54 protein-coding genes and 1 pseudogene (2 of these 55 cut by a window edge) are annotated in these 57671 nt (G+C 63.3%); 35 read left to right on the top strand and 20 right to left on the bottom strand.

Annotation, left to right across the window (positions count from 1 at the left end):
- From ACXPWS_RS10380 to ACXPWS_RS10370, 3 genes are all read left to right on the top strand, one after another.
- A protein-coding gene (locus ACXPWS_RS10380; RefSeq protein ID WP_458712355.1) for an FAD-dependent oxidoreductase crosses the window boundary here: on the top strand, window positions 1-1223 show its 3' portion. It extends 244 nt beyond the left edge of the window; the window shows 1223 of its 1467 coding nt (coding positions 245-1467); the start codon falls outside the window, past its left edge; it ends in the stop codon at window positions 1221-1223.
- 179 nt (window positions 1224-1402) lie between these two features.
- Entirely contained in the window at window positions 1403-2239 is an 837-nt protein-coding gene (locus ACXPWS_RS10375) for an IclR family transcriptional regulator (protein WP_458712354.1), read from the top strand.
- Window positions 2236-3159, top strand: coding sequence for an alpha/beta hydrolase (locus ACXPWS_RS10370; RefSeq protein WP_458712353.1), 924 nt, complete (start codon window positions 2236-2238; stop codon window positions 3157-3159). Before ACXPWS_RS10375 ends, ACXPWS_RS10370 begins: the two co-directional genes overlap by 4 nt.
- On the opposite strand, the gene ACXPWS_RS10365 is transcribed toward ACXPWS_RS10370, so the two are convergent.
- A complete protein-coding gene (locus ACXPWS_RS10365) occupies window positions 3136-4368 on the bottom strand; it encodes an NADH:flavin oxidoreductase (RefSeq protein WP_458712352.1) in 1233 nt (410 codons plus the stop codon). The two genes, ACXPWS_RS10370 and ACXPWS_RS10365, sit on opposite strands and share 24 nt — an antisense overlap.
- Window positions 4369-4823: 455 nt before the next feature.
- Here ACXPWS_RS10365 and ACXPWS_RS10360 point away from each other — a divergent pair, with 455 nt between their 5' ends.
- Window positions 4824-5453: a Dabb family protein gene (locus tag ACXPWS_RS10360; protein WP_458713484.1), complete on the top strand. Its 630-nt coding sequence runs from the start codon at window positions 4824-4826 to the stop codon at window positions 5451-5453.
- A 12-nt stretch (window positions 5454-5465) separates the two neighbouring features.
- Here ACXPWS_RS10360 and ACXPWS_RS10355 read toward each other — a convergent pair whose 3' ends face one another.
- Both ACXPWS_RS10355 and ACXPWS_RS10350 read right to left on the bottom strand, forming a co-directional pair.
- A complete protein-coding gene (locus tag ACXPWS_RS10355) occupies window positions 5466-6353 on the bottom strand; it encodes an SDR family NAD(P)-dependent oxidoreductase (RefSeq protein ID WP_458712351.1) in 888 nt (295 codons plus the stop codon).
- A complete protein-coding gene (locus tag ACXPWS_RS10350) occupies window positions 6350-8272 on the bottom strand; it encodes a flavin-containing monooxygenase (RefSeq protein WP_458712350.1) in 1923 nt (640 codons plus the stop codon). The genes ACXPWS_RS10355 and ACXPWS_RS10350 overlap by 4 nt, the downstream gene beginning before the upstream one ends.
- A 102-nt stretch (window positions 8273-8374) precedes the next feature.
- On the opposite strand from ACXPWS_RS10350, the gene ACXPWS_RS10345 reads away from it, so the two are divergent.
- The 12 genes from ACXPWS_RS10345 (at window position 8375) to ACXPWS_RS10290 (ending at window position 20419) form a co-directional block, all read left to right on the top strand.
- Window positions 8375-9961, top strand: coding sequence for an acyl-CoA synthetase (locus ACXPWS_RS10345; RefSeq protein ID WP_458712349.1), 1587 nt, complete (start codon window positions 8375-8377; stop codon window positions 9959-9961).
- Window positions 9962-9972: 11 nt separating this feature from the next.
- Entirely contained in the window at window positions 9973-11091 is a 1119-nt protein-coding gene (locus ACXPWS_RS10340) for a zinc-binding dehydrogenase (RefSeq protein ID WP_458712348.1), read from the top strand.
- 17 nt (window positions 11092-11108) lie between these two features.
- Window positions 11109-12542 (top strand): aldehyde dehydrogenase family protein, encoded by a 1434-nt coding sequence (locus tag ACXPWS_RS10335; RefSeq protein WP_458712347.1) that lies wholly within the window; start codon window positions 11109-11111, stop codon window positions 12540-12542.
- Window positions 12539-13315, top strand: a complete 777-nt coding sequence (locus ACXPWS_RS10330) for a crotonase/enoyl-CoA hydratase family protein (RefSeq protein ID WP_458712346.1) — start codon at window positions 12539-12541, stop codon at window positions 13313-13315. Before ACXPWS_RS10335 ends, ACXPWS_RS10330 begins: the two co-directional genes overlap by 4 nt.
- Window positions 13312-14463: an acyl-CoA dehydrogenase family protein gene (locus ACXPWS_RS10325; RefSeq protein WP_458712345.1), complete on the top strand. Its 1152-nt coding sequence runs from the start codon at window positions 13312-13314 to the stop codon at window positions 14461-14463. The genes ACXPWS_RS10330 and ACXPWS_RS10325 overlap by 4 nt, the downstream gene beginning before the upstream one ends.
- Window positions 14460-15524 carry an acyl-CoA dehydrogenase family protein gene (locus tag ACXPWS_RS10320; RefSeq protein WP_458712344.1) on the top strand — a complete coding sequence of 355 codons (1065 nt, stop codon included), beginning with the start codon at window positions 14460-14462 and terminating at the stop codon, window positions 15522-15524. Before ACXPWS_RS10325 ends, ACXPWS_RS10320 begins: the two co-directional genes overlap by 4 nt.
- Before the next feature lie 86 nt (window positions 15525-15610).
- Window positions 15611-16099, top strand: a complete 489-nt coding sequence (locus tag ACXPWS_RS10315; RefSeq protein ID WP_458712343.1) for a polyketide cyclase — start codon at window positions 15611-15613, stop codon at window positions 16097-16099.
- Window positions 16096-16959: an SDR family oxidoreductase gene (locus ACXPWS_RS10310; protein ID WP_458712342.1), complete on the top strand. Its 864-nt coding sequence runs from the start codon at window positions 16096-16098 to the stop codon at window positions 16957-16959. The genes ACXPWS_RS10315 and ACXPWS_RS10310 overlap by 4 nt, the downstream gene beginning before the upstream one ends.
- A gap of 1 nt (window position 16960) precedes the next feature.
- Window positions 16961-17917: an alpha/beta hydrolase gene (locus ACXPWS_RS10305; protein ID WP_458712341.1), complete on the top strand. Its 957-nt coding sequence runs from the start codon at window positions 16961-16963 to the stop codon at window positions 17915-17917.
- Window positions 17918-17988: 71 nt separating this feature from the next.
- Complete coding sequence (locus ACXPWS_RS10300) at window positions 17989-19065, top strand: hypothetical protein (RefSeq protein WP_458712340.1); 1077 nt, start codon at window positions 17989-17991, stop codon at window positions 19063-19065.
- 20 nt (window positions 19066-19085) lie between these two features.
- Entirely contained in the window at window positions 19086-19868 is a 783-nt protein-coding gene (locus ACXPWS_RS10295) for an SDR family NAD(P)-dependent oxidoreductase (protein ID WP_458712339.1), read from the top strand.
- 104 nt (window positions 19869-19972) lie between these two features.
- Entirely contained in the window at window positions 19973-20419 is a 447-nt protein-coding gene (locus ACXPWS_RS10290) for a nuclear transport factor 2 family protein (RefSeq protein WP_458712338.1), read from the top strand.
- A 113-nt stretch (window positions 20420-20532) separates the two neighbouring features.
- On the opposite strand, the gene ACXPWS_RS10285 is transcribed toward ACXPWS_RS10290, so the two are convergent.
- Complete coding sequence (locus ACXPWS_RS10285) at window positions 20533-21444, bottom strand: hypothetical protein (protein ID WP_458712337.1); 912 nt, start codon at window positions 21442-21444, stop codon at window positions 20533-20535.
- 136 nt (window positions 21445-21580) lie between these two features.
- Between ACXPWS_RS10285 and ACXPWS_RS10280 the strand changes: the two genes are divergently transcribed.
- Window positions 21581-22303: a TetR/AcrR family transcriptional regulator gene (locus ACXPWS_RS10280; protein ID WP_458712336.1), complete on the top strand. Its 723-nt coding sequence runs from the start codon at window positions 21581-21583 to the stop codon at window positions 22301-22303.
- Window positions 22304-22336: 33 nt separating this feature from the next.
- Here the strand turns inward: ACXPWS_RS10280 and ACXPWS_RS10275 are convergent, their stop codons facing one another.
- Both ACXPWS_RS10275 and ACXPWS_RS10270 read right to left on the bottom strand, forming a co-directional pair.
- Window positions 22337-22618, bottom strand: a complete 282-nt coding sequence (locus ACXPWS_RS10275; protein WP_458712335.1) for a ferredoxin — start codon at window positions 22616-22618, stop codon at window positions 22337-22339.
- The gene (locus ACXPWS_RS10270; RefSeq protein WP_458712334.1) at window positions 22615-23760 is read right to left on the bottom strand and encodes a Rieske 2Fe-2S domain-containing protein; all 1146 of its coding nucleotides are present in this window, start codon (window positions 23758-23760) and stop codon (window positions 22615-22617) included. Before ACXPWS_RS10270 ends, ACXPWS_RS10275 begins: the two co-directional genes overlap by 4 nt.
- A 139-nt stretch (window positions 23761-23899) precedes the next feature.
- Between ACXPWS_RS10270 and ACXPWS_RS10265 the strand changes: the two genes are divergently transcribed.
- Window positions 23900-25603: a 3-ketosteroid-delta-1-dehydrogenase gene (locus ACXPWS_RS10265; RefSeq protein ID WP_458713483.1), complete on the top strand. Its 1704-nt coding sequence runs from the start codon at window positions 23900-23902 to the stop codon at window positions 25601-25603.
- Window positions 25604-25639: 36 nt separating this feature from the next.
- Here ACXPWS_RS10265 and ACXPWS_RS10260 read toward each other — a convergent pair whose 3' ends face one another.
- On the bottom strand, window positions 25640-26305 hold the full coding sequence (locus ACXPWS_RS10260; RefSeq protein ID WP_458712333.1) for a PadR family transcriptional regulator: 666 nt from the start codon (window positions 26303-26305) through the stop codon (window positions 25640-25642).
- A gap of 118 nt (window positions 26306-26423) precedes the next feature.
- Here ACXPWS_RS10260 and ACXPWS_RS10255 point away from each other — a divergent pair, with 118 nt between their 5' ends.
- The 3 genes from ACXPWS_RS10255 (at window position 26424) to ACXPWS_RS10245 (ending at window position 28408) form a co-directional block, all read left to right on the top strand.
- The gene (locus ACXPWS_RS10255; RefSeq protein ID WP_458712332.1) at window positions 26424-26960 is read left to right on the top strand and encodes a flavin reductase family protein; all 537 of its coding nucleotides are present in this window, start codon (window positions 26424-26426) and stop codon (window positions 26958-26960) included.
- Between the two features lie 6 nt (window positions 26961-26966).
- On the top strand, window positions 26967-27569 hold the full coding sequence (locus ACXPWS_RS10250; RefSeq protein ID WP_458712331.1) for a PaaI family thioesterase: 603 nt from the start codon (window positions 26967-26969) through the stop codon (window positions 27567-27569).
- A 167-nt stretch (window positions 27570-27736) separates the two neighbouring features.
- Window positions 27737-28408, top strand: coding sequence for a TetR family transcriptional regulator (locus ACXPWS_RS10245; RefSeq protein ID WP_458712330.1), 672 nt, complete (start codon window positions 27737-27739; stop codon window positions 28406-28408).
- Window positions 28409-28452: 44 nt separating this feature from the next.
- On the opposite strand, the gene ACXPWS_RS10240 is transcribed toward ACXPWS_RS10245, so the two are convergent.
- From ACXPWS_RS10240 to ACXPWS_RS10220, 5 genes are all read right to left on the bottom strand, one after another.
- Window positions 28453-28821 carry a hypothetical protein gene (locus tag ACXPWS_RS10240; RefSeq protein ID WP_458713482.1) on the bottom strand — a complete coding sequence of 123 codons (369 nt, stop codon included), beginning with the start codon at window positions 28819-28821 and terminating at the stop codon, window positions 28453-28455.
- Between the two features lie 229 nt (window positions 28822-29050).
- On the bottom strand, window positions 29051-29401 hold the full coding sequence (locus ACXPWS_RS10235) for a transposase (RefSeq protein ID WP_458712329.1): 351 nt from the start codon (window positions 29399-29401) through the stop codon (window positions 29051-29053).
- Window positions 29329-29505, bottom strand: coding sequence for a transposase (locus ACXPWS_RS10230; RefSeq protein WP_458712328.1), 177 nt, complete (start codon window positions 29503-29505; stop codon window positions 29329-29331). The genes ACXPWS_RS10235 and ACXPWS_RS10230 overlap by 73 nt, the downstream gene beginning before the upstream one ends.
- Before the next feature lie 203 nt (window positions 29506-29708).
- The gene (locus tag ACXPWS_RS10225) at window positions 29709-29939 is read right to left on the bottom strand and encodes a transposase (RefSeq protein ID WP_458713481.1); all 231 of its coding nucleotides are present in this window, start codon (window positions 29937-29939) and stop codon (window positions 29709-29711) included.
- Window positions 29940-30073: 134 nt separating this feature from the next.
- A complete protein-coding gene (locus tag ACXPWS_RS10220; protein ID WP_458712327.1) occupies window positions 30074-30580 on the bottom strand; it encodes an Lrp/AsnC family transcriptional regulator in 507 nt (168 codons plus the stop codon).
- Window positions 30581-30772: 192 nt separating this feature from the next.
- On the opposite strand from ACXPWS_RS10220, the gene ACXPWS_RS10215 reads away from it, so the two are divergent.
- The 6 genes from ACXPWS_RS10215 to ACXPWS_RS10190 all read left to right on the top strand — a co-directional run bounded on the left by ACXPWS_RS10215 (window position 30773) and on the right by ACXPWS_RS10190 (window position 38160).
- Complete coding sequence (locus ACXPWS_RS10215; protein WP_458712326.1) at window positions 30773-33103, top strand: transketolase-like TK C-terminal-containing protein; 2331 nt, start codon at window positions 30773-30775, stop codon at window positions 33101-33103.
- 100 nt (window positions 33104-33203) lie between these two features.
- Window positions 33204-34514 (top strand): PucR family transcriptional regulator, encoded by a 1311-nt coding sequence (locus ACXPWS_RS10210; protein WP_458712325.1) that lies wholly within the window; start codon window positions 33204-33206, stop codon window positions 34512-34514.
- 111 nt (window positions 34515-34625) lie between these two features.
- A complete protein-coding gene (locus tag ACXPWS_RS10205) occupies window positions 34626-35603 on the top strand; it encodes a fumarylacetoacetate hydrolase family protein (RefSeq protein ID WP_458712324.1) in 978 nt (325 codons plus the stop codon).
- Entirely contained in the window at window positions 35600-36280 is a 681-nt protein-coding gene (locus ACXPWS_RS10200) for a VOC family protein (RefSeq protein ID WP_458712323.1), read from the top strand. Before ACXPWS_RS10205 ends, ACXPWS_RS10200 begins: the two co-directional genes overlap by 4 nt.
- Window positions 36281-36333: 53 nt before the next feature.
- A complete protein-coding gene (locus ACXPWS_RS10195; RefSeq protein ID WP_458712322.1) occupies window positions 36334-37530 on the top strand; it encodes an acyl-CoA dehydrogenase family protein in 1197 nt (398 codons plus the stop codon).
- Between the two features lie 180 nt (window positions 37531-37710).
- Window positions 37711-38160, top strand: a complete 450-nt coding sequence (locus tag ACXPWS_RS10190; protein WP_458712321.1) for a type II toxin-antitoxin system Rv0910 family toxin — start codon at window positions 37711-37713, stop codon at window positions 38158-38160.
- 118 nt (window positions 38161-38278) lie between these two features.
- Here the strand turns inward: ACXPWS_RS10190 and ACXPWS_RS10185 are convergent, their stop codons facing one another.
- Window positions 38279-41176 (bottom strand): FAD-binding and (Fe-S)-binding domain-containing protein, encoded by a 2898-nt coding sequence (locus tag ACXPWS_RS10185; protein WP_458712320.1) that lies wholly within the window; start codon window positions 41174-41176, stop codon window positions 38279-38281.
- 140 nt (window positions 41177-41316) lie between these two features.
- On the opposite strand from ACXPWS_RS10185, the gene ACXPWS_RS10180 reads away from it, so the two are divergent.
- Window positions 41317-42219, top strand: a complete 903-nt coding sequence (locus ACXPWS_RS10180; RefSeq protein ID WP_458712319.1) for an EamA family transporter — start codon at window positions 41317-41319, stop codon at window positions 42217-42219.
- A 6-nt stretch (window positions 42220-42225) separates the two neighbouring features.
- Here ACXPWS_RS10180 and ACXPWS_RS10175 read toward each other — a convergent pair whose 3' ends face one another.
- The 5 genes from ACXPWS_RS10175 to ACXPWS_RS10155 all read right to left on the bottom strand — a co-directional run bounded on the left by ACXPWS_RS10175 (window position 42226) and on the right by ACXPWS_RS10155 (window position 48660).
- The gene (locus ACXPWS_RS10175) at window positions 42226-43116 is read right to left on the bottom strand and encodes a universal stress protein (protein ID WP_458712318.1); all 891 of its coding nucleotides are present in this window, start codon (window positions 43114-43116) and stop codon (window positions 42226-42228) included.
- Window positions 43113-44927 (bottom strand): amino acid permease, encoded by a 1815-nt coding sequence (locus ACXPWS_RS10170; protein WP_458712317.1) that lies wholly within the window; start codon window positions 44925-44927, stop codon window positions 43113-43115. The genes ACXPWS_RS10175 and ACXPWS_RS10170 overlap by 4 nt, the downstream gene beginning before the upstream one ends.
- A 97-nt stretch (window positions 44928-45024) precedes the next feature.
- On the bottom strand, window positions 45025-46527 hold the full coding sequence (locus ACXPWS_RS10165) for an NAD-dependent succinate-semialdehyde dehydrogenase (protein WP_458712316.1): 1503 nt from the start codon (window positions 46525-46527) through the stop codon (window positions 45025-45027).
- 57 nt (window positions 46528-46584) lie between these two features.
- Window positions 46585-47337: an HAD-IA family hydrolase gene (locus ACXPWS_RS10160; RefSeq protein WP_458712315.1), complete on the bottom strand. Its 753-nt coding sequence runs from the start codon at window positions 47335-47337 to the stop codon at window positions 46585-46587.
- A gap of 30 nt (window positions 47338-47367) precedes the next feature.
- Window positions 47368-48660: an aminotransferase family protein gene (locus ACXPWS_RS10155; RefSeq protein ID WP_458712314.1), complete on the bottom strand. Its 1293-nt coding sequence runs from the start codon at window positions 48658-48660 to the stop codon at window positions 47368-47370.
- Between the two features lie 64 nt (window positions 48661-48724).
- On the opposite strand from ACXPWS_RS10155, the gene ACXPWS_RS10150 reads away from it, so the two are divergent.
- Entirely contained in the window at window positions 48725-49399 is a 675-nt protein-coding gene (locus ACXPWS_RS10150) for a GntR family transcriptional regulator (RefSeq protein ID WP_458712313.1), read from the top strand.
- A 357-nt stretch (window positions 49400-49756) separates the two neighbouring features.
- Here ACXPWS_RS10150 and ACXPWS_RS10145 read toward each other — a convergent pair whose 3' ends face one another.
- Entirely contained in the window at window positions 49757-50974 is a 1218-nt protein-coding gene (locus tag ACXPWS_RS10145; protein WP_458712312.1) for a cytochrome P450, read from the bottom strand.
- Window positions 50975-51037: 63 nt separating this feature from the next.
- The gene (locus ACXPWS_RS10140; protein WP_458712311.1) at window positions 51038-51235 is read right to left on the bottom strand and encodes a ferredoxin; all 198 of its coding nucleotides are present in this window, start codon (window positions 51233-51235) and stop codon (window positions 51038-51040) included.
- Window positions 51236-51601: 366 nt separating this feature from the next.
- Between ACXPWS_RS10140 and ACXPWS_RS10135 the strand changes: the two genes are divergently transcribed.
- The 6 genes and pseudogenes from ACXPWS_RS10135 to ACXPWS_RS10110 form a co-directional block, all read left to right on the top strand.
- Entirely contained in the window at window positions 51602-52468 is an 867-nt protein-coding gene (locus ACXPWS_RS10135; protein ID WP_458712310.1) for a fumarylacetoacetate hydrolase family protein, read from the top strand.
- Between the two features lie 297 nt (window positions 52469-52765).
- Window positions 52766-54651, top strand: a pseudogene (locus ACXPWS_RS10130) (acyl-CoA synthetase); the annotation flags it as partial.
- A 121-nt stretch (window positions 54652-54772) separates the two neighbouring features.
- A complete protein-coding gene (locus ACXPWS_RS10125; RefSeq protein ID WP_458712309.1) occupies window positions 54773-55324 on the top strand; it encodes a VOC family protein in 552 nt (183 codons plus the stop codon).
- A 323-nt stretch (window positions 55325-55647) separates the two neighbouring features.
- Window positions 55648-56154 carry an acetoacetate decarboxylase family protein gene (locus ACXPWS_RS10120; RefSeq protein WP_458713480.1) on the top strand — a complete coding sequence of 169 codons (507 nt, stop codon included), beginning with the start codon at window positions 55648-55650 and terminating at the stop codon, window positions 56152-56154.
- On the top strand, window positions 56151-56348 hold the full coding sequence (locus tag ACXPWS_RS10115) for an LLM class flavin-dependent oxidoreductase (protein WP_458712308.1): 198 nt from the start codon (window positions 56151-56153) through the stop codon (window positions 56346-56348). Before ACXPWS_RS10120 ends, ACXPWS_RS10115 begins: the two co-directional genes overlap by 4 nt.
- 477 nt (window positions 56349-56825) lie before the next feature.
- On the top strand, window positions 56826-57671 hold the 5' portion of the coding sequence (locus tag ACXPWS_RS10110; protein ID WP_458712307.1) for an LLM class flavin-dependent oxidoreductase. The gene runs 150 nt beyond the window's last position; the window shows 846 of its 996 coding nt (coding positions 1-846); it begins with the start codon at window positions 56826-56828; its stop codon lies beyond the right edge, outside the window.

The following is a 57671-nucleotide window of genomic DNA, read 5'->3' as shown; positions in this document are numbered from 1 at the left end:
ATGATTCCGTGGAAAACATGGCAGCCTTCCTGAATGTCGCCATGGGCCCCGGGGCCGATGAACGACGTGTTGCGGACTACTGTGCCGGCAGCGTCGCGCACTTCGACTGGTTAGTCGGCTGTGGTGTGACATTCAAACCGGAGTTCTTCGGTGAACCTGGCTGGGAGCCCATGGGCGATCAGGGTTTGATGTACAGCGGTGGCGAGAATTCCTACCCTTTCAACACCATCGCCGAACCGGCACCGCGCGGGCACATTCCGCAGATGCAGAACAAAAAGCAGGGCGAATCCAGTGCCGGGTTCATGCTGATGAAAGGTCTCGTGCACGCCGCGACCGCGGCAGGAGCACGCGCCGTGTACGACGTCCGCGTGCAGTCGCTGATCGTGGAATCGGATGGCCGGGTTGCCGGCATCCGAGCCCGTCGCTACGGCGCCTCGATCGATATCCGGGCTCGCCGCGGCGTGGTGTTGGCCACCGGCAGTTTTGCCTACAACTCGGCCATGGTCACGCGCTACGCCCCGCGCATCGCCGGGCGTCCGGCCGCCTCGATCGAACAGCACGACGGGCAGGGCATCCGGATGGCTCAAGCGCTCGGAGCCGATCTGGCGCACATGGACGCGACCGAGGTGGCGTTGTTCATCGATCCTCAACAGTTGGTGCGCGGCGTGCTGGTCAACGAACATGGCCAACGCTATGTCGCCGAGGACACCTACCCTGGACGGGCCGGTCAACACACGCTGTACTACCAGAACAACACCGCGTACCTCATCCTCGACGACACCGCCCAGCAGGAAGCGCAGGCCTCCTTGTCGCCGCTGCTGATGATGCGACCACCGAACTGGGTCTGCGAGACGGTCGCCGAATTGGAAGCCGAAATCGGCCTACCGACAGGCTCGCTTCAAGCCACCGTCGCCGCCTACAACGATGGAGCTGCACGCGGCGAGGACTCGCTGCTGCACAAGAAGTGCCAATGGCTGCGTCCTATCGGCTCGCCGATCGGCGCCATCGATTTGCGGGAGTCCACCGGCGGCTTCACCCTCGGCGGCCTACACACCACCCTCGATGCCGAGGTGCTCCACGTGAGCGGTGCGCCGATCCCTGGACTTTTCGCCGCCGGCCGCTGCACCGCGGGGCTGGCTGCGTGGGGCTACGCCAGCGGGGTGTCGTTAGGTGACGGAAGCTTCTACGGTCGCCGAGCCGGCCACGCCGCTGCCATCGAATAACACCACGTCACCGCCCCACACCGCTGTCAAAGGACCCCTGCCGCCCCGCGGCGGGGGTTCTTCTCATGTCTGGAGCGCCTTCTCTGATTTATGTGACAACCGGCACAATCCTGTGCTACAAACAGCTATATGACTAATAGTCATATGCCGTTCAGGCATGTAACTGATGGGAGATCCTTATGACCGTGACTGTCGACAAGGCCGGCGAGACGCCCAGCGCGGTCATCGACCGGATTTCCCTCGTCCTGGACGCGTTTGACGGGCCGGGGCGTCTTACCCTGGCTCAGATCGTCCGCCGTACCGGGCTGCCCCGGTCCTCCGCGCACCGCATGCTCGAACGCCTGGTCCATTTGCGGTGGTTGCGTCGCGATGGCCGCGATTACGAGTTGGGTATGCGTCTGGTGGAGTTGGGTTCACTTGCGGTGCATCAGGACCGCATCCATCGCGCGGCGATCCCCTTGTTGCGGGATCTGCACCGCGCCACCGGACTGGTGGTCCATCTCGCCGTCCTAGATGGCTCCGATGTGGTGTATCTGGAGAAGATCGGCGGCCAGATGGTCACTGCCATCCCTACCCGTGTCGGGGGACGCCAGCCCGCGCACTGCACGGCGGTCGGCAAAGCGATCCTGGCCGACAATCCTTCCGCGGAAGTCGATCTGGACTCGCGGATGACCCGGTTCTCGATCGCCACCGGTCAGCAGCTGGCCGCCGAACTGGCGAAGGTCCGTGCCCATGGCATCGCCTTCGAACGCGAAGAGTCCCTGCCCGGTTTCGGCTGTGTAGCAGCGCCCATCGGCACGGCCGGAGCCGCCGTCGCGGCGGTGTCGGTGTGCGGGCCCATGAGCCGGATGAACTTCGATCAGAAGATGGCCGCTCCGGTCCGGATGACCGCGATGGGCATCTGGCGCAACGCTGAAGACGGCCTGGACCGGGTGGCACCCACCTTGCAGCCGTTACGGCCGTTGAGGGGCGGCCACGGCGCGCCGCGTCCCTCGGCCGCCCTCTTGCCGGCATGACACTCGATGCTCAGATCGGCGGCATGATCGAAGTCCTCGATTCGGGTTTCCCACCCGTGCACACGATGACCGGCGCTGAGGCCCGCGCCGCGATCCATGGCCGCTTCGTGGCTGCCTCGCGGCCCGAACCGGTTGCCTCAGTTCAGGATTTCCAGGTCCCGACCGACAACGGCAGGATCGATGTCCGGGTCTACCGGCCTGAGACTGGTGGACCGCTACCGATCGTTGTCTTCGCCCACGGCGGCGGGTGGGTGTTCTGCGATCTGGAAAGCCATGATGGTTTGTGCCGCAGTTTCGCCAATCTGACTCCGGCGGTGGTGATCTCGGTAGATTACCGGCTGGCCCCCGAACACCGCTGGCCCACCGCGGCTGAGGACCTCTACGCGGCCACCTGCTGGGCGGCCGAGCACGCCGCCGAATTCGGCGCCGACCCATCGCAGATGACGGTGGGGGGTGACAGTGCCGGCGGCAATCTTGCCGCAGTGGTCGCCCTGATGGCGCGCGACCGGGGCGGTCCGGCCCTGGCTGCGCAGCTGCTGCTCTACCCGTTGATCGCCGCTGATTTCGATACGACCTCGTATCGATTGTTCGGCAGAGGCTTCTACAACCCGCGCCATGCACTGCAGTGGTATTGGGACCAATACGTTCCCGTTGTCAGCGACCGGCGCCACCCGTACGCGTCCCCGCTGCAGGCTGACCTCAGTGGGCTGCCGCCTGCGGTCGTCGTCCTTGCCGGTCACGACCCGTTACGCGACGAAGGTATTGCCTACGCCGACGGCCTGGAGGCTGCTGGGGTGCCAACGGTACGGTGCACCTTCGAAGGTGGCATCCACGGGTTCATGACGATGCCGAAGTTCGACATCGCCCAACGCGCCCGTCGGCAAGCCAGTCAGGCGTTAGGTGAGCTGCTCTGCAGCTGACGAAGCGTCTGGCTGCAGCAGCGTGCTGGTCGTCCCGAAACGCTGGTCAGGATCGAGCACGCAATGGGTACGGCTGAACACGGTCACCATGCACTTGTTGTTGTGCGTGCAGCGACTGTGTGAGCCGGGCTCGGCGATCATGGCGTTGACGCGGTCTGGCTCACGCAGCAGTGCCCTGCCCATGGCGAAGAAGTCGAAGCCTTCCCGCAACCCGGTGTCCAGATGCTCGCGATCCGTGATACCGCCCAGCAAAATGAGTTTGGTGTTACGCATCAACGGCACGAACTGTCGTGCCGCCTCCAGCATGTAGAGATCCTGATAGGGATAGACACCCATCGCCCGCTTGCCGATCAGCCTGATCGCAGGGCGCAACGCCGGCGGCATCACAGTCGCGAACTCCTTGACCGGTACATCGCCGCGAAACAGGTACATCGGTTTGTACACCGAGGAACCCTGAGTCAGCTCCAACGCATCCAGGGTGGCATCGGTATCGAGCAGCTGCGCCGTCCGCAACGCCTCATCGATCCAGATGCTGCCCGGAAGCCCATCATCCATGTCGAGTTTGGCGATGACTGCAATTTGTTCGCCCACCACCGTACGCACATGCGCGGCGATCTCACGCACCAGCCGCGACCGGTTGTCGATCGATCCGCCGTAGTCGTCCTTGCGGCGATTGATCAGCGGGCTCAGGAACGAGCTGGGCAGGTAGAGGTGCCCGAAATGCAGCTCGATGGCGTCGAATCCGGCATTGACGGCGACCTTCGCGGCGGACCCGAACTGCTCGATCACTGAGCGGATCTCCGATACGCTGAGCGCCCGGCAGTACGCCATCGAGGTCGGGTTAACGAATCTGCTGGGCGCCACGGCGGTGACACCGGTGAGCTTGCGAGGCGCCACCACCCCCGCATGTCCGAGTTGCGCGGATATCGCGGCCCCCGCCCGGTGCACCGAATCGGTCAATTTGCGAAGACCCGGCAACGCAGCAACGCTCATCACGATCTGACCGGGAGCGCTTGCCGCCTGCGGTGAGACGCAACAGTACGCAACGGTGGTCATGCCAACGCCACCCTCAGCGAAGACCCGGTGAAATGCGATCAGGTCGTCGGTGACCATGCCGTCGGGTGATCGGCCCTCGGAGGTAGCGGCTTTGATCACCCGATTGCGCAGGGTTACTGGTCCTAGCCGGGCTGGGCTGAACGGATCGATCATCGCATCACCCTCGCGTTGCTACCCGCTGCGGTCAACGGTGGTCTCCCGATGGCCGGGAGTGCATCGCCGCCGCAGCTGCGGAACTCCGTAGCCTCGCGTCCATGGCCGAGGTGTTCGTCGTCGACCGGGTGATCACCGCTGCGGGCTGCGCCCAGGAGTTCATCGACAACTACCTGGCCGAGTACGCCCCTGGTGCACGCGAACGCGGGATGACCTTGCGTGACGTGCTCGTCAGTCCTCCCATCTGGTTCGACGATCGACCCAACGTCGTCACGATCACCTGGTCGTTACCCAACGCACAGGCGTGGTGGCAGATGACTTGGCAAGCCCGGCCCGACCCGGCCGTGAGGCATTGGTGGGCCACTATCGCCGATCTTGTCGTCGAACGAAATCGCAGCGTCACCTCGGCCGCCGATGACGTTGATACCAAGGTTGTCTCGACGGTGGAGCCGGCCATCGCGGGTACGGCGGGCACGCTAGGTATAACGCGACTGATCGATGTCACCGAATCAGACCAGGGCCGCGTCCTGGGCGCCCTGCGCGAGGCCGCCGAGCGCAGCGGAGCGCTGAAAGCACTTGTTCAGCCCACCTTGCCCGGCTCACGAAATGGCGGCGACATCCTCGTTCACCTGCGATTCCCCGACCAGGAAGCTTGGCAGCAAAGCAATTTCGATGACACTCTCGATGATCCGGGGATCAGGCACGTGAATGGCGCGACGTACCAAGGAACGCCGTTGCGCCGCGGTGCAGGCACCGTGTACCGCACGCTGCTGCTTCGCGTATCACCCGGGACGGAGGTAGACACGGTCGCCGCCTTCGAGCGCGAGCTGGCCATGATGCCGCGCTACGTCTCGACGATCGCGGCCTGGCAGTTGAGCCGAGTCGAGCACGCGATCGGAACCAGCGACTGGACACACGTTTTCGAGCAGGAGTTCACCGACGTCGCCGGGCTGATGGGGCCCTACTTGATGCATCCGATTCATTGGGCGGTCGTCGATCGTTGGTTCGACCCCGAAACCACCGACGTCATCGTCCGTGACCGGGTCTGCCACAGCTTCTGCGCACTCGCCAATCCATTGCTCTGAACGGGCGCTTGCTCACAGACCTGCCGGCAAGATGTTCGGATTGGCCGTCGGGGGTGGTTGCAACCGCGGCATTACCTCCCGGCCGTCCAGCGAGCGCACCGTCAGGTGTTGTGACCACGGATAGTGCAAGCTGAACGCCACCAGGCCACTACGTTCGGCGGCAGGCAGGTGACACATCGCAAGCACCGTTTCAGCCAGATACTCCACGGGTTCGGTCGGAAAGCTGTCCGGGATGAGCGAGGCCGCCCCCGGGGTACGCACTGCAGTCGAAGGCCCGACGCAGTTGACGGCGATGTTGTCGTCGATCAGCTCAGCTGCCACGCCTTGGGTGAATCGATGCAGGGCTGCCTTGCAGGAGGCGTAGATCACGTCTCCGGCGGTCTTGTTGTAGTCCCGGTAGGGCCGCACCGGGGCCACCCCGGTAACCGAGCCGATGTTGACAACCCAGCCTCCACCCTGGTTACGCATGTGCGGCACAGCGGCTTTCGTCAAGGCGAAGGGTGTCTTCAGATAGTGCTCGACGGTGCGGTCGAACGTGTCCATCGGCATGTCTTCGACGGTCGCGTAGTCGGCGAAACCCGCGTTGTTGACCACGATGTCTATACGTCCGGTGCGCTCGACGACGGACTGGACCAGCGCGTCACGGGCATCGCCGTCTTCCAGGTCGGCGGCCACCCCGAAGGCGTGCCCGCCCGCACCCTCGATCAGGGCGATGGTCTCTTCGATGGTGCCCGGGATCGCCTCGCTGATGCCGGCGCGCGTCGATACCGAGGGCATGTGGGCGCGCGCGGTGACCGCCACGGTGGCACCCTCTGTGGCCAGTCGCTGTGCGATCGCCCGCCCGATCCCGCGGCTACTTCCGGTCACCAACGCCGTTCTGCCAGATAACGTCTGGCTCATCGGAGGAGGTAATCCTCTTCGACGGGGGCACGATGCTGTTGCCACAAGTCGACCAGCCGATACGGTGTCGCCACCACCACCCGACCTGACCCGGACCGGTAGTAGGTGTGGGCGTTCGGGGTATGGCACCAGACCGTGCCCTGCATGGCTTCGTCGATACCAGCCACATACTTCTCGAAAGCACGCTGCGTGACTTCCATCGTCGTGACGCCACGCAACGCCATCAGCTGCAGGCACTCCATGATGTAGTGCGCGAGCAACTCCATCGAGAAGTTGGCACCCGCGCCGTGTCCGGGACTGTAGTTGGGCGCCGAAGTGATGAACAGGTTCGGGAACCCCGGCACGGTACCGCCGCGATAGGCGCGCGGGCTATCCCCCCACACCTGGGCCAAAGTGGCGCCGTCGCGACCCTGGATATCGACTGTAGACAAGAAGTCCAGGTGATAACCGGTGGCATAGATGATGACGTCCAGATCGATCTGGCGGCCATCGGCGGTCAGGATGCCGGCGGCGTTCACCTCTGCGGGTTCGCTGGCTTCCACATCGACATGATCGCGGGTCAGCGCGGCGTAATAGCCACCCGGGTCACGAATGATGCGCTTGCCGTACGGCGCGAAGTCCGGGGTGACCTTGCGCGCCAATTCGGTTCCCGCGCCGAAGGTCCGGTCGATGTACTCCAGGCACATCTGCAGCAGCACATCATTGGCCGGCGAGATTGACAGGTGCGTCTTGGACCACTCCGGATCTCGCAGAATTATCGGGTAGTTGTTATCCGCGGTGCCCCAGTACGACTTGAGACGATGCCATTTGGCGTAGTATGGAAGGACCCTGCCCAAGTACCGGCGATGGTCGGGAACTTCGTCAGACAGTCGTTTGCGCGGAGCCACCCAATGCGGCTGGCGCTGAAACACCGTCAGGTGTTCGACCTCTTCAACACAGGCATCGATGATCTGCACGGCTGTGCAGCCGGCACCGATGACCGCGACCTTCTTGCCTGTCAGGTCCAGGGTTGGATCCCACTGCGCGGAGTGAATACTGCGGCCCGCAAAGCTTTCCCGCCCTTTCAGGTCGGGAAAGCGTGGACGGTTCAGGTAGCCGGCGGCGGTGACCACGATGCTGGCGTGGTCGACGCTGTGCGTCCCGTCTGCCGTGCGGGAGTGGATCTGCCACTGCTGGCGGTCCTCGTCCCACCACAGCTTCTCGACCTCTGTGCCGAACCGGATATGGCGGCGCAGGTCGTACTTGTCGGCCAGTGCCACCAGATAAGACTGGTATTCCGCGCCCTGCGGATAGTAGTTGGACCACGCCGGGTTCACCTCACGCGACAACGAGTAGTAGGCGGCCGGTGTGTCCACTCCGATCCCGGGATAGGTGGTGGTCAGCCAGGTACCGCCGACTTCCTCGTTGCGATCGAAGATCTCGAAGTGCACTCCCTCTTCGGCGGCCTCCAGAGCCACCGCGATTCCGGCGATACCGGCGCCGATGATCACCATGGTGGTGGACGGTGGAATCGGCGTGGTACGCGGAAGCGTGGGCTGGGACGGCCGGAAGCCACCCTGTTCGAACAGGAGATCCACCTGCTCGTCGGGGACTTCGCCACCCAGTGCGATGGGCAGCAGCCGGGCGAAGAAGTCCCGGTCGTCAGCCGCGTACGCACCCGCGGGGCGCGGCTTGTCGAGGGCGGCAATGATCTCGTCAGCCAGTCCCGCGGCGGTCTTGGCGCTGGTCCTGCCGGCCCGCTCGGGTGGATCGGGGACGTAAGTGAGCTTCGCGGCATACCGATCAATCACCGAAGCGTCACCGGTCATCTGAGCCAGCACGGCGACCAACACACCGGGGTCCGCCTCCAGGAGGTGCGCACGCAGTTCTTCGACGTGGGCACGATCCGCAAGTGGCGAGGGTTCGGTGGTGGCGGTCATGGGAACGAGTATCGAAGGAGATTCCGGCACTAGCCCCCGCCCTGTCTACTGAGCGGGAGACGAACCACCGCAGCCCACGAAGCAATGCCTACTCTTCGCCTCATGCCATCTGACGACCTCCCCGCGCTCCTCGCCCGGGCTCGAAGTCACAGCATCGCCGATATTCCCCGCCGCTCGGCACGCAAGCAGCCGGATAAGATCGCCGTCATCGACGGCGACGTGGTGCTCAGTTTCGCCGAATTCGACGAGGCGGTTGATCGCACCGCAGCGGCGCTGCACGAGCGCGGGCTGCACCCAGGTGATCGCGTGGCACTGCTCTCGCGTAACTGTTGGCAATACGCAGTGTTGGCGTTCGCCACCGCCCGCGCCGGCGTGGTGTTGGTCCCGATCAACTTCATGCTCAAACCCGAGGAGGTCTCCTTCATCCTCAGCCATAGCCGGTGCACGGGCTTCATCGTCGAGGCCGATCTGCTCGCCGTCGCCGAGAAGGCGATGGCGCACGGCTCATCGGTGACCGCCAAGGTGGCCGTGATGCCCGCCGGCCAAGAAATCCCCAGCGGCTGGGATGATTTCGACCACTGGCTGGCCACCAGCGCTGCCGTTCCCGATTGCCACTTCGATGATGACCAACTTGTGCGGATCATGTACACCAGCGGTACCGAGTCGCGGCCCAAAGGCGTGATGCACAGCAGCCGCAGCCTGATGGCGCAATACGTCAGCACGATCGTTGCCGGTTCGATGTCCGGCGACGACGTCGAAGTCCACTCGCTACCGCTGTATCACTGCGCTCAACTGGACAACTTTCTGGCCACCGATATCTACCTGGGAGCCACCAGCATCATCGTCCCGCGGCCCGAACCCGATCTAGTGCTACGCACCATCGAACGCTACGGCGTCACCAATTACTTTGCGCCACCAACGGTATGGATCAGTCTGCTCCGCAGCCCGACCTTCGACGAAGTAGATCTGTCCACTCTGCGCAAAGGCTATTACGGCGCCTCCCCGATGCCCACCGAAATTCTGCACGAGATGCGGCAGCGACTGCCGAATCTGCGATTGTGGAACTTTTACGGACAAACCGAGATGGCTCCGCTCGCCTCAGCGTTGGGCCCCGACGAACAGGACACCCACGCCGGGTCCGCGGGACGGCCGGTGGTCAACGTCGAGACGGTCATCCTCGACGGGCGCGATGCCCCCGCGGCACCCGGAACCGTCGGCGAGATCGCGCACCGCAGCCCGCATCTGATGCTCGGTTACCTCGATGACGACGACAAAACCGCCCAGGCGTTCGCGGGCGGCTGGTTTCACTCCGGCGATCTCGGCTTCTACGACGACCACGGCCTTCTGCACGTGGTGGACCGCAAGAAGGACATGATAAAGACTGGTGGCGAGAACGTCGCCAGCCGCGAAGTGGAAGAAGTGTTGTACCGGCACAGCGGTATCGAAGAAGTAGCCGTTTTCGGCATCGCCCATCCGGTGTGGGTGGAAGCCGTGGTCGCTGCCGTCGTAGTCCGCACTGGCGCCGTCGTCACCGAGGACGACGTGCTCGAACACTGCCGCGAGTACCTCGCCGGCTTCAAAACACCTAAACAGGTGTTCTTCATCGACTCACTGCCGAAGAACCCCAGTGGCAAATTGCTCAAACGCGACCTGCGTGAGCAATTCGGCCTCGAGTACACCAGAAAATGAAGGGAATTCACGTGCACAACGGTCCATGGACAGGCCGCATCGCGCGGTTCGACGAGCCAGGCCAGCCGTTTCGCATCGAGACGGTCACCCTTCCCGAAATCGGACCCGGTGAAATCCTGATCCGCGTCTTACGGGCCAATATCTGCGGATCGGATGTGCACGCCTGGCACGGCGCCTTCGCCACCCGGGGCTTGGGCGGACAGCTTCCCACCGTGCTCGGCCACGAGATGGTAGGCGCCGTCCAGAGTCTCGGCGATGGGGTTGCCACCGACTCCAACGGTAGGCCCCTTCGCGAAGGCACCCGGGTCGTCTTTCCCTACTTCTACAGCTGTCACACCTGCCGGAACTGTCTGGCCGGACGTCGCAACGCCTGCCTGAACCTGAAAATGGCGATGCTGGGCCGCGCCGATGAGCCGCCCTACTTCGTAGGCGGGTACGGCGACTACTACGTGCTACCGGCCGGCGCGGTCCTCTACACCGTTCCCGACAGCGTGAACGATGAGATCGCCGCAGGAGCCAATTGTGCTTTGTCACAAGTGATGTACGGTTTGGAGCGCGTCGCTCTGCAGCTCGGTGAGCATGTGGTTGTCCAGGGTGCGGGAGCACTGGGACTGTACGCGGTTGCCGTCGCCAAGGCGCGCGGCGCCGTCAACGTCATCGCCATCGACGCAGTGCCAGAACGGTTGGAGTTGGCCACGGCGTTCGGCGCTGACGCAGTCATCGACCTCAACGAGGTTGCGACGCCCAAAGATCGCGTCAAAGCGGTGCGCAAGCTGACCGACGGCCAGGGCGCCGATGTCGTCGTCGAAGTGGTGGGTCACCCCTCGGCGATCGACGAGGGCCTGCAGATGCTTGCACAGTTCGGCCGCTACGCCGAAATCGGCAATATCAATGTCGGACAGACCTTCGCATTCGACCCGTCCCGCTTCGTGTTCAGCAACAAGACAATGGTGGGAGTTTCCTTGTACGACCCGGCGGTGTTGTCGCGGGCTTTGACCTTCTTGGACAGCCACCAGCATCAGCTTCCGTTTGATCGCCTGGCCGCGGCGTCCTATCCACTCGACGACATCAGTGCGGCCTTCGCCGCCGCTGACGGCAAGCGCGACGTACGCGCCAGCATCGCTCCGTAAGACCGCGAAGGAAGACCATGCCCCAATTCGAACGCTCCACGCTGTTCATCGACGGCCAGTGGGTGACACCGGTCGGCAGCGGCGGCAACGGTGTCGTCGAAGTGATCGACCCGGCCACCGAGAAGGTGATCGGGTATGTGCCCGACGGCGGCACCGCAGACGTCGATGCCGCGGTCGCCGCCGCCCGGCGTGCCTTCGACCCCGCGATCACCGTCACCGAACGCCGAGACCGGTTGCGGCGGGTCATCGACGCGATGGAAAAGCGCCTGCCCGCCATCGCCCACCTCATCACCGCCGAGATGGGTGCCCCGGTGCGCATCGCGCAGACGGTGCAAACCCAGGTGCCGCTGGCAGTGGCCAACGGGTTGGCAGATGTCGTCGACACCTTCGCTTTCGAAGAGCGCATCGGCAACTCGCTGATACTGCGCGAACCGTATGGTGTCGTCGCGGCCATCACCCCGTGGAACTATCCGCTGTATCAGGTGGTCGCCAAGGTGTTGCCGGCCATCGCCGCCGGTTGCACCGTCGTGCTCAAGCCCAGCAATGAGGCGCCATTGTCGGTGTTCGAGTTTGTCGAGGCGTGCCGGGATGCCGGCTTGCCGCCCGGGGTGATCAACATCGTCTCCGGCCCAGGACGGGTCATCGGTGAACACCTGGCGGCGCATCCCGATGTCGACTTCGTATCATTCACCGGGTCAACCGGGGTCGGGACGCGGGTCGGCGAACTGGCCGGCCAGTCGGTCAAGAAGGTCGCACTGGAGCTGGGGGGCAAGTCGGCCAACGTCATCCTCGACGGCGCCGACTTGGCCGTCGCGGTGAGGGTGGGTGTCGGTAACGCGTTTCTCAACGGTGGCCAGACGTGCATGGCCTGGACCAGAATGCTGGTACCGCAGTCCCGTTACGGTGAGGCACTCGATTTGATCGAATCCGCCGTCGCCCGATTCACCGTCGGCGACCCGTGGGATCCGAGCACCCGGATCGGGCCGTCGGCGTCACGGTCCCAGTTCGATACCGTGCGGGGCTTCATCGAGCGGGCCCAACGCGACGGGGCACGTCTGCTCGTTGGCGGCGCCGATGCCCTCCATGCGCGCGGATTCTTTCTGGCGCCTACCGTTTTTGCCGATGTCGATCCCGACTCCGAGCTCGGCCAGGAGGAGGTGTTCGGTCCGGTGTTGGCTGTCATCCCCTACGCCGACCACGACGACGCGCTGCGCATTGCCAACGGCACCCAGTATGGGCTATCCGGTGCGGTGTGGGCGGCCGACGACGACACCGCGATCGCATTCGCCCGCCACGTCCAAACGGGCCAACTGGACATCAACGGCGGCGCCTACAACCCCGCGGCCCCGTTCGGCGGCTACAAGAAATCCGGTATCGGCCGCGAGCTGGGCCGCTTCGGCTTTGAGGAATACCTGCAGACCAAGTCCCTTCAGCTCAAGGAGCGCGGGTGAATTCACCGCTGGACGCCAGTACCGACGGAGCGGTCCAACTCTGGACCATCAACCGCCCCGATGTCGGCAACGCCATCACCGACAGTGACGTCATCGCCTCGTTCGAAGCACAGGTCGATGCAGCCAACCAGGACAACCGGGTTCGGGCGATCATCCTGACCGGTGCCGGAAAGATCTTCTCCGCCGGGGGCAATGTCAAAGAGATGGCTGATCGTTCAGGCATGTTCGGCCTGGATGCCATCGACCAGCGTCGCGCCTACATCGACGGCATCCAGCGGATTCCGCGCGCGTTGGCCCGCTTGGAAGTGCCGCTCATCGCGGCGGTCAACGGGGCCGCCATCGGCGCCGGATGCGATCTGGCCATGATGTGTGACATCCGCATCGCCTCCGAACGAGCCTCGTTCGCGGAAAGCTTCGTGCAGCTGGGTCTGATTCCCGGCGACGGCGGCACCTGGTTCCTGCCGTCGGCCATCGGGTACGCCCGCGCCGCCGAGATGACGTTCACCGGCGAGCGCGTCGATGCGGCCACCGCACTGGAGTGGGGTTTGGTCAACCGAGTAGTGCTGCACGAAGACCTCCTCACGCAAGCCCGCGCACTGGCCGACCGGATCGCGGCCAATCCCCCTCATGCGCTGCGGATGGCCAAGCGGCTGCTGCAGGAGTCCAGGACTGGTTCGCTGGAATCCACGCTGTCCATGGCCGCGGCCATGCAGCCACTTGCCCACCACGACGCCGAACACATGCAGCGCATCGCGAAGTGGAGAACCGCGTGAAGACGGTGCAGACCAGGTTGGTCCCCCCGGCGGGCACGATTGGCACCGCACCCGAACTGCGGGCCGAAGTCCGTGCGTTCCTTGCCGATCAGTTGACGGCGGGTGCGTTCACACCCTCCGTCGACGGCTGGCTCACCGGCTGGGACGAAGACTTCACCAGGGCGCTCGCCGCTCGAGGCTGGCTGGGCCTGACCGTGCCGGAATGCTATGGCGGGCACGGCCGGTCGTTTCACGAGCGCTTTGTGGTGACCGAGGAATTGCTGGCCGGGGGCGCCCCGGTGGCCGCGCACTGGATCGCCGACCGTCAGATTGTGCCGTCACTGCTCAAATACGGTACAGAAGAGCAGAAGTCGACGTTCCTGCCGCGCATCGTGCGTGGCGAATGCTTCTTCGGCATCGGCATGAGCGAGCCCGATTCCGGGTCGGATCTGGCCAGTGTGCGCACCCGCGCGGTACCCGTCGAGGGCGGCTGGTCGCTGACCGGCACCAAAGTGTGGACTTCGGGGGCGCACCGAGCACACGCGTTCATCGTGCTGGCCCGTACCAGCGCGGTCGACCCGGCACACCGGCACGCCGGACTCAGTCAGTTCATCGTCGATCTGCGTGCGCCGGGTGTCGAGATCCGCCCGATCATCGCCATGAACCGTGCACACCATTTCAATGAAGTCGTCCTGGACGAGGTGCTCGTCCCCGACGCCAGGGTGTTCGGACAGATGGGGCAAGGCTGGACACAGGTCACCTCGGAACTGAGCTTCGAACGCAGCGGCCCGGAACGGTTCCTGTCCACCTTTCCGCTGCTGGCCCGCGCCGTCGAGCAATCCGTCGAACGTGGTTCGGTGGACCGAGAATTGGGCAGGCTGGTCGCGCGGGTGGCGGGTCTTCATCACATGTCCACCGCCGTGGCGGGGTCGCTGCAACGCGGTGACACCGCCGACGTGCCCGCCGCCGTGGTGAAGGTCCTCGGCACCACCGTCGAAGGAGATATCGCCGACTTCGCCGATCTGCGCACGGGGGACGACACCGCGCATCCTCAGCAGTGGGCCGATCTGGTCCGATCAGCCGTCGACCAACGTCCCGGTTTCACCTTGCGGGGCGGGACCAACGAGGTACTACGCGGTGTCATCGCGCGGGGATTGGGCATGCGATGAACACCACCGACACACCGATCGCCACGCCGGCGGTGGACGCCGACCTGAAAGCCATGATGGACGGTGTCTTCGCCGAGTACCGCGAACGCAACGTCCAGCGCACCCCAGGGGAACGCATCGGGCTCGACCGCGTGCTGTGGCGGCGCCTCGCCGAACTCGGCCTGGTGCGGCTCACCGGCCCCGAGGAATTCGGGGGCAGCGGCGCGAGTTGGCGCGAGGCATCCGAATTGCTCGAGTCCGCCGTACGTCACGGCGTGCGGCTCCCGCTCGCCGAACACGATCTATTGGCGTGCTGGCTCTGGCAGGCCGGTACCGGACAATCCGTCGACGATGCGGTGCGCGCGGTATGCCTGCTGCCCGGTCCGGGTCGGGCCGGGGCACCGGTGCCGTGGGCAGCCGAGGTGGATCGCATCCTGGTGCTGTGGCCGTCTGGTTCCGGTCATCAACTCGCTGAGGTCGAGACCACCTCGCTCGCGCTCACCCGCGGTACCAATTTGATCGGCGAGCCACGCGACGCGGTGAGTGTTGACACCACCTCGTTGATCGGGCATCTGGTTCCGACCGCCCTGGTCATTCAACTCAAGCAGAAATCAGCGCTGGTGCGGGCCGTGCAGGTGTGCGCCGCACTGGACCGTGCCGTACAGATGTCGATCGAGCATGTGAGTTCTCGGGTGCAATTCGGGCGGCCGCTGGCCAGATTCCAGGCGATCCAGAACCTCATCGCCGACGCCGCGGCGGAGGCAGCACTGGCCCGGGCCACCACCGAGGCCGCGCTGCACACGGCAATCGAAACCGACTGGAGTTCCGAAGTTCTGGACTTTCAGATCGCCACGGCTCGATCCTGCGCGGGCCATGCCGCCTCGGTCATCACCCGCAACAGCCATCAAGTCCACGGTGCGATCGGGACGACGCACGAGCATCGGCTGCACGAATACACCCGGGCCGCATTGGCCTGGCGTTCGGAATCCGGATCGGTCAGCTTCTGGGATGGCCAGGTTGCCGCCGCTGCGATGGCAGCCGGTCAGTCCGGTGTCTGGCAGTTGATCACCGAGGACCGGTGAGCGATCGCGCGGAAGCAACTCGACGAACGTTCCGCTCAACGGTCACGACCGTGTAACCCCAACCACACCCAGGGTTGACTTCTGACATGAGTAACGAGATCACCCTGCCAGAGGTACAGGAATTCATCGCTGGCTTCTGGTACCACTACGACCAAGGCCATTTCGATGAGCTGGCTGTGCGCATCGACGACCAGATGACCTACCTCAGCCGCTCGGATTCCGGGAACTGTCCCTTCGAGCATCTGCTGGCCGCCGAACTCAACGGTGGCCCCGAGACGCTGACCTGGCTCACCACCCACCGCAACGAAAACCCTTATCCCCTGCGCCATCACGCCACCAACATCTTCCGCACGGGCACCGAGGGCGATATCACCAAAGTCCGCTTCTACCTCTACGTCAATCAGGTCACGAACAACGTTCCCTTCGACGTGTCCAGCGGAGTGGTCGATGTCGGCATCCGCCACGACGGGGGACAGCTGGTGTTCACGTCGATGACAGTGGTGCTCGATGCTGAGGACTCGATCTCGTTCGCCGAGCACACCGCAAAGACCTCCGCCAGCGCGCAGCCGGCGTGAACGCCCGGGACGCATTCGGTGGCGGGGTTGCCGTCATCACCGGCGCCGGAGCGGGAATCGGCGCCGGTCTGGCCCGGCACGCCAGCCGGTTGGGGATGACTGTCGTTCTGGTCGATGTCGACACGGCGGCGATCGTGAGTCTCCGTGAAGAGCTCTGCGCGGCTGGCGGTTCCGCCATTGACATGGTGTTCGACGTGCGCGACCCTGATGCAGTCCAAACACTCGCCGACACCGTCTACCGCGACTTCGGGGACGTGCGTCTGCTGGTCAACAACGCCGGTATCGAACAGTTCGGCTATCTCTGGGACACTCCCGTCAGCAATTGGCAACGCGTGGTGGACGTCAACATCAGCGGCGTGTTCTACGGCATCCGCGCGTTCCTACCCAAGATGATGGCCACCGAAGCTCCGGCCTGGGTGTGGAATCTGTCCTCGATCGGTGGAGTCGCCGTTGTTCCCCTGCAGGCGCCTTACATCATGAGCAAGCACGCCGTCCTCGCGTTGACCGAGTGTCTGAGCCTCGAAGTGCAGGCCGCCGGCCACGATCACCACCTGCACGTGCAGGCCGTGCTACCCGGAGCGGTGGTGTCCAACATCTTCGAGTCCGCCGGGGGCGTGCAATCCGGTGATACCAGCGCAGCCGAAGCCCAACGGACCGCCATGCTCGATATCAAGGCCGAGGCCATGGATCCGCTGTCCGCGGCCGAGGTGGTCTTCGAACAGGCCGCGCAGGGCCGGTTCTATCTACTCACCCAGCCCGACTACGTCGGATCGGCCATGTCTGAACGTGCCCGCGTCCTGAGCAGCCAAGAAGCGCCGCGACTACCCACCGGGCGTCGTTTCGATCCCGCTCAGAACTGACATGCGCCCGCCCCAACTGGATCCCGACGCCGCTGCACGGGTGGCCGCAATAGGCGAGCTGCCGCCGATGCGGACCCGCGGCCTGGCGACCGTGCGGGCTGGGATCGAATCCGCACCCCACCCGAAAATGCCTTCCATGGCAGCTGTAGAGGACCTCACCGCGCCCGGGCCTGCCGGTCCGATTCCAGTCCGCATCTACCGGCCCAGCACTCAACCGCGCCCACCGGTGTTGGTCTACTTCCACGGCGGCGGACTCGTGATGGGCTCCAATCATTCCTTCGAGCCGTTGGCCCGCGAACTCGCCCACGCCAGCGGCGCCGCGGTCGCCGCCGTCGACTACCGCCTCGCGCCGGAATCTCCACCGCCGGCGCAATTCGACGATGCGTACGCGGCGACCGAATGGGTCGCAGCACACGCTCATGACCTCGGCCTCGATGCCGACCGGCTGGCAGTCGTCGGGGACAGTGCAGGCGGATCGCTGGCTGCCGCAGTCTCTTTGGCCGCGCGTGACCACGATGGCCCAACCATCGCCGCACAGGTGCTGTTGTATCCCGGCCTGGACCGTGACATGGGCGCACCCTCGATCACGTCGATGCCCGACGCCCCCATGCTGAGCCATGACGACATCACCTATTTGCACGAAATGGTCGACCGCGGGGCAGGTACACCACACTCCCCTTATCAGGTCCCGGCGTATGCCACCGATCTCAGCGATCTGCCGGCGGCCATCGTCGTCACCGGTGAGTGTGATCCGATCCGCGACTGGGGCGAACGCTACGCCGCCCGTCTCCGTAATGCCGGAGTGCACACGACGTTCACCCGTTATCCCGGTGTCTATCACGGCTTCCTGATGCGCTCGGACACAACTGCCCGCGGCCGTCTGGCCATGGCTGAAACCGGCGCTTTGCTCCGCGCCAAGCTCTCCCACCCCGTCCCCACCGAACCGGTGTCCCGTTGAACGGACGTTCGCCGCGGCAGCAGCCGTCGGGCTGCCCACAATCGACAACCTCACCACCGAAGGAGAAAACGATGCTGACCGATGAGCGACGCCGTGAACTATCCGACGTCCTACGGCCCGTCGCACCGCCACGCGAGATCACCGAGGTCTACACCGACGATCAGCGTCAGCGGCTCCTCGACGTCGTTCGGACGCAAGGGCCGTGGAGCCTGATCATCGCCCAGCACTTCGCCTCCGCGGATGAGCTGATGGCCACAATGAGCGGCGCCTTCCCGGAAGGGTTCACCCCATCCTTGGACCTGTTCCTCACCCCAACCTTCCGCGGCTACCTGGCCAACTACGGCGCGGCGCTGTATCCCGAACTGCATGATTGCTTCTACAACGCGACCTTCGTGGAACACGCGAAGAGCTACTGGAACGCCGAGTACGCCAAGCCAGAACTCATGCTGTTCAACATCAACGGTCCCTGCGCCAACCGCGACCCCGGCCACCTGGACTCCCCCAGCTTCCGCGGCGTACGTCACGAGAACGCCCCCACCTGGCTGTGCAGCGTAATGGGCAAGTCCGGCTTGTTCGCCGACTACCTGGTCAAGATGGCCCAGGTGATCACCTGGTTTTCCCTGGATGAGAGCTCCGGGTTCACCTACTGGCCGGACGGCCCACTGAAGACGCCCGCACGGGTGCTGCCACCGATCAACAACCGCGGCGTCGTGGTGCAGAACGAGATGATGGTGCATCGCGGCGAAGCCAATGGCCCACTGGAGCAACAGATTCCGCCTGGACTGACCTTCGACACCGTGTTCACCGGTGATCCGGCTGATCGCAACCAGTGGCTGCTGAAGAACGGCGACAAGGTCATCGCCCGTCACCAGACCAACGAGCTGCGATTCCTGGTTCATTGGTCGGCCGAGGTCTTCACAGACTACGAGGAGCTCAAGAAGAACATGGACGGGTCCGCCGACATCACAATCGAGCGTGCCATCGGCATGATGGTCGATGATCTCGCCGGCAAGGGTATCAAGCTCGACGTGCCGGGCGAACCGCTTCACGACCCGCAGTTCATCGGCGCGCTCAACGCTGCCTACGACCTGGGCGGCCCGTCGAGCTACCCGGACGCCGCTCCCTTGAGCGCATTCCAATTCGCCTGAACAGATTGAGGAATACTCCGATGGAACGCTTCTCTGACCGCCGCGTCATCGTCACCGGCGCGGGCTCTGGTATCGGTGCGGCCACCGTGGCCCGCCTGCTCGACGAAGGGGCAACTGTTGCCGCATTCGATATCTCGGCCGACGGACTTGCCGCCACCGCGGCTGCCGCCGAACTCGCCGGCACCTCCAAGAGCCTCACCACTGCAGTCCTCGATATCTCGTGTGAAGACGGCGTCGTCGCCGGCGTCGACGCCGCCGTGTCTGAACTCGGCGGCCTTGAGGTGCTGGTCAATGTCGCTGCGATGCAAACGTGTTCGCATACCCACGAAACGACGCTCGACGACTGGAATCGCACTCTGGCGGTCAACCTCACCGGTACCTTTCTCGTGACTCGGCAAGCATTGCCGGCATTGCTGGATTCCGGCCGGGGTGTCGTGGTGAATTTCACCTCCACCGCAGCCACATTCGCCCATCCCTACATGGCGGCCTACGCGGCCAGCAAGGGCGGCATCTTGAGCTTCACGCACGCGTTGGCGCTCGAATACTCAAAGCAGGGCCTGCGGGCTGTCAACATCCAGCCGGGCGGAGTGTCGACTGCGCTCGCCAACAGCACCCTGGACAAGATGCCCGAAGGTTACGACCTCGGGCTGTGGGCGAAGCAGACCCCGCTGCTGCACGGCACCGAGAACGCAATCCTCGGCGATCCCAGCGCGGTCGCCTCGGTGATCGCGCTGGTGGCCTCAGACGACGGTGCATTCATCACCGGTACCGAGATCCGGGTCGACGGCGGCGCACACGCCTGATGACGTGAAGTCGCTGTCTTGGTGACGCCACTGACATCACAACGAACCGTCGCGGCCCTTTCCAACACCACGAGGCCGTCACTCGCTCTGAAAGGGATCGCGTCGTGCAGCTGGACAGCCAAGTAAGGACGCTGCTCGATGAACGACACATCGAGCGCGCCCTCACCACTTTCGCAAGAGCGATGGACGATCGCGACTGGGCGGCCATGGCTGACATCCTCGCCTCCGACGCTCAAGGTGATTTCGGCAACGGACGGTTGGTCGGAAGCGACGCAATCATCAGGATGATTCGCGGCTTCCTCGAAAGTTGCGGTACCACACAACACTTGCTGGGGAACGTGGCGGTCGAGGTATCCGGAGATTCAGCCGTCAGCCGTGCCTACGTTCGCGACCTACACCTGAATGCACACGATGACCCGTCGACGCGCTTCTATACGGTCGGCGACTACCAGGACACGTGGCGACGTCGTTCTGATGGTTCTTGGTGCTTGGTGGAGCGGATCAAAGCCAATCGCGCCTACATCGGAACCATGCAAGTGTTCGAGAGTTAGTTTTCTCGCCGCTCGACTCCGGCCAGCGCTCCTTTGCCATGCCCTGGTCGATGACGCTCGCCAACTGCTCAGGGTTGGCGGGCATCGTCGACCAGGAAGTGTTGCAGCGCAGCCTACTTCGACACTGTTACGTCCATCAACGGGATCCGCTCCATCGCGGTGGCACGCGGATCCGGTGCGGCCGCCGCAGCGGCGTGGTTCTCCTCACCCCGGGTATAGGTCCACACACAGAACGGCTCGCCTTGGGCGAATTTGAAGTCCTTGGGCGGCAAGTTGATGGCCAGGGTGCAGCCCGGGAAGAACGGAGCCGAGATGCGTTGTTCAAATGTGCAGTTCATCCACGCCCTCGCCGGCGGGTAGAGGCCTTCGTCGGTGTACTTCTGCAGCACCTCGCAGCGGCGCATGTTCAGGACCACGTGGTCGGGGTTGTACACAATGTACTCGCCGCCGTAGCCCAACGTGCCGTCAATACTCAGGACCGCGAGCTTGAGGAAGTCGACGACATGCACGGGCTCGATCTTGAAGACCTTGGCCAGCTTCGGGTACTGATAGTCGATGATCAACTGATACATATCGGGCAGGCCGAGCCAGACTTCTTCTTCCGGGATGATCTTCGTCCACTGGTCGATGAAGTAGTTGTGGCCCTTGAGGTACTGATCCCAGTACGTCTTGATCAGCCGGATCAACGCTGGTTTGGTGAAGTCCTCCGTCTGCACGTCGAAGGGAATGGCCTGGTATTGAGCGTCCTTCCAATCCCAGCCCGGCGGGGCCAGATAGCGCCCCATCGGAAGCACCTGGCGCATGCCCGCTCGCGAAACCTCGGCGGCGACGTCCATGGCGGCATTGATGCCGACCTTCTCCGAGTAGATCTTGACATGGGCATACGGCATGAAGTTCAAGACGTCCTCGAACACGCGCGCCAGGCCGAGCAGGAAGTCGCGTGAAAAGTCCTGGACATTTCCGACCTTCCCCATGAACTCGTGGGTGTAGTCGTCGTAGTTCAGTTCCTCGGTATCGACGGTCATCGATTCTCCTTTGTGAGCTGCGGTGGCCATGTACTGGCTGGACGGCGGGCTGGGCTGAGACACCCCGCCCATGGTCGTGTCAGTTTCAGCACATATGGCAGAATCTGACAGACGTGAAACTAGTGCCCGAGCAACCATGATCACTGCAGGATTCCCGATGACCGGGAGGTTAGACACGAGCCGGGGACGAAGATCCATGCGCTGGTCAATAGGATCAGAGGCGCTGTTCAACAGGGGGGGCCGCCACGTGAACGCACCGCGCAAACCGGCGACGCTGACCGAGCGTCGGGCCGAAGAGCTACGGCTGGACATCGCTCTCGCAGCCCGCGACATCTTCTTGGCGGAAGGTTCGACATCGGCAACCGTGGACCGAATCTGTGCGGCCGTGGGAATCGCGGCGCGCACATTTCACCGCCACTTTCCGGTCAAGGAAGACGTGATACTGCCGCTGTTCCGTGAGTTCGGCACACTGAGCGTGCAGGTCCTGGCCGACGCCCAGGAACAGGATGATGCCGTAGACACCCTAGTCGAGGCGTTCAGTACCGAAGTGCCCCGGCGCGGGCGCGTTGAGATGGACCGCACCTTCATGGCGCTGGTCATCAACGATCCGCAGTACCGGCTGAGATGGCTGGACTGGGGTCAAGACCTGGTCGAACCGATCACGGACTTCCTAGACACACGGTTCGACCTCGGTGCCGATCCCTTCATCCGGCAGCTACCGGCGCAGTTCGTCATCCAGGCTTGTCGGCACGCCTACATCCACTGGGTCGAGGACGGCAACTTTACGAATCTGCGGTCGGCGCTACGAGCCGGAATGCGCATGATCGTTGCGCCCCTGAGACCGGCTCATGCTCAGTAAATCCCCGATACGCCAACGGCAGTCAGCGACGCATCAGAGACCACCGTCATCGACCATCGGCAGTATGCCGGCGCGTACGGCATCGACAATCGATCCGGTGAGTGCCGAACATGCCAGGAACAGATTGCTGCCGGCTTGCGCGGCCAATTGTTCTGCCCTACAGCGTTCTTCACACAGTGTCAAAGCCTGATCTGTCCACTGGACGCTGGTTTGGTTCCAGCTGCTCTTGCGCGCTTGGACTTCCACCCCGCAGCGCCGACAGTTCACCGGCACCATCGGGGCGTCCTCCAAGCGGTTGTCTGCGCGAACGGTCATCCCACCGGCCCGGACGTGGTCGCGCGAGCCGCGAGGTTGGCTTCCACTTCCTTCATCCAGGCTTCGGTCGGACGAGTGGTGTCCAGCTCGAATTCGAAGCGGTCGACCATGTCCGGCGTCACGCCGGCGGCATCGACGTAGAACTGTTCGTACCAGCGTCGCAGCTGGTACACCGGACCGTCCTCCTCGACCAGCAGCGGATTGTCGATCCGGGTTTTGTTGCGCCAGATTTCGACATCTTGTTCAAAGCCCATTTTCACGAAATCGCCCAAGGCGATTGCCATCTGGGTGGCCATTTCGTCGGGCATGAACGTGTTCTTTTCCACGACGATGCCGTACTGCAGCACAAAGGAGTTCGCGTCGATCGGATAGTGGCAGTTGATCAGGACGGTGCGCTGGTCGAATTCGGCGTAATGATAGGTCAGGTCATCGATCATGAAGGACGGACCGTGGTAAGACGCCAAAGACGTGGTTCCCAAAATCTTCGAGCCTTCCGGGTCGCCGACGTCTGGACGGCCGGCGCTCTTCATGTATTGGGTCGCGACGTGACCTTGGAAGATGTTCTTGAAATATGTTGGGAGGGAGCCATGGATGTAGAAGAAGTGCGCCATGTCGACGACGTTGTCGATGATCTCGCGGCAGTTCGTATTCACCACAGTCGTGTACCAGTGCCAGTCAGTCCAGCCGTCGCTGGTGGCACCTTCGATGTGCGGAATAGTGACATCGGCCGGGGGCGCCTTGCGTTCCGCGTCATTCCACACGAACAGCATCCCGTCCTGCTGCAATGTCGGCCAGGACGCCGTCCGGGCCAATCGCGGCGTGCGTTTGCTGTAGGGCACCGACTTGCAGCGGCCGTCCCCGCCCCAGCGCCAATCATGGAACGGGCAGGCGATCTGATTGCCCTTCACGGTGCCCTGGGACAGATCGCCCCCCATGTGCCGGCAATATCCGTCGAGCACGTTGATCATGCCATCCTCGCCCCGGAACACCACCAGCTTCTGCCCGAAAGCATTGACCTGATGTGGTTGTCCGTCCCCGAAGTCGCGGATCAAGCCCAGGCAGTGCCATCCGCGGGCGAATCTGGTGGGTGCTGATCCGGCCTCGATCAGCCGGATCTCGCCGGCTTCGGCGTGCGTGGTCATCTGCGGTCCGTCCTTCGATCATCGAGTGCGAGGGCTGCTCAACCGATTCAACTGCGACCGGCCCCGCGTGACGCGGTCGCGTTCCGCTGACTAGGACAGCGGAATTGTGGCCGACGGTGACGGCTTTATCGTCGCCGCTGTGACCACCTCTAGCCACCAGACCATCCCTAGCGGACTGACCATTACCGACACCGAGGTCGACCTGCTGGTCGTCGGGTCCGGTACTGGGCTGGCGGCTGCATTGGCAGCCTCGGAGCAGGGCCTGTCAGTACTCGTCGTCGAGAAATCGGCCTTCGTCGGCGGCTCGACGGCACGATCAGGTGGCGCCCTGTGGTTGCCTGCCAGCCCTGTCATCGAGCAGTGCGGAGGAACCGATCCTGTTCAGCGGGCAGCGACTTACCTCGACGCTGTGGTGGCCGGATCTGCTCCCCCGGCACGCTCGACTGCGTACCTACAACACCTCTCGGCAACGGTAGACATGCTGCTCCGCACCACCCCGATGAAGCTGTTCTGGGCCAGGGACTACTCCGACTACCACCCCGAAGCTGCGGGTGGATCGGCCGCCGGGCGCACCTGCGAATGCCGCCCCCTCGATACCGCGATCCTCGGTGAATACCTATCCGCATTGCGACCCGGCGTGATGGAGGTCAGCATCCCGATGCCGACCACCGGCGCAGACTACCGCTGGCTCAATCTGATGAGCCGTGTACCGCGCAAAGGTATTCCGACCATCGTCAAGCGTCTCGCCCAAGGCGTCGGCGGCTTGCTGCTCGGCCGTCGCTATGCCGCCGGTGGGCAAGCGCTGGCCGCGGGGTTGTTCGCCGGGGCAATCCGGGCGGGCATCCCGATCTGGCTGAACTCTGCCCTCCACGAGTTGATCTGCGACGACGACAAGGTCACCGGCGCTGTCGTCGAACACGACGGCGCTAGGCACACGGTCACCGCCCGCCGCGGTGTGGTGCTGGCAGCCGGCGGATTCGATCACGACATGTCCATGCGAAGGAAGTTCCAGTCCGAATCGCTGGGCTCCAACCTCAGCCTGGGCGCCGAGTCCAACACCGGCGACGCCATCCGCCTCGGCCAGAATGCCGGGGCGGCGATCGCGTTGATGGACCAGTCCTGGTGGTTCCCGGCCGTCGCGCCACTGCCGGGAGCCGCACCCGCAGTCATGCTAGCCGAGCGTTCACTACCAGGGTCATTCATCGTCGACCACCATGGGCGGAGGTTCGCCAACGAATCCGCCGACTACATGAGCTTCGGCCAACGGGTGCTGGAATTGGAACGTGCCGGTACACCTATTGAGTCCATGTGGATCGTGTTCGATCAGCAGTACCGCAACAGCTATGTTTTTGCCGCCGAGCTCTTTCCCCGTATGCCGATACCGCAGAAATGGTTTGACGCCGGAATCGCTGTGCGGGCAGAGGGGTTCAGCGAACTGGCAGACAAGATGGACGTCCCGGTCGATGAGTTCTGCTGTACCGTAACCCGATTCAACGAGCACGCGTTCGCCGGAGAGGATCCCGACTTTGAGCGCGGCCGCAGTGCCTACGACCGTTATTACGGCGACCCCACCATCACCCCGAACCCGAATCTTCGTCCGATGGTGAAAGGGCCGTTCTACGCGGTCAAGATGGTCCTCAGCGATCTCGGTACGTGCGGCGGCCTGCTGGCTGACGATCATGCCCGCGTGCTGAGTGAGGACGGATCTGTCATCAGCGGGCTGTATGCCATTGGTAACTCGGCCGCCAACGCTTTCGGGAACACCTATCCCGGCGCCGGAGCGACGATCGCCCAAGGTCTGGTGTACGGGTATATCGCGGCTCTCGACGCCGCGATGAGATAAGCGTTGCAAGCACGTTCAAAATGCGGGGCGAGAGGATCAGCCGGCGTCTTCGGCTTCGGCTCTCTTCTCGATCTCATACCAGTACTCCGGATCGGGCCACGGAATCTTCGCGCCCTCACCGACTTTGGGGAAGTTCGCCTGGGCCTCGTCGAGATCCTTGATTAATTTCAAGGTCAGTTCACGCTCGGACGCGTAATAACGTTCGGCCCACTCTAAAGCAATCTTCGCGTAGGCCCACGAGGGATCCTCTGCGGCCCAACGGGCTTCCTTGGCCGCGTCGCGGTGCATCTCGTCAACGTAGGCGATGTGATCGTGCAGCATCGCCTTGAGCGTCTCGGGATCGCTCAGATGACCGAGGGTTACCCGCAAGATCGCCGGATGCTTCAGCGACGGTGGTTCCAGCGGTGTGTCCCGCGCCCATCGGGTAACTGCGTCCGAGCCGGTCTGAGTGATTTTGTACAGGCGTCGGTTGCGCGTACCGGAGCCGTCCACACGCGACGTCAGCAGACCCATCTTCTCCAGCTTCTTGAGCTCGGAATAGATCTGGCTGAAAGCCGGGCTACCGTAGTAGTAGCGCATACTCCAATGAATCCACTTGCGGATGTCGTACCCGGACAGTTCCGTGTCGTACGACAACATCCCGAGTAGCGCCCACCCGGTCGCCGACATAGCGAGCTTGCCTGCGGGCTCGGAATCCTCCATTCAGATAGGGTAACAACCCAGGTCGCCACGCCACACTGATGAACCGCTGGCTGGGACGTGGTGTTGTGCGGCGCCCGGTTACTCGCCAATCCTGACAGGAGACAACAGGAGGGCACCGATGGGACCGAACCACGCCGCAGAGATCGAAGCCCACAGTTCACGACCCGAGCCGCACGACATGCGCAACGTACTCGGCCACTTCTGTACCGGGATCGCCGTCGTCACTGGTCACGACGGCCAACAGCCATTGGGCTTCACTTGCCAATCGGTGACGTCGGTGTCGCTGGATCCGCCATACGTATCGTTCTGCCCTGCGTTGTCTTCGACCAGTTGGCCGAAGATTCGCCTCACCGGGCGGATGTGCATCAATATTCTCGCCGATGATCAGGAAGCTATCTGCGCCCGGTTCGCCGGCAAGTCCGAGGACAAATTCGACACCGTCCGATGGAGTCCCGCCTCCAACGGCGCCCCGGGGATTCGCGGCGTCTTGGCCACCATCGAAGCTGACTTCGAATTCGAACACGGGGCCGGCGACCACACCATCGTCATTGCCCATGTCACCGCGTTGAAGGCACACCCGGGCCGCCCGTTGCTGTTCTACCGCGGCGATTACGGAGGTTTCGCCGGGCGGAGCGCTGAACCGGCAGCGGTGTAAGCCAATATGCTCTGCGACGACGACCCCAAGCCAACAGAAGCGCTGTATGCGTCGCTCGCCAATTCCGTGCGCCGGCTTGTCGATGTCACCATCCGCAGCCAGACCGGCCCAGCGACCATCGCGTCAGCGCAGCGCAAGATCGACGACGCAGTCGACGAGCTCAGCAACACATTGATTCCTGGGTCCTTCGGTCTCCCCCGGACTCCCGAAGGCCGAATTCTGACGTGGGGCAACGCCGTCACGGGTATGCGCAACGCCTTGGCCGCGCCCCTGGTCGTCTACCACAAAGCCGATGGCAGCGTCTGGGCCGATGTCACACTCGGCGCCGCCTACGAAGGCCCTGCCGAGCATGTTCACGGCGGGGTTTGCGCACTGCTGCTCGACCACGTCCTGGGCGCAGCCGCCCATCGACCCGGCCAGCCCGCGGTCACGGGTTCGCTTGCCCTGCGCTATGAGATGGGCACCCCGTTGGGTCCGGTGCACGCCGAAGCACATATCGATCGCGTCGAAGGAGCCAAGACAATCGTCGTCGGACACCTGGGTCCACCACAAGGCATCTCGGTGCGCGCCGAAGGAATCTTCTTCCACCCACCGGTATCTGGCCCCTGAGCGCACCGAGCACGTCCGCACCCAGGCTGCTAGTGGTGACGCAATAGCTCGTTGGCGTCACGGTGTATTGCACTCGGTGTCCGGTGAACGAGACAGCGCGCATCTGATAGGGCGCAGTGTCCCTAATGTGCTCGCGGCATGGAGATCCGGATCTGAAGGAGCTGAACATGACCCGGCACCTGGGTACCCCAACGACGTCAGTCGCGCAAGCCCCAGAATTCGGAAAGGGACGAGTCGAGCGGCGCCACCGAATAGTTTCCGCCGCAATGCAACTCGCGACTTTCGGTTATGAACACTGCCAGATCCGCGCGGTTGCCGCAGCGGCAGGCATTGCGCCCAGTACCATTTATCTTCATTTCCCCTCAAAGGATGACCTCTTGCTAGCGTGCCTTCAGAGTTGGCTGTCTAACTTCGAAACCTCGATCTATCCGGATTTCGCCGCCTGCCCCGGCGGTTACGCGCGGCTCCTGCGTGTATTCGAGACTGCGGCGATTCGACTGTCTTCGTCACCACGACTCGCCGAGGCACTGATCCGTCCCTATCTTTGTGTACACGGTCCCTTCACTGCAGAAGCAGACACGGTCCGCGCCCAAGTTCTTCATCTCTTCAGCAATGCCGTCGGTGACGGCTGTCCGACCGCGCTACGCCAGCCTGTCGCTGAGATTTTCGCCGATGTTTGGGTGACCAACATTTCTGCGGTAGCGCAGCGTCGAACGGCGGTCGCCGAACTCGTGCAGCAGCTCGCCCGGGTCGTCACCATAATCGAGCGTCGAAACGATCCGCACGATCTGGTGCCGAGTGCTGGCACCGCCCGCCTGAATGAAGTCCGGACCGGATGATCATCACCCTTCGAGAGTTTGTATACGCGCCTGGCGGACAACACTTATCGACCGTTGGGGCTGAGTCCGTAGACATTCGGTCCTTCCGGCCGGCGTTCGGCTTGGGCGGTTGGGCTGTGTCGCCATGCCTCCGGGCTGGGTAGAGATACGTGCTCTGTCAAGGCGACAGCGACAGCGACGATATATTCTTCGTGCTGTCTAAAGCGGCTGCGGTTTCCCGGATTCCAACGCAAGTGGTTGACGAGGTCCGATGCGAACAAACTCACACAGCCCAGCTTCACTTCTCGCGGGCGGGCGCGACGCGCAACAGAGAGGCGGTGGGCAGTGTGGGGCAGATAGCCCCGTGTCGAGATGGTGTTGCGTCGAATCTCCCGGCTGACCGTCGACGGTGAGCGTTGTAGTTCGGCCGCGATCCGCCGGATCGAAAATCCCGCGCGGTGAAGGTCTTTTGATCTGTTCGCGTTCCACCAAGCTCAGATATCGAGCGTCGATGACCTTCACCACCTTGTTCAGATCGACACTTCCGCCAATTGCTCGCATCCTGCGCTCTGCCATCACGCCGACCAGTGTCGGCTCCGGATAGCGCACGATGCGGCCATCGGGATAGATCCGGCCACGGTTGATGATGGTGATGCCCTTGTCCTAATCCGTTGCCGATCGAGCATCGGCTCCGACGCGCGCCCTGGCCTGCGCGCGAGTCAAGCCTTGCGCGCGAAGCCGCAGAAATTCCTCCTTTCGGGGATTGACTTTCCGAGCCTCGCTGGTGCGGATGCCCGCCTTATAGGCCCACGAGTAGCACGTGATCCGCGTGAACCCCAGTTCCCTGGCCACTGCGGAGACGTTCGGGTTCGCCGCCAACCGTCGGAAAAACTCGGCCTTGTCCTCCGCGGTGTACTTTCGTGGCGTCGCCCGCTGCATCGTCAACCCAGAGTTCCGCAACCAGTTGTAGCCCGCATGCTGATGCACGCCCACATCGCGCGCTGCTGCACGCACGGTGGCACCCGCACCTGGTTGTGGCCGACCTGCAGACCCAACCCGAGAGTCAGTTCGCTATGAACCCTGCGTGCACCGTAGGTGCCCCGTGAGGCGGTGTGCACGGCCCGGATCTGATCGGTCAGCTAGGCGTTGGCGCAGCGCGCGTGGCGATGGAGCCCGCGACCGCCACGCGTAGTAGCCCGAATCGGTCACCGCCAATAGCCGACATGCGACCTGCACAGGTAGTCCTTCTGCGGCCATGGTGGCTATGGCCGCGAATCGCCTCTCGGGTCATTCGGCTCCCGCAGCAGCTCACGAGACCTTTTCAGGACGGCAACTTCGGTCTCCAGCTCGCGGATGCGTTTATTGGCCGCACTGAGCTCGGCCAGTTCGGCGCGGTTGAGCCCGGGCAGCTGACCGGTGTCGATGAGCTCCTGGGGGGCCAGCTGTAGATGGTTTGGTCGCTGATATCCAGATCGGCAGCGATCTGGGCAATAGGGCGCCCGGCGGGCGCCAGATCGAGCACTTTGCGCCGAAACTCTTCGGAATAACGCATGGGCATCGACACGGCTCCTTCACGGGACGTCGTGACCAAAAGTCAGGCAAACCGACTCCATGCAACCCAGGGCACATCAACGAGTCAACCAAACCGCGGCAGTCCCCTTTGCCGACTGGCGAAAGCGTTGGAGCCTAGGCGCCACTGGCGTCGTTGCCGGGTGCAGAGGGTGCGATCTCGCCGAGCAGCTGGGTGAGACGGTGGTCAACTAGTTCGCGCATGACCAGGGAGGTGTTGGTGCGTCGGACACCGCGAATCCCCAGAATCTGGCCCGCGATGCGGTAGAGATCGTCGGCATCTCGGGCAACGACCTGAATGAGCAGGTCCGCACCACCGCTGAGTCCAAGCACTTCCGTCACCTCGTCAATCTCAGCCAATCCATCTGAAACCTGCCCTAACAGACGCTGTTTGACGCGGGCCCGGATGAAAGCGCGCATCGTGTATCCCAAGAATGCTGGATTCACACAGCGGTCGAATGGCAGCAACACGCCGCTCTGATCCCACTTGGTCAACCGAGCCTGGACAGTGTTGCGTGACACACCGGTTTCTTCAGCCAGCGCGATCGCCGACGCACGCGGGTCACGCGAGAGCGCGATAAGTAGCCGGGCGTCGATCATGTCCGCAGTGACACCTGTTGTCATTCTGGACACCTATCCACCCTCCCCGTCGCCTTCCGCTATGCATTTTGCACACCAGTTAGAGGCATGGTTGCACATATCGATACCTCATGTTGCACTCAAAGTGCAGCGTGCATAACTAGCGCTCGCCAGATTTCCCGCTAGCGCACCTATTGGCGAGCAACAGGCCGAACTCGCTGACTTTGAGGAGCCGTTATGACGACCACTGGACACTTTGAAAGCTCCTGGTCAGAACTGCACACCGCGGACCCGTTGGAGCAGATCGCTGAACACGTCCTCTGGCTGTCGACCGCGATCGTGCATCACGCCAACAACATTCGGCCGAACCCTAGCGGCATGAAGGTGGGTGGCCATCAGGCGTCGTGCGCCTCGATCGTTTCGATTATGACGGCCCTGTACTTCGAGCAGCTCACCAACGGGGACCGGGTGTCGGTCAAACCCCATGCTTCACCAGTCCTTCACGCCATCAATTATCTACTAGGTTCACTGGACGAAACGTACTTGACGACACTGCGCGAATACGGCGGACTACAAAGCTATCCCAGCCGTTCCAAGGACCCCGATCCCGTCGACTACTCCACAGGATCGGTCGGTATTGGTGCTACAGCCCCGATCTGGGGAGCCGTTGCGCGCCGCTACGTCGATACCACGTTGACATCCACTGGCACGGGCCGGCAATACTCGTTGGTCGGTGATGCCGAACTCGATGAAGGCGCGGTTTGGGAGGCCATTCTGGATCCCGCCGTGCACGACCTCGGCGAAGTCGTGTGGATCGTCGATATGAACCGACAATCGCTGGACCGTGTGGTCCCCCACATCGCGACGGGCAGATTGGCGACGATGTTCTCCGCCGCCGGGTGGCAGGTCATCGACGTCAAGTTCGGTGCCCTTCTGACAGCTTTGTTCCGCCAGCCTGGCGGCGAGCAACTGCAGCGCCGAATCATCGAGATGGCCAACCCGGAGTATCAACGGCTGCTTCGCTGCAGCGCCGATCAGTTGCGTTCACGGCTTCCAGGATCCGGGCCAGAGGCTGCAGCAATCCGGGCACTGATTGACGGACTTGGCGACGAGACGCTACTGCGGGCCGTCGCCAATTTGGGAGGACATGACCTGTCAGCCTTGCGGAAAGCCTTCACCGACATCGACGACACGCGTCCAACCGTCATCATCGCCTACACCATCAAGGGCTGGCGCCTGCCGACCCAGGGCCACCCCCAGAACCATTCAGCCCTACTGACCACCGAGCAGTTCGACCAACTCGCCACCACGCTGGGCAAGGACCCCAACCAGCCGTGGAGCCGCTTCGATCCGGCCACCCCGTCCGGACGCTTGTGCACAGAGGCCGCCGAGCGGCTCACACGTCCGGAGCACCCCTTCCTGTCACCGCCAACGGTTCCCACCGAGATCGGCCGCAACCCACAAGCCGTCACCACCACACAGGCAGCACTCGGTCGCACCCTGCTCGACCTCACCCGCGATGCACCGCATGTCGCGGAGCGCATCGTGACGGTCAGCCCCGACGTCAGTTCCAGCACCAACTTGGCAGGGTGGCTCAACAAAGTCGGGGTGTGGTCACCATCAGAACGACGCAACTGGTTCGGCGACGACCCCGAAACGATCATGCACTGGCGCGAAAAACCGACCGGCCAGCACATGGAACTGGGTATTGCCGAAACGAACCTGGTCGGATTGATCGGCGAACTCGGCGCCACATGGAGTCGATGGGGCCAACCGCTGTTCCCCATCGGCGTGCTCTACGACCCATTCGTCGAACGCGCACTGGAACCTTGGTCCTATGGCATCTACGCCGGCGGGCAGTCGATCCTGGTCGGAACGCCCTCAGGAATCACCTTAGCGGCCGAAGGTGGCGCACATCAGTCCATCAAAACTCCCTCGATCGGACTCGAGCAGCCAGGGTGCGTTAGCTATGAACCCGCCTTCGCGACCGAAGTGGAATGGACGCTGCTGCACTGTTTGTCCCAACTGGGCAGACCCGACGGGAAGTCCGCATACCTGCGACTGTCAACGAGACCAGTAGACCAGACCCTAGCGAGCATCCCGCCAGATCCCGCCGCCCGCGAACGCCGGCGACGACTGGTCATCGCCGGCGCCTACCCGTTGCGGTCACACCCGCGGCCAGCCACCACGATTGTCGCCATGGGCGCGATGATTACCGAAGCCCTCGCCGCTGCCGATCGCCTTGCCCAACAGGGGATCCCCGCGGACGTCATCTGCGTAAGCAGTCCCGGTCTACTCTTTGAGGCACTCCAAGCCCGCAGCGGACTCAGCACGGCATCGTCGTGGATCATCGAACAGGTCTTCCCTGCCGAACGCGCAGCCCCCATGGTCACCGTGATCGACGGCCACCCCCACACCCTGGCGTTCCTCTCCTCGATCAACCGGGTCCGTTCGAAGTCACTCGGCGTCAGCACGTTTGGACAGGTCGGTACGCTTGAGGCCGTCTACCGGCACCACGGCATCGACACCAACAGCATCGTGCGCGCCGCACTCGACCTAACCACGTAGCCGGTGACCTGCCACACAGGCCACCGGACGCTGATATCGACGGCGCGGGTCTGGCACCATGTCGCCAAAAGATGGATCCGCCAGGACAAGAGGAGGTGAGGTGGCCGAATCGACGCGTCCGTGGCTTGCCGAACTCACACCCACTGTGGCGCAGTCTTTTCCCACTGCGTCGACGCTGCCTGCCCGGGCGTACGAACTCGCAGAGCTACTGGGGCCCGGACCGGCGGGCTGGGCCGTGGAACTCGGCGCAGTCATGGCCGAGCGCATCACCTCGGAGATCCCGGAGCTGGCAGTCGACGTGATCGCCACCGAGGTACGCCGGGGATGCGAGGCCGTGGCACTGGGCGCCTTGTCGGCGCTCGCAATCGGAACGGACGTGACATTTGCTGTCATGCCTGAGGTACTCGCGGGCCCGATGGAGGTAGTGGCGCGCGGCATTGGCATTGAACACATGCTGCGCAGCATTCACCTCGCCCACGCCGCAGCCGCCGAGGTTATGCTCGACGCCGCACAACGAGTGCTTCCCGAATCACAACGCTTCACCGAAATGCGCCGCATCAGCGACGTTTTGTTCGGCATCGTCGACATCGTGACCGAACATATGGCTGGTGAGTACGCTCGTGCGCGTGAAGCATGGTTGGCCAGCTCCACAGCTTTGCGGATGGAGGTCATCGAGGACATCTTGCATGGGACCGGAGTGTCAGCGGAGCGAGCGACCCGTGTGCTGGGATACGACTTGAGCCGCTGGCACCTCGCTGTGATCGGCTGGACCGGCGGGTCCGCACCGGCCGATCCGGCGCAGCTGCAGTCCGCCGCCACCCACGTCCTGACCGCTGCGGGATGCGTCTCGCAGATAGTCGTGCCTGTGGGCGCCCACAGAGTTTGGGCATGGGGGTCAAGCACAGTTCATGCCCCGGCGCTGCCCAATGCAGCGACATCTCCGTTGACTGCAGGAGTGCGAGTCTCGGCCGGACTGGCCGCTGCCGGTGTCGACGGCTTTCGGCGTACCCATCAACAGGCGGCACACGCCGCGCGGGTGGGCGCCCTATCGATGCGCGATGAATGGCTATTCTGTTACGAAGCCTTCGACCTCGTCGCGATGCTCAGCGCAGACCTGCCTGCAGCCCACGAGTTCGTTGTCCGTGAGCTCGGCGCCCTGGCCGGACCTGGCGAATCTGCAGCTACTGTCCGGCACACCCTCAAGTGTTACCTTGACCGAGATCGCAGCCTAGCTCGCACCGCAACCGCCCTCCATATCGCCCGCAACACCGTCGCATATAGGGTGCAGCGCGCCGAGCAGCTACGCGGACGGTCCGTGGCCGAACGCCGGCTGCAGCTCCATGCGGCACTGACCCTCGCCGATGAACTCGGCGTTGCCGTCCTTGGCGACGGTCCCAACAAGTTGGATTGAAGCACAGTTTGCGACCGGATTTTCTGGACCTGGATACAGGCCCGGACCGGCGGGTACGCACTTGACTGAAGGTCCGCGCCAATCCCATGGCATGCAGATCGGAGAGATCCCGTGGTCGTCCACATTGTCCGGTATCAGTACGCCGCCAGCATCGCGTGGGGCGTACTGCACGACAACACAATCGCGCCCCTGGACGGCCACTACGAGCGCACCGCGGACCTAATTGAAGGCGGCGAACACGACTGGAGAGCGGCAGCGCGCCAGACGGGTGAGCTCACTCTCAATAGCGTCGAGCCACTCTCCCCGGTCACTACACCGTGCCGAGTGATTTGCCAGGGAGCCAACTACCGCCAGCATGCCATCGAATCCGGCATGAATCCCGACGCGCGCGCCTTCAACCTATTCTTCGACAAGACCGACGCCGCCATCACTGGTCCCCACGCGACAGTGACGCGCCCAACGCATGTCGCACTGCTTGACCACGAGATCGAACTTGCGCTCGTCATGCGTCAGACGGTCAGCGCGCCGACGTCGATCACTGACGACAACCTCCATGAATTCGTCTTCGGCATCACCATCGCCAACGACTTGTCCGCCCGCGACGTGCAACTCCCCGAGGGACAGTTCCTAAAAGGCAAGAGCTATCGCGGCTTCTGCCCGATCGGGCCCGTGCTCGCCGTCCTAGAACCTGACGAATTCAACTTGCTCAACGACCTGACCCTACGACTGGACGTCAATGGCGCGCCCCGTCAGAGCGACACCACCGCCAACATGCTCTACCGACCAGCCGAAACGCTGACCGAACTGACCGAATTCTGCAATCTGAGCCCCGGCGACGTGCTACTCACCGGCACCCCCCACGGGTGTGTGGCCACCTCCCCGCCAGCCCTGATTCGCAGGCTGGCCACCGCGTTACTGCCCGAGGACAAGCTGTGGACGGCGTTCATCAGACAGAACAAGCGCAAACCCTACCTCCGTCCCGGAGACGTGATCAGCGCTTCGATACGCAACGCGTCGGGCTCCATCGATCTCGGTACTCAGCGGACCACCATCGCCGCACCATCCACACAGAACGAGCACCGTCGATGAACACCACACCCAGTCCGTCACTGCCAACCACACCCACAGCCGCGTCGACGACACCGGAACAAAGTCAGCTCCCTGATCGACTTGTTCCCGACCTTATCGCGCACTGGGTAGTCAAAACCGCTCGAAGCAAGGACATGATCGCCTGGTATGAAACGGTATTCGGCGCAAAAGTCGTGCACGAGGATGCTCAGATCGCCTTTCTCACATGGGACCAGGAAAGCCACCGACTGGCTCTGATCAAAGTCCCCGCACCGATTCGCTACCTCTTTCCATTCGCCCGGCTGCGACGCAAGGTCTATGGCATCGACCACCTTGCGTTCACTTTCATCTCTCTGAAACGGCTGCTGCTGACCTACGAGCGCCTGAAGAACGCCGGTATAGCTCCCGTCTGGTCGATCAATCACGGCCCCACCACCAGCCTGTACTACGAGGACCCCGACGGTATCCGGCTGGAATTCCAGTCCGAGAACTTTCCCACCGCCCAGCAGACCGCCGCCTACATCAGCGGTGACGAATTCGCCGACAATCCCATCGGAGTCAATATCGACCCCGACTATCTCCTGCAAAAGCTCCGCGCCGGGGTCGATACCGCCGACCTTGTCCAACGCGGTGCCGGCACTCGTCCAGGCACCAAACCGCGGGCCAACAAGAACGCCATCACATGGAAAACACTCTGATGTCTCCCACTCGACCGACCGGACATCACACACCACATCGAAGGACCCCGTTCATGAGTTCTGCGGAACGCACGTTAAGCACAACCCCCGAAGACGTCATCGACCGGCTGCGCGAGGTCGCGCCGATCATCAAGGCAAACGCCGCGGAATCCGAGATCGCCCGACGGGTTTCACAAGAGACCATCAATGCGCTCATCGATGCCGGCGCATTCCGAATTGCCACCCCGAAACGCTATGGCGGACTGGAGTCCAATCTGCGCACCATGCTCGATGTCTCAGCGGAGATCGCCGAGGCCGACGGCGGCGCATCCTGGGTAGTGACGTTATCCAACGTCAACGCCTGGGCGGCTGGTATGAACGGCGGCCAGGTCGCGGACGACATTTGGTCCGACGGCCCCGACGCGATCGTGGGAGGGGTGGTCGCACCAAACGGAACTGCACGCAAGGTCGACGGCGGATACCGGGTCAGTGGTACCTGGCCGTACTCCTCGGCCAGCTTGCACGCCGACTGGGCAGGCGGCGGTGTCTACGTTCTCGACGAGAACGACAACGTCATGGACCAGGCTATGGTCTCCATCCCACGAGGCGACTTTCTCGTTGAGGACACCTGGTATGTCTCCGGAATGCGCGCGTCCGGCAGCAATACCGTCATCGCCGAAGACGTCTTCGTCCCCGAACACCGGCTGGTTTCGATGCTTCCGATCATGATGGGTACCTACCTCTCTGAACACCCCGACTCGGCGTTCTACCGGTCGGCAATCGGACCTATGTTGGTCATGGTGCTGGTCGGACCCCAACTCGGTTTGGGCCGAGCAGCGCTCAAGCTCGTCACCAAGAAGGCGGCAGGAAAGCCGCTGGCGTACTCCATCTTCGAACGCCAAGCGGACTCGGTGGCGTTTCAGTTACTCATCGCCGAAGCCGCCGTCAAGGTCGACACCGCTCATCTGCACGCCTACCGCGCTGCCGACGACGTGCAACGTTACGCCGAACAGGGCGTTTATCCCGATATCGTCGCGCGGGCCCGCATTCGTGCCGATTCAGCGATCGCACTGCGCAGCATCAACGAAGCGCTCAACATTCTGCTCGACGCCAACGGATCAGGAAGCTTCGCTGAAGTCAATGTTCTGCAACGCATTTGGCGCGACTCGAACGTTGCGGCTCGACATGCCGTCACACTCCCCCATGTTTCGATGGAGACATACGGCAAAGCGCTCCTGGGCATTGAGGATCACATCACCACGATCCTGTGACTCGAAATGAGTCCACTCAACCGCGATCGGTACCCCGACATGCCCGCCCGAGGAGTCCTTCTCGCCGAGACATGGTTGATCGAACCTTGGCCGACTCCTCGGTCCCGTCGTTGTCGGGCAGGCCGATCCGGGTGGCGCGCACCACCAAAAACACCACTAACGCATGGAGGAGACAGCACGATGGCTGCCATCGAAACCCACAAGCTGATCCACGCCCCACAAGAACGAACGTGGGCAGTGATCGCGGACCCGCGCCTGTTCGCGCATTGGAATACGCTGCATGAGCGTTGGGAGGGACAGGTACCCACCGAGCTGGCTTTGGGTGCGCGCGTTACCGAAGTGGTCAACATCATGCACATTCCGAACACTGTCACCTTCACCGCCGACGAGTTCGACCCGCCACGTCGAGTCGGCCTGTCCGGTACGGGTACCGGCGGGATGAGGGTTTCGCTGACCATGTCTGTGGACCCCGTCGATGCCGTTACGTCCCGCGCTGCCCTGCAAGTCCATGTTTCCGGCGCCCTGCTGTTCGGCCCCATGGGCAAACGCATTGAGAAAACTCTCGGGTCCGAACTGGAAGCGTCACTGGACAAGCTGGCTCAGCTGCTGACGGCCAGTCCCGCCGAATAGCTAAGTGCTCGCCGGAATATGGAAGATCTGGCGCACAAGAAGCTGGGCTGCTTGCGCACCGGTGGCGCTCCAGAATGAGAATGGCAAGCGGGGGACCATCGTGGGTGTCGGCGCCCCCTTAGCGTCGGGTCCCCGCAGGGTCGAGGATCTGAGCCAGATGAACCGAGGCCGCCTGGTCCTCGGAGTCAGTGAGTTGCCGCACCTGCATGTGGCAGCTGAAGCCGTCGGCAAGGACGGGCGCCTGGGGAAAGGCACGCAAGGCTGGGGCCAGAGCTTGCTCGGCGACCGCCATACTGGTTGCGTAGTGGCTACGCTCGAACCCGAAATTTCCTGCCACGCCGCAACATCCGGTGGCCTCGTGGATCGTCGCAACCCCAGCCGCATGCAAGGCGCGCCGTTGGGTATCGGCGCCGAAGACCGCGTACTCATGACAATGGGTTTGCACCGTCACCTCCGCGGGTGGACGAAAGCGCGGTGACCAACCCTGGGTCGTTTGCACGGTGACGTGCTCGGCGAAGCTGCGGATGCGCGTGGCCACGCGCTGCGCGGCATCGGTGTGCACGAGTTCAGGGAGATCCTTACGCAATGCCGCCGCGCAACTGGGTTCTACCGCCACGATGGGGCGGTCGGTTCCATCGTCGAGCGCATTCGCGGTGCGCGTGAGTTGCTTGCGGGCCTGCGACAATTGACCGGTCGAAATCCAGGTCAGACCACAGCACAGGTCGGTGCGGGTCTGCACGGTGTGGTCGCCATCTTCGATGACGCGGCGGGCTGCGGCAGCCACCTCGGGGCGGAACCCCTGGGTGAAGGAATCGACGAACAAAACGATGTCTCCCTCGAGGCAGCTATCACCGAGCAGCTGCGTGAGCCGCCGTCGCGAGGCGAAGGGCGGAAGCGGTCGCGCAGTGGTGAGACCACCCATGGTGAGAACGGCCGGCCGAAGCGGTGTTGCCAACGCGGCGTTGATGATTGGCGCTGCCCGCGAGGTGAGTTTGAGCCATCGCGGAAGCCAACCGAGGGAGTAGTGCGCCATCGGGCGCAGCCGGCCGGAATAGTAGTGGTCGAAGAATTCCGCCTTGTAGGTCGCCATGTCCACTCCGGTGGGGCAATCAGTGGAGCATGCTTTACACGACAGGCATAGATCCAGTGCTTCGCGTACCTCTTCGGATGCCCAACCCTGCTCGACTGAGTGGGCTCCGCGCACCATGTCTTGCAGAACCCGCGCACGGCCGCGCGTCGAATCCTTCTCGTCCCCGGTTGCCCGATAGCTGGGGCACATCACGCCACTGGTGTGGGAACGGCATCGGCCCACCCCGATGCACCGCTGGACAGCTAGCGCGTAGGCGCCTTGCCCGTCGACCTCGGTCTCGTCAAGCCTGAAGGTGGTACGCCACTGCCGAACCGGCACCTCAGCGAGGGCGAGATCTGCCGTCACCGCGGGTGCCGCAACGATGATCTCGGGATTGAGGATCCCGCCCGGATCGAAGATTTGCTTGAATCGGGCGAATGATCTGATGATTGCCGGTGAATACATTTCTGAGAGCAGAGTCGAGCGAGCCCGCCCGTCGCCGTGCTCGCCGGACAATGTTCCCCCGTGCCGAACCACCAACCGCGCCGCCGAGTATAGAAACCGCTCCATGATGTCGCGTCCTTCTTTGGTGCGTTGGTCGAACGTGATGCGAATGTGCATGCACCCGGCGCCGAAGTGTCCATACATCACGCCGATCAAGTCGTACTCGTCGAGCAGCTCACGGAAGTCCGCGAGGTAGTCGGCCAGCCGCTCGGGCGCGACGGCCGAATCCTCCCATCCCGGCCAGGAGGTGAGTGCGCCTTCCCCATCGGGTTGTGGTAGCCGTGCCGACAGCCCCGCGCCGTCCTCGCGTATCCGCCATAAAGTGGCGCGATCAAGCGGATCGCGAACCTCGCGGCCGTCGAGAACCCTCCCTTTGGAGCGCAGTTCGCGCATCAATTGCTGGGCGCGGTCGGTCACCGCAGTGATGTCGTCCCCGTCGAGGTCCACGTAGAGCCATGCATGGCCCACAGGAAGGTCGGTGACCGATTCAGGACCGCGGCGCCGGCGCATGGTGGCCACGATCTGTTCATCGATACCTTCCACTGCCGCGGGTGTGAAGGCCAAGATGGTCTCGATGTCGCGGGCGGCGTCGACGACGTCGCGGTATCCGAGGATGACCAGCAGCGCCGCGGGAGAGACTTCGACGAGTTTGACGGTGGCGCCGACCACCATCGCGCAGGTGCCTTCGCTCCCGACGAGAGCCCGGGCGACGTTAAACCCCTTCTCCGGGAGCAGGTTCGCAAGGTGGAAGCCTGACACCTGTCGTGGGATTCGGCCCAGTTCGACGCGGAACTCCGCCATGTGGTCGCTGGCGAGGGTGCGAAGTTGTTCCTCGATCATCGCGGCCCGGTTCGCCGCAGCAACATCAGCGGGGTCGGTCGCGCAGATTCCGGATCGCGTCGCGGTTACACGGGCCCCGTCAGCTAGCACCAGATCGAGGGAAACGACGTGGTCAGATGTGCGTCCGTGGCGCACAGAGTGATTGCCGCACGCGTCGTTCGCGATCGATCCACCGATGGTGGCGCGGGACTTGCTCGAAGGATCGGGAGCGAAGGTGAGCGTGCCGGCAGTGCGCGTCTCGACAGTGTGGGCGAGGTCGGACAGGATCACCCCTGGTTCGACGACCGCCGTGCGCTGCAGAGGATCGACCGCGACGATCGCGCGCATGTAGCGCGAAAAGTCCAGGACCAGGCCGCGCCCTATGGCGTTACCAGCCATGGATGTTCCCCCGCCGCGCGCAGTGACAGCGATGCCGGCGACGTTGCAGGCCGCCATGACCTCACTGACTTCGGCCACCGACCGGGGAAATGCCACTGCAATGGGCGCAACGCGGTAGTTCGATGCGTCAAAGCTGTACTCAGCCAATCGTCTTGGTGTCACGTCTATTTCAACTGTGCACGCCTGCAGCTCGTGCAGGACCTGCTGGGCAGTGGTGGGGGTCACGATGTCCTCGCTTCTAGCCGGCTGCGCCGCGTGGGCCGTGGCTCACCGGCTGACGCACCCACCGGCGCGGCACTAGTAGTACAGTTCAACTGTACTACAGTTGAACTCATCCGCTGCTATTTTCGAGTCGAGGTCGAACCGTGAACCGAGTCAGCGCCACCCTGTGCGCCGCATCTGGAGCGCTGCTGTGGGGAACGTTGGGCCCAGTCGTCAGCGCGTGGTCGAGGATGGGCAGCGAGGCGACGGCGTTGGCGCGTTCGGCAGTCGCGGCGGTGACGCTGGGTCTCTTGGCGTGGGGTGGGATCACCGCGAAGGGGCTTTTGCGGGATCACTGGCGGGCACTGCTTACCGGCGGTGTTGGTTTGGCCGGTTTTCAGTACGCCTATTTCTCGGCTGTCGCGCAGGCGGGCGTAGCGGTCAGCACCGTCATCAGTATCGGTGTGGCCCCGATCCTCACCGGTGTGTGGACATGGGTGACGTCGCGCCGACTGTCCGCGGCGTGGGTTCTTGCCACCGCGCTGGCATGCGCTGGATTGGCCTTGCTCGTTCTGGGCGCCGGTATGGGCACGCTCTCGGCAACAGGGATCGCTTGCTCGGTGTCGGCCGCCGCCTGCTTCAGCGCGCAGGCGTTGGCCATCGAATCAATCGAACCCCGTTGGCCAACGTCGGCCAGCCTGGCGTGGATGTTCGCGATCGCTTCGGCGATCATGCTCCCCACTGGAGGATTCGCGTTGGCCAGCTCGTGGCACGTAGGCCTCGGAGAAGCAAGTGCGGTCCTGTACCTGGGTGTCGTGACTGCGGGGGTAGCCTATTGGTTGTTCTCCCGGGGCGTACAGGTCATCGGCGCGCCCGCCGCGGTCACGATTAGTGTCCTAGAGCCGGCCGGGGCGCTGCTGCTCGCGGTGGTCTTCCTTGGTGAACACCAAACGCCTCTGCAGTGGCTGGGCACGGCGCTGCTCATCGGGTGCATTCCGATCATTGCGCGTTCTGCGCGCGCCGCGGGCACGGCGGGAGCGGTTCCCGTCGGTCGGCTAAGTGGCTGACTGATCTCAGGACGAGGCGTGCCTGGGCACGATCATCACTGGGACGGGAGCGTGCCTCAGGATTTTCGAGGCAGCTGAGCCCAGAAAAACCTGCGCGCTCTGCCCTGCCGCCCCTGACCCCAGCACGAGCACATCACCGGCTCGCCAGGAGATGTTGTCGACTGCTTCGCGCCACTCATGGCCGGAGCCGACGACGATATCGACGTCGGGAACGTCGATATGGTCGCGGATAGTGCTGAGTTGGCTGACGATATCGTCGCTCGTCCTGCGTGACCATTGTTCGACGACGAGGTCCTCGGCCGAACACTGGAGCGCGCTGCCGTACATCGTCAGGGGCCGCACCGTGAACGAGGCGATGCGAAGGTGCGCTGACCATGTCGAGCACAGTTCTGCGCTGGCGGCGATCAGTCCGACCGATTCGGCAGCACCACCGAAAGCGGCAGTGAGGCGGGTGATCGGAATCGCTTGCTGCGGGTATCCCCGAGGCGCAATGGCCACGGGGACCGACGCGGTGTGCACGAGCCGATCAGTAACTGCGCCGAGATCCACTCGTCCGAGCAGCCCAGAAGTAGACGAACCGAGGACGACGAGCTGCGCGCTGTGCTCGGCCGCCAGTTCAGTCAAACCCGATGGAATCGAAGTGGATTGGTGAACCGCGATGGTGATGTCGAGATCGCCGGGTTGATCGGCGACCACCTGCTCGAGGGAATCCGCAGCTTTAGCCGTGATGTAGCGGAAGTACTCATCGTCGATGGGGTCGGCCCTGTGCGGCGATGACCGCTCCACGATCGCAGTGGCGATGATCCTGGCGCCAGTGCTACGGGCGATCTGCGCGGCCAGGTACAGAGGGGCTCTACCCTGCCGGCTCGAACTAAATCCCGCGATGATGCTGCTCATCTCACGGTGCCGTCGGTCGCCATCGAGGCTGCCACGATGTGGGTCACCGGTATGCCGTGCTCTTCGCGGGCACGATCAACCACATCGAATCTATGCCACACGGAGGCTTCCGGTGCCACCGTGATGAGCACGATCTGATCCGGATGGAAAGCGACGGTTGCGCGGGCCAGTGCGCGCAGCGGCCGAGGGTCGCCGACCTCACCGGTGGCTTCGAGGTTCTTGTGGCGAAATATGTTCAAGATTTCGGCCAGTTCGCCCTCGGCGACCGTGTCGGTCACCTCGTCGAGGTGCAGGCGGCCGCGGGTGGCGTCGGCGCCGGTGTCGACGGGATGAACCACATGGTAGGCAGCCGCGGGGCCGACGTCGACGCCACGCAGACCGACGAACAGTTCGCGTGCAGATACGGTGCGGTCGGCGAGGATGAGCACGCGGTGTGGCCGGTCCATGACCGCCGATCGTTCACTGACCGGGCTCTTGTTGAGGTGCCACCGGTTGGCGAAGTACACCATGATAACGACCGCCCACGACACCAGACTCAGCAGCAGCTGTGACCGGACTTTGTCCTGCAGACCCATTTGCACCAGGATCGCGACGATTCCGCCGACGGTGGCCAAGGACAGCACCGGAAACAGCCACATCTTGGCCTTCAGGTCGACACCGTTGCGTCGGTGTCGGAGCACGATCTGCGAGATCGCGATCATCAGATAGACGAACAGGATGATCGCTCCACTGGAGTTCAGCAGGAACGCAAAAATAGTGTCGGGTGAGACGGCGGCGGCGATCACGGACAGGAAACCGACGATCGAGGACGTCATGATCGCTGCAGCAGGAACACCCCGGCGAGTGACAGTGACCAGACGGGCCGGGGCCTCGCGGCGTGCGGCGAGCACGAACAGCATGCGCGAGGCGGTGTACATCCCCGAGTTCAGGCAGCTCAGCACGGCCGTCAGCACGACGGCGTTCATGACGTGGTCGGCGTAGGGTATGCCCATCTCTGTGAACGCAGCGACGAACGGTGAGGCACCGATCCGCTCGTCATTCCAGGGCAGGATCGTCACCAGCAGGAATGCCGAGCCGACGAAGAACACCGCGATCCGCAGGATGACCGAGTTGGCGGCCCTGGCCACTGCTCGTTTCGGGTCTGACGACTCGGCGGCAGCGATCGTGGCAATTTCGGCTCCGACCATGGAGAAGATGACGGTGACCACGCCGACAGTCACCGCTGTCGCGCCGTGCGGGAAGAAGCCGCCGTGGCTCCACAGGTTGGAGAAGTCCATTGACCTGTGCGGCCAGACGCCCAGAACGTACAGCCCACCCAACACGATGAACACTGCAATCGCCGCGACCTTAACGCCGGCGAACCAGAATTCGAACTCACCAAAGGAGGAGACGGAGAACAGATTCGTCGCGGTCATGAGACTCATCAGGATCAACGACGACAGCCACAACGGAACGTCGACCCAGTACTGAATTATCTTGGCGCCCGCGATGGCTTCGAAGCCGACGACGATGACCCAGAAGTACCAGTAAAGCCATCCCACGGAGAACCCGGCCCAATTGCCCATGGCCTCGCGCGCATAGTCAGCGAATGATCCTGTCGACGGGTTGGCTACCGCCATTTCGGCGAGCATCCGCATGATCATGATCATCAAGATGCCGGCGAGGGCGTAGGTGATGAACGCCCCGGGACCGGTGTCGGCGATGACGACGCCGGAGCCGACGAATAGCCCGGCGCCGATGACCCCGCCCACGGCGATCATCGTCAACTGCCGTTGGCTCAGTGCTCTGTGCAGGCTCGGGGTGTCGCTCATGGGTTTCTCCAAGGTGTGAAGCGATCGCGATAAGGGTCGAGGTGATGCTCTCCGGTCAAAGGGTGAAGTCGCCCGTACGCCGGTCCGGCGAGCGACGTTAGCGGCGGACCGGCACCGAGATGTATTTGGTTTCGAGGTATTCCTCGATGCCCAGGCGACCGCCTTCGCGGCCCAACCCGGATTGCTTGATGCCCCCGAACGGCGCCGATGGTGTGGACACGACGCCAGTGTTGAGTCCGACCATCCCGACCTCGAGCTGCTCGCTGACGTTGAGCGCTGTGTCGAGGTCGCGGGTGATCAGGTACCCGACCAGCCCCCATTCGGTGTCGTTGGCGCGCGCGATCGCGTCGTCGAGGTCGGTGAAGGTCTGGATGGCGGCCAGCGGGCCGAAGATCTCGTTTCTGTTGAGCTCGCTGTCGGGGCTCACGTCGGTCAGGACGGTGGGTTCGATGAAATAGCCGCGCCGGTCCGGGCGGCATCCGCCCGCCACTAGGGTCGCTCCCCGTCGTCGCGCATCGTCCATCAGGTGCTGGACCTTGTCGCGGGCCGGTGCGTCGATCAGTGGCCCGACGTCAACTCCGTCGTCGAGGCCGTTGCCGACGGTCAATGCGGCCATCCGCGCACCCAATCGCTCGGCGAACTCGTGGGCGACCGAGGAGTGCACCAGGAATCGGTTGGCCGCGGTGCACGCCTCCCCCATGTTGCGCATCTTCGCCGCCAGCGCGGCGTCGACAGCGAGCGCCAGATCGGCATCGGCGAGTACCACGAAGGGGGCGTTGCCACCGAGTTCCATCGACGTCCGTACGACGTGGCGGGCAGCCTGACCCAGCAGGAGCTTGCCGACGGCAGTGGAGCCGGTGAAGGACACTTTGCGGATCACACCGCTGCCCATCATGGGTGCGACGACCTGGCCGGCGTGGGTGGTGGGCAGGACGGTCAACACACCCTCAGGTAGACCTGCCTCAGCGAACAGCTCGGCGAGTACGAGCGAGGACAACGGTGTCTGCGGAGCCGGCTTGAGGATGCAGGTGCAGCCTGACGCGATGGCGGGCCCGACCTTGCGTGCCCCCATGGCGAGCGGGAAGTTCCACGGCACGATCAGCAGACAGGGGCCCACAGGTTGTTTGAGCTGCAGGTTACGTGCTGCGCCGTCGGGTCGATGGGCATATCCACCGTCGATGCGCACGGCTTCCTCAGCGAACCAACGGATGAGATCGGCGGCGTAGGCGACTTCGCCGCGCGCCTCGGCCAGGGGTTTGCCCATTTCCAGAGTCATCAACTCGGCCAACTCCGCGGTCCGTTGCACCATCAGCTGGTAGGTGCGGTACAGGATTTCCGAACGCACCCGGGGTGCGGTCATCGCCCACGATGGCTGTGTGGTGGCCGCAATCTCCAGTGCCCGTTGCGCATCCTCGACCGTGGCGTCGGCGACTTCGGCGATCACGTCTTCGGTTGCGGGGTTGACGACCTCGAAGGTGCCGCCGCGGGAACTAGTCCACTGTCCGCCGAGGAACATGTGCCGCGGGGCGCGGTCGGCCGCGCTGGCGCGGCGTACGGCGGTGTCGATACCCACTGGTGACGGCATGGCGATGCGGGTCATGACGGTCTCTTCCTGTCGAGCGGTCGGGGGCGCAGTGCGAGCATTTTGGGGTGGAGTTCAGCCGTCGGCGTTGACGCTGCGGTGGGCCTTGTCGACGGCGTCTGCGAAGTCGGCCATCGAGGTGTATTCGAGGTTGTAGGTCCATTCCTCGGCCGGCTGCGGGGTGGCGCCCCACCCGGGTCGGTCGTGTCGGCGATTGATCCACACCGAGGGCAGTCCCTCGCGCTTCGCGGGGACGTGATCGTGAAACAGACTCTGCGCGACGTGCAGCAACCCGATGCGCTCGACGCCCAGTTTGCTCAACGTGGTGTCCAGAGCACGGAAATGATTGTTGGCAGGCTTGTAGGCCCCGACGTCCTCGGCGGTGATGATGGCGGCGAAGTCGCCGCGCAGGTGGCGATTGCTGCCGGCGAAGCCCTCGCGGTGCACGTTGGACAGGATGATCAGCTGGTAATGACTGGCCAGCCGGGCCAGAGCGTCTGCGGAGTCGGGGAATGCCGGCCAGGCGGGGACCGAGGTGCCCAAGCGCTGTGCCCACTCATCGCTCACGGGACAGCCAAGGGCGTCCCCGGTGCGCCGGAAGGCGGTGGCGAGGACGTCGGGATAGAGCGCGGTCGGGATTTCACGCTCAACGGCAGCCTCATTGTCGGCGTAGGCGAGCAGTAGGTCTTCCTCGGTGAGGTCGAGTCCGTTTTCGCGCGCCCATGGCGTCAGCACGGCGGCGATGCCGGCTTCCCAGTCGATCAGCGTGCCGTAGCAATCGAAGCTCAGCGCTTGGAAAGTGGTCAGGTCGAGGTTCGTGGAGGACATGGGGTGTTCCTTTCGGCGTAGGGATGGAGGTCAATCGGAGTAGGCGTCGAGGGCCTCGGTAAGTACGTGGACGATTAGTGCCACCTCGTCTTCGGTCGTGATGAATGGTGGGCATATCTGCAAGGTGTTGTTGTGGATCGTGCGGATCAGGACCCCACCGTCGGTGCACGCTTCGGCAACGACGTCGCCGACCACGCCGTCGCGCAACTGCACGCCTGCCATGAAGGCCGCGCCGGAACGTACATCGGCGACCAGGTCGTGCGTGCGCAGCGGTTCGACAGCCTTGTCCAGCACCGCCTCGAGGTAGGCGGCGCGTTCGACGAGCCCTTCTTCCTCAATGATGTCGAGGTTCTCCTCGGCGATGACGCACGCCGTCGCATGGCCTGAATAGGTGAGACCGTGCCGGAAGATGGGCGCATCTCCTCCGGCGCCGCCCGCGAAGAACCGATCAGCAACGCGCGGCGCCACCAAAACGCCACCTAAGGGTGCGTACCCCGAGGTGATGCCCTTGGCCATCGTCACCAGATCGGGAGTAAGTCCATAGCGTTGGCAGCCGAACATCTCTCCGGTTCGGCCGAACCCGGTGATGACTTCGTCGGCGATCAGCAGGATGTCGTGCGCGCGGGCCAGTGCCGCCAGCCCTTCTAGGTAGCCGTCGATGGGACCGACCACGCCGCCGGTGCCGATGACCGGCTCGGCGATGATTGCCGCTACGTTCTCCGGACCGACCTGCTCAAGTTGCGCGGCGACCTCGTCGATGTCGTTGGTCGAGATACGAGAGGTCTCGGGGACCAGGGACTCAGTGCCGTAGCCGTCTCGGTTGTATGACAGACCGGCGATGCTAGTGCCGAAGGCATGAAGCCCATGGTAGGAGCCAGTGCGGCTCAGAATGATCTTCTTGTGACCGCGGCCTTCAAGCTGCCAGTGTCGGCGCGCAAGCTTGCAGGACAGGTCCACCGAGTCCGAACCACCGCTGGTAAGTATCACCTTGGCGTCGGGAATCGGCCCGAGGGCGGCTAGCCGATCAGCCAACCGCAGCGCAGGCTCGTTCGCGAACCGCCCGAACGTGTGGTACGTCTCCAGCCTGCGCATCTGATCGTAGGCGGCGCGAGCGATGCGCTCCCTGCCGTGACCGATGTTGGCGTGCCACAGGCTGGCGGTGGCGTCGAGGAGTCGCTGTCCCGCCGAGGTGGTCAGCCAGGCACCGTCGCCGCTCGTGATGATCAGCCGTTTGACACGTGCGGTGGGCATGTGGGCTTGAGGGTTCCACAGTGCATTACCGGTGGTTTCGATCCCTGTCTCTACGTCCGCGAGCCGTTCCATGTGTAGAACTGTAGTACAGTTGAACTGTAATGCGCAACGGGCAAGTGACAGCTATGCTGGCGTCATGTCAGTACTCGACGGGATGGTGCTGCGACGGTCTACCACCGCTCAGCAGGTGGCCGATGGCCTCTCGGAACGGATCCTGGCCGGTGCGTTCACCCCGGGGGATCGGCTTCGAGAAAGCGGGATCGCCGCTGAATTGGGCGTGGCGCGCAACACTGTGCGTGAAGCGGTGCGCATCCTGGAACTCAGTGGACTCGTCCGCTACGAGGTCAATCGTGGCGCGGTGGTTATCTCCCCCACCGCCGAGAATCTCGAGGCGCTCTACACGGCCCGCGAGCGGCTAGAGACCGCCGCGGTTGCGCGTGTACCCACCGAGGCACAACTGACGGCCATCGGCAAAGCATTCGCCGCGCTCACTGATGCTGCCGAGTCGCACGACGCGCGCCTCATAGTCGAGCAGGACCTCGCATTCCATGCGGCGATCGTGGCTCTCATGGGTAGCTCACGGCTCGACAAATTCTACCTCGAACTCACCCGGGAGCTCCGGTTTTATCTCATGGTGCTCTCGGTCGAAGATCGCGAATTCGAAAACCCTGCAGAGGTGCTGGCCGAACACGAGGTCATCCTGGCCGCTATCAGCTCCGGCGACCCCGATCGCGCTGTGCGCGAAGTCCGCGCTCACATCGAAACCAACGCCCAGCGGCTCAAAGAAATCATCACCGAACGGGAGCGTTGACCGGCAGTCCAGCAGCTGCACGATTTACCCGGCTACTGAAGGTCACGAGGAATGTCGCGCCGCAGCCGGCTTTTCGCTCAGGATCACGAAGATGACCAGCCGCGTTTGAGGGTGCCTCGGTTCGGTTCGCAGTGGCGTCTATGTGTTTGCGAAAACTGTTGTGCGCCAACGTATTTATCGACGGGCGGCCCCTGCATTCACCGCAATCACTGGTGCGTGGTGGCACCCAAACCCGGGTTCCGGCGTTACCCAGACCGCCAGCCTTGGAAGCCAGCGGGATAGCTAGCCAAAACCGGCAGCATCAGACACTCGGCGTCTCGGTCCGACTGACTGACCGAGCAAGTTGAGCACTCCACCTCACGCCGATGGAGCGTAATGAACCCCCAGCCGGGTGAACCCGCGCAGAATCAGATCGGTCTTCCACTCCGGTACAACGCCTGGATCGAGCACTAGATCGTTGAATTCACCGGTCAGCATCTCCAGCGCAACAACAGCTTCCAGTCGCGCAAGGGGTGCTCCGATGCAGAAGTGTGGACCAACAGCGAACGAAAGGTGCGCTTTGTCGAGGCGATGTGGATCGAACACGTCGGGGTGAGGGAACCGTTCCTGATCTCGATTCGCCGACCCGATACCGAGCGCGACGACGACGCCTGCCGGGATCGTCTGCCCTCCGATAGTGACCTCTTCTTTCGTCTTGCGCCCGATGATCTGGATCGGCGCCTCAAACCGCAGCGTCTCCTCCACGAATGCCGTGATCAGGTCCGGATTGTCGGCCATCTGCGCCCGCAGCTCCGGCAAACGTGTCAGATGCACGATCATGTGCTCGAGCAGGTTCGTCGTCGTCTCGTTGCCGGCGACAACGAGGTGCATCAGATTTCCTAGCACCTCTTCGTGCGACATCCCGCCGTTCTCCTCGGGAACCGCTACCAGTCGAGAAATGAGGTCGTCCTGAGGTTCTGCGCGTCGCTCGTGGATTAGGCGGTCCAGACAATCGGCGAAGGGAATCACGTCATGCAACATGTCGCTGCGGGCCTGGCCTTCGAGTGCAGGTTCGAAGATCACCGAGAACCGGTCTGCCAGCCCGAGCATCCATTCTCGATCCGCTGCAGGAATCCCCAGGTAGTCCGCCACCACCATGCTCGGCAGCGGGGCGGCGAAATCGTGGACAAAGTCGAAAGAACCTTTGCCTCGACCAGCGGTCAGCAGCGACCGACATATCTGCTCAACCTGCGCCCGTCTCGACCTCACCTGAGGGGGCGCGAAGGTGCGGCCGTGAAGCTGCCGCATTTTTGCATGCGCCTCACCGTCCTTGTACATCATGATGTTGGAGAAGGTGTCGACGATGTGCGCCTGATGCCGATTTGACCTGTCGTGCCTGGATACGGGTTCATCCCAAAAACTCTCATGGCTGAACACCGCGGGGTGCTTCAGCGCCCAGACCACGTCGGCATACTTGGTGATCACCCAGGCCCCGATTGGCTCGTAGTAGAAAACCGGTGCGTGTTCCCGCAATCCTGCGTAGAACTCGTAGGGGCCGGTGGCATACGCCGCGCCGATGTCCACACTGTGCGTCATTTCTGGTCCTCGTCAAGAACGTGTGTCGGGTGAGATGGCCGGTCAACGGCCGAGTGAGCGGATCTATTCATCGGCGATCAACGCCCTCACCGGACAGGCTTCGATCGCACTTGTGGCGTCGTCTTCCAGTTCCGCCGGCAACGACTGCCCCTCGTGAGAGAACACAGCGATGTCGTCTTCGTCGAGATGAAAAAGCGATGGGGCGACGGCCTCGCACTGCCCGTTTCCCTGGCATCGATCACGAACAACCGACACCTTCACAAGCCAGCTCCAGGTGCAAACGATGAGTTGACGTAGATCACATTTGCAATGTAACTCTACTATTGACTTACTGTCAATGACACTGGGTCTACGCGAGGGGGAGCCTTCCGCAGCCGTCGCCCACCCCTGCGGCGACGCCACGATCCAAGCCACCCCCCATCGCCATTAGCGCATCCGCCAAGCGCCTACATCCTCACCCAAGCAACAGAGCGCACGATATTTCACACCTTTCGGGCCTCCACGAGCAAAGTCGATCCTATGTCATTGACTGTCTGTCAACCGCGGCATAGGTTGTCATCAAAACGGACGACAGTCGCCGTCGGCTTCTGCCGGTCCGGCCCCGCGCAGCCTCACCTAGGAGCCGTGATGCGTATCGCCAACCTCGACGGTCGCCTCGTCATCGTCATAGGTGACTCGGCAGTAGACGTCGAGCGAGCCAGCGGTGGCCAATTCTCGTCGGATCCACAGTTGGTTTATCGGAATTGGAGCGATTTCCTGGCGTGGGCCTCCTCAAGTGCTCATAGTCGGCGCCCCTCCCTGCCCTTCGACGTCAAACATCTGTGCACACCGGTCCCGCGTCCTGCGCAAATTTTCGCGATCGGTTTGAACTACCGTGACCACGTCGCGGAGTCAAACTTGGTCGCGCCCACCGAACCCATGGTGTTCACGAAGTTCGCCAGCTGCCTGACTGGCCCCTACGCCTCCATCGTCGCGGCGCCGGGAGCGCTGATGGATTGGGAGGTCGAGCTGGTGGTTGTCATCGGCCAACACGCCGCATACGTTCCGACTGAACAGGCATGGAGCCATGTCGCGGGCGTCGCCATCGGCCAGGACTTGTCGGATCGTCGACTCCAGTTCCGCGGACCCGCACCTCAGCAGTTCAACCTCTCCAAGTCGCGGCCCGGTTACGGGCCGGTCGGCCCATGGGTGGTCACACCTGACGAACTGGAGGATCGAACAAACCTCAAGATGAGCTGCAGCGTCGACGACGAAGTGGTCCAGCAATCGGGAACCGCCGAGATGATCTTCTCCGTCCCTGAACTCATCGCGCGACTTTCTTCGGTACTGCCGTTACTGCCGGGGGATCTGATCTTCACCGGAACACCCGGCGGAATCGGAGCCACGATGGCGCCTCCGCGATTCCTAACACCCGGCCAAATACTGACGAGTCGCATCGAAGGCATCGGTGAACTTCGCAATCCCATCGCCGCCGGCGCAGGCTCACCCCATTGAGACCGCACGCTCGCCACACCCCTCGGCAAGACACGAGCATCGGCAGAAGAGACGACAGCACATGTGGCCTTCACCTTCTGTCGAACGCCAGACTGCCCAAGGAACGCCACCGAACTGCCTGCACTGCAACGAATCTGATAGACGTCATATCGCCCCAGCGCTACGCGATCAGCCTCCCCAAGTCTGGCGGCAGATCTTCGACGAAACTGCGCTGGGCTTTGCAGCATAGATCACCCCAATTCTGCAGCCCACCCCGCGATATTCCCCAGCAGAAGACGAGACCGAGGAGCAATCGGCATGGCCAACGTGGATAACCTGTGGCCTGCGCGCTACGAGAGACCGGACGACCTGGTCGAGATCGAACGGGTTGCCCTCCCTCAGCGGGGACTGCCTGCGACGACCTATGCTGCGCTTTTCCGGGCGGCCAGTCTGTGGCCAGATCGCGCCGCGCTCAGCGTGATTCCCGATGCCGATCATTGGCAGAAGCCGGTGAGCCGCAGCTTTGGAGCGTTGCTCGAGGACGTACATCGGACCGCGAACATGCTGCGCGACATAGGTGTCCGCAGACATGACGTCGTCACCTTGATCAGTCCAAACTGTGACGAGTTGATAACCGCGACCCTGGCAGCCCAGCTTGCCGGCATCGCCGCACCCGTCAACGGGTCACTTTCCGTCGAAACCGTAGTCGATTTGGTTGCACGGACTGGGTCGAGGGTTGTCATCGTTGCTGGCCCAGAACTGGACGACACGAATTGGCAGACCGCACAGTATCTGGCACGCGAGAGTGCGGTCGACAACCTCTTTATCCTTCGTCCCACCGGCGTGATCACCGCGTCGATGCCACCCAGCGCCCCGGGGGCGTCGACTGCCTATCTCACTGACGGGGCCCAGGGCTACGACGGGTCGGCATTCCACGGCGACCCCCCACAATCACAAGACCTGGCTGCTTTCTTCCATACCGGAGGCACCACGGGCACACCCAAACTCGCCGCGCACACCCATGCCAACGAAGTCACCAATGCATGGATGCTCGCAGCCAACTCCTTGCTCGACGAAAGCGGAGTCATTTTCGCCGCCTTACCGCTGTTTCACGTCAACGCCGTGGTGGTTACGTTGTTGGCACCGCTGCTTCGCGGTCAACACACGGTGTGGGCGGGTCCGCTCGGGTATCGCGACCCCGCGCTGTATGCCAATTTCTGGAAGATGGTCGAGCACTACGGTATCAACGCGATGAGCGCAGTACCGACTGTGTACGGGGCTCTCGCTGCATGCCCCGTGGATGCAGCCATCTCAACGCTGCGGTTTGCGATGGTTGGCGCAGCGCCGCTGCCGCCGGCCGTTCGCGATGACTTTGAATCACGCACGGGCACAATGCTAATCGAGGGATACGGACTGACAGAAGCTGGATGCGCCAGTGTGCGCGGCTTTGCTGAGGACCGTCGACGAGGCGCCATCGGTCAGCGGTTACCCTACCAACACGTCAGAGTGGTACAGGTCGACGGGAACGGACGCTGGCACGATTGCCGAGGTGGGGAGATCGGACGCTGGCGATCGCTGGCCCCACGGTGTTCCCCGGCTATTTGGCGGGCCGCGATGCGGACGGACAATTTGTGCTGGACGGCTTCGGAGCGCTGGTGGACGGCTGGCTCGACACCGGTGATCTCGGGCGGATCGATGAGGAAGGGTTTGTCTACCTCACCGGGCGCGCCAAAGACCTCATCATCCGCGGCGGCCATAACATCGATCCTGTCGTCATCGAGGATGCACTGCTCGCCCATCCGGAGGTGACCGGCGTCGCCGCGGTCGGTCGACCCGATGCCTATGCCGGCGAAGTCCCGACCGCATACGTCACCTTGGCGCCGGAGGCCACGGTCGTCGCCGATGACCTGCAAACCTGGGCCGCACAACACATCACCGAACCGGCCGCTAGACCAAGGACCGTCAGCGTCATTGATGAGCTACCACTCACCGCGGTCGGGAAACCGTACAAGGTTCCGCTACGTGCCGCAGCGGCACACGAGGCCGTGCACGAAGCACTCGCTGAGGTCATCGGCGTCCTCGACATACGGACCGGTCTGCGCAACGGTTCGCCGATGACGACAGTGGTGATAGCCGGCGAAACCGACCGCTTGACGGTCGAAACGGCCTTGGCCCGTTACACACTCGCCTACATGATTGAGCGGGATGAAGGTAAGCACGCCGCCAGCAGTGGGCGGCCTTCGAAGGCTTTCATTGACCATGAGTCAATGAATGAAATGGTGGTGCGCGACGGTACCGACAACCGGAGAGAGTGAGAACGTCGACATGAAGTTGGCCCATCTCGTATTGCAAACCCCCCGGCTGCAGGTACTCAAAGACTGGTATTTGAAGGTTCTGAACGCTCGCGTTGTCCACGAAAACGCGTTCATCGCGTTTCTCACGTTCGATGACGAGCACCACCGACTGGCGATCACACAGATTCCAGGACTCGCCGAACGCACCCCCATCACCACCGGCCTGGCCCACTCTGCCTATACCTTCGACTCCCTCGAAGAACTGCTGACGACCTACACCCGCCTGAAAGCCGAAGGCATCACTCCCCGCGTGCCGATACAGCACGGCGTCACGACGTCGCTGTATTACCGTGACCCGGACGGCAACATGGTGGAACTCCAGATCGACAACTTCGCCAGTCCCGATGAGGCGACGGAGTACATGTCCGCTGACGAGTACGCCACTGACCCCATCGGTCCGAGCTTCGATCCCGACACGATGGCGACCGCGTTGGCCGCAGGCATCCCCGTGACCGTTCTAACGTCGAGGCGGTGGGCGCTAGAGACGCCACAGCTCAACGTCCTGGAATTGATGTTCACGTGACCCGGTTGCTCCGTGGTTGCGCCACCAGACCCTGAGCCCATGACGAGCCGAAACACCATGGCTAGAACCGATATCCCGCGGCCGACCCCCGCGCCGACATTCCCGCCGGCGGTTACCGAGTCGCCGACTGCTGGTGCTTCACCGTCACCCGCTGCAGCAACCCTCACACACTGCGTCCGTGGGTGCCCGAGCCGCTGCATGCCCTCGAGTCGTTGTTGTGCTTCACGGCAACCCGGATGCCCTAGGTCAGCGGGCTCGGTGTCGACACCGAGCGTGGGCAACTCATCGTGGTCTAATACGTTGAGAAACAACGAGATTCCGATCTGGCTATATACGTCGGCAATCGCGCCGCCGTCGCCAGTGCGCGTGAAGTCTCGGGACTTCTGAAAAAACTCAGCTTTGCCCGACTCGATCTCTCCTCCCACACACTCAACTACAGCTCGCTATGGGGTGCGACGGCAACCATGGGATTCAAGCACCGCACACTAGGTACTACAGATGCACCGGACGAACTTGCCCGTCCTGCGTTCACGCTCAAGATGATTTGCGGTCGCAGCATCCGTCGGCGCACCTGCGAATTGGTCAGCACCAGGATCACTGAGGTGACCATCAAGCGGACGGGCTGTGCAAGATTGCAACCCTTCGCCCACGTGATGGCGGGGATGGCGGGGATGGCCGACCTACCCGTCCTCGATATCGTCGACGCCAACCCGCGTCCCGACAGGCCTGCCCCTGAGTGCACTCACCGTCGTCTGCGACGACCTCGCCCAACCGCGGTGGCACCAGCGCAGATCCGCTATACCCGCACAGGGATAAGGAGAACCAGGTGAAATTGAGATTTGCGATCAGCTACGCCGACGATTTCAGCGAAACCATCGATAACTTCGTGGAGTTCGAAAGCGTCGGTGTCGATCGACTCACCGTCCCCGAGGTATCCAGCTTCGATGCGGTGAGCCAACTGGGCTACATTGCCGCCAAGACAAGCCGAATCGAGCTGGCCTTCGGGACTATACAACAACACTGAGACGAACGGCGCGATCCATCGAATGACAGTTCCACTGCGAACGTATGACAGCTACACTAAGCTCGGACAGCGTCGAATGCAATTGTGGGACCACACTTTCGGCGCTACCGGTAGCCGGCCGTACTAGATTTTGTCGTGTTCCTCTCGAATCGGTGTTGGGCATCAACGAAGTGCCAAGTCTACTCGGGCCCGCTTATGGCGCCCTCGCTTCCCATCAGGGGTCCGCGGTGGGGGTTGGGTATCTCGCACCTCCAGGTGATTGCCCGACCGGGACCGTGTAGGTCATCCACGGCCGATCTTGTCGTCCCGCTCAGCGGTTAGGTCATCTAGGAAAGCGGGAAGGCGCCCGCTTTAATTTCAGTACAGATTCCCGGACGACAATGCGGCCAAATCCGAGGCGGACGGCCACGCGCGAGAGAGCCGACCCGCACACGGCCGCCGGCCGGCTTGTCGGAACCGTAATGAGGAGGAGCTGCCATGGAACTGCACCTAGTCTTTGAGCTGCGTTCGACGGCTGACGCCACGCCGCACCGCGATCAGTATCCCGCCATGCTGGACATTGCTGAATGGGCCGACGAGCGAGGGTTTGCCTATGTCAACTTTGGCGAGCATCATGTGTCTGAATCTGGTTATCTCCCATCACCGTTGGTGACATGCGCTGCGGTCGCGGGTCGGACCACACAGATCAGGATGCGGCCCAATGTGCTGCTGACACCGTTCTACAATCCGATCCGACTAGCCGAGGATGCGGCCGTGCTGTCACTGGTCTCCGGCGGCCGCTTCGATCTGGTGCTCGGCGGTGGCTACCGGCAACGCGAATGCGACTTGTACGGAACCGATCTCAAGGATCGGTGGCGTACGATCGGCGATACTGTCAAGTTCCTGCGGCAGGCGTGGTCTGGCGAACCCTTCAATTATCAGGGTCGCACGATCTTCGTGCGGCCCATCCCTGAAACCCCACCGACACTGTTCCTCGGCGGCGGAGGTGAGGCGGCCGCGCGCCGCGCCGCGCGCATCGCCGACAGCTTCTCCACACCACACAGCGAAGCGCTGTGGCAGCCCTTCCGTGAGGAATGCCTCAAGGTGGGGCGACCCGACCCAGGTCCGGCAAAGCCGTTGGGGCCAGTGTTCCTCTGGGTCGCCGACGACGTGGACAAAGCATGGGACCTGCTGATGCCGTATGTGATCAGTCAGATCAAGGAGTACAACGCGTTCACCGTCGAGGGGTACGGCGAGGCCGCTGGCCCGTACAAGAGCGGGGAGACGGCGGCCGAGGTGCGCCAAAACCCAGCCTACCGGGTGCTGACCCCCAACGAGGCTATC

This window comes from Mycobacterium sp. BMJ-28 (assembly GCF_054404835.1).
Note: the sequence above shows the minus strand (reverse complement) of the source record. Positions and strands in the feature narration are given on the sequence as shown.

Bases quoted from the DNA above. Each gene is read 5' to 3' on its own strand.
- ACXPWS_RS10375 (WP_458712354.1), top strand. From the start codon at position 1,403: ATGACCGTGACTGTCGACAAGGCCGGCGAGACGCCCAGCGCGGTCATC.
- ACXPWS_RS10370 (WP_458712353.1), top strand. From the start codon at position 2,236: ATGACACTCGATGCTCAGATCGGCGGCATGATCGAAGTCCTCGATTCG.
- ACXPWS_RS10365 (WP_458712352.1), bottom strand. From the start codon at position 4,368: ATGATCGATCCGTTCAGCCCAGCCCGGCTAGGACCAGTAACCCTGCGC.
- ACXPWS_RS10355 (WP_458712351.1), bottom strand. From the start codon at position 6,353: ATGAGCCAGACGTTATCTGGCAGAACGGCGTTGGTGACCGGAAGTAGC.
- ACXPWS_RS10350 (WP_458712350.1), bottom strand. From the start codon at position 8,272: ATGACCGCCACCACCGAACCCTCGCCACTTGCGGATCGTGCCCACGTC.
- ACXPWS_RS10345 (WP_458712349.1), top strand. From the start codon at position 8,375: ATGCCATCTGACGACCTCCCCGCGCTCCTCGCCCGGGCTCGAAGTCAC.
- ACXPWS_RS10335 (WP_458712347.1), top strand. From the start codon at position 11,109: ATGCCCCAATTCGAACGCTCCACGCTGTTCATCGACGGCCAGTGGGTG.
- ACXPWS_RS10320 (WP_458712344.1), top strand. From the start codon at position 14,460: ATGAACACCACCGACACACCGATCGCCACGCCGGCGGTGGACGCCGAC.
- ACXPWS_RS10315 (WP_458712343.1), top strand. From the start codon at position 15,611: ATGAGTAACGAGATCACCCTGCCAGAGGTACAGGAATTCATCGCTGGC.
- ACXPWS_RS10305 (WP_458712341.1), top strand. From the start codon at position 16,961: ATGCGCCCGCCCCAACTGGATCCCGACGCCGCTGCACGGGTGGCCGCA.
- ACXPWS_RS10300 (WP_458712340.1), top strand. From the start codon at position 17,989: ATGCTGACCGATGAGCGACGCCGTGAACTATCCGACGTCCTACGGCCC.
- ACXPWS_RS10295 (WP_458712339.1), top strand. From the start codon at position 19,086: ATGGAACGCTTCTCTGACCGCCGCGTCATCGTCACCGGCGCGGGCTCT.
- ACXPWS_RS10285 (WP_458712337.1), bottom strand. From the start codon at position 21,444: ATGACCGTCGATACCGAGGAACTGAACTACGACGACTACACCCACGAG.
- ACXPWS_RS10280 (WP_458712336.1), top strand. From the start codon at position 21,581: ATGATCACTGCAGGATTCCCGATGACCGGGAGGTTAGACACGAGCCGG.
- ACXPWS_RS10275 (WP_458712335.1), bottom strand. From the start codon at position 22,618: ATGACCGTTCGCGCAGACAACCGCTTGGAGGACGCCCCGATGGTGCCG.
- ACXPWS_RS10270 (WP_458712334.1), bottom strand. From the start codon at position 23,760: ATGACCACGCACGCCGAAGCCGGCGAGATCCGGCTGATCGAGGCCGGA.
- ACXPWS_RS10260 (WP_458712333.1), bottom strand. From the start codon at position 26,305: ATGGAGGATTCCGAGCCCGCAGGCAAGCTCGCTATGTCGGCGACCGGG.
- ACXPWS_RS10255 (WP_458712332.1), top strand. From the start codon at position 26,424: ATGGGACCGAACCACGCCGCAGAGATCGAAGCCCACAGTTCACGACCC.
- ACXPWS_RS10250 (WP_458712331.1), top strand. From the start codon at position 26,967: ATGCTCTGCGACGACGACCCCAAGCCAACAGAAGCGCTGTATGCGTCG.
- ACXPWS_RS10245 (WP_458712330.1), top strand. From the start codon at position 27,737: ATGACCCGGCACCTGGGTACCCCAACGACGTCAGTCGCGCAAGCCCCA.
- ACXPWS_RS10225 (WP_458713481.1), bottom strand. From the start codon at position 29,939: ATGCGTTATTCCGAAGAGTTTCGGCGCAAAGTGCTCGATCTGGCGCCC.
- ACXPWS_RS10220 (WP_458712327.1), bottom strand. From the start codon at position 30,580: ATGACAACAGGTGTCACTGCGGACATGATCGACGCCCGGCTACTTATC.
- ACXPWS_RS10215 (WP_458712326.1), top strand. From the start codon at position 30,773: ATGACGACCACTGGACACTTTGAAAGCTCCTGGTCAGAACTGCACACC.
- ACXPWS_RS10200 (WP_458712323.1), top strand. From the start codon at position 35,600: ATGAACACCACACCCAGTCCGTCACTGCCAACCACACCCACAGCCGCG.
- ACXPWS_RS10195 (WP_458712322.1), top strand. From the start codon at position 36,334: ATGAGTTCTGCGGAACGCACGTTAAGCACAACCCCCGAAGACGTCATC.
- ACXPWS_RS10190 (WP_458712321.1), top strand. From the start codon at position 37,711: ATGGCTGCCATCGAAACCCACAAGCTGATCCACGCCCCACAAGAACGA.
- ACXPWS_RS10175 (WP_458712318.1), bottom strand. From the start codon at position 43,116: ATGAGCAGCATCATCGCGGGATTTAGTTCGAGCCGGCAGGGTAGAGCC.
- ACXPWS_RS10170 (WP_458712317.1), bottom strand. From the start codon at position 44,927: ATGAGCGACACCCCGAGCCTGCACAGAGCACTGAGCCAACGGCAGTTG.
- ACXPWS_RS10165 (WP_458712316.1), bottom strand. From the start codon at position 46,527: ATGACCCGCATCGCCATGCCGTCACCAGTGGGTATCGACACCGCCGTA.
- ACXPWS_RS10160 (WP_458712315.1), bottom strand. From the start codon at position 47,337: ATGTCCTCCACGAACCTCGACCTGACCACTTTCCAAGCGCTGAGCTTC.
- ACXPWS_RS10155 (WP_458712314.1), bottom strand. From the start codon at position 48,660: ATGGAACGGCTCGCGGACGTAGAGACAGGGATCGAAACCACCGGTAAT.
- ACXPWS_RS10150 (WP_458712313.1), top strand. From the start codon at position 48,725: ATGTCAGTACTCGACGGGATGGTGCTGCGACGGTCTACCACCGCTCAG.
- ACXPWS_RS10145 (WP_458712312.1), bottom strand. From the start codon at position 50,974: ATGACGCACAGTGTGGACATCGGCGCGGCGTATGCCACCGGCCCCTAC.
- ACXPWS_RS10135 (WP_458712310.1), top strand. From the start codon at position 51,602: ATGCGTATCGCCAACCTCGACGGTCGCCTCGTCATCGTCATAGGTGAC.
- ACXPWS_RS10125 (WP_458712309.1), top strand. From the start codon at position 54,773: ATGAAGTTGGCCCATCTCGTATTGCAAACCCCCCGGCTGCAGGTACTC.